Below are 57236 nucleotides of genomic sequence, written 5' to 3'. Positions count from 1 at the left end.
TAGCCGCACTGCAAACAGCTTGGAATCCTTTGTAAGTTAAGACAAGAATCCCCGATGTGTCAATACCGTTAAATCCTTTATTTGGATAGTAGTGAACACTTTGTGGTTCGCCAAAGAGGGCAACTACAAAGTAAACATTGTAAACATTGATGTCATAAAGCGATCCGCCGGACAATGTTGGATCAAAGACCGGCAAAACATGCCTTTTTAAATATTCATTGTATCTTCGCGAATATTGCGAATAATTACACATAACCAGTTTAATATCTCCGAGTTGCGGCATCCTTCGCTGAATCTCTTTAAAATTTTCGGTGTAGGTTAATCGATTAGCGCCAAGTAATAGGCGTTGATGATCTTCAGCTGTTTTAGCGAGATCTGCGGCCTCTTTGTAAGTTGATGTAAAAGCTTTTTCACTAATAACCTGCTTGTTTGCTAAGAGTGCTTTCTTTGCAAAACCATAATGTGCACTATTGATTACACCTATATACACCACATTGAAGCTGGTATCACTTAGAAAGTCATCAATGTTGTCATAAATAGTATTGATTTTATACTTTTTCTGGATCAAAGCAGCCGACGTTTGATCAACACTTCGAAAATACATCGCGGTGCATTGCACATTTTCTAATCGGGAAAAAATATCTAAAGCTGCTTGCGTGATCAAACCTGAACCAATAATGCCAACGTTCATTTAAAACCTCCTCAATACGATGCCGATAGTTATGTGACTCCCAATATGCACTGCAAGGCCAGCAGACGGGGTGATACATGAAAATTTAGTCATATTTTTTCCTCGATTGCTTCAATAATTTTAGGAGCAGACTTAATCATTGCAGTCGAACTAACATTGAATATCTTCAAAGAATTAAATCTTTCCCTTTCTCGAATCGGAATGTCATTGGTTAAAACAACGGCTGCTGCTCCTTTGATATCATCAGGACCAATTCTGTTTTCAATGCCCAAGGCTCCTTGTGTCTCAACTTTGATTGCCACTCCAGCACTTTTAGCGGCTTTTTCGATCGCTTCCGCAGCCATAAAGGTGTGTGCTACACCAGCTGGACAAGATGTTACTGCTAATATTTTCATTTTAAGATGCCTCCAGTGGCTTCAGAAAGTAAAGCCAATAATTCTACAGGATCATCAATTTTAAAAAGTTTTTCTTTAAAATCGTCATAAATTAATTTTCTAGCCAATTGAGACAATATTTTGAGGTGCAAGTTTGCTGAATTATTGCTGACAGCAATCTGGAAAACAATACGAACTGGTTCTTGATCTCCCCATGGGATTGGTTTTTGCAATCTTACAAAGGCCAATCCAGCTTCCTTGACAGCCGATGTTTTAGCATGTGGCAAACCAATACCATCTCCGAGATTTGTCGAAAGTTCCGTCTCACGATCTAAGACCGCCTGAATATAAGCTTCTTGATCGTTTAATTTATTGCTGTCCCAAAACAGTTGAGCAACATTCCGAATCACCTCTTCTTTACTGTGATAATTTGCATCAAGTTTAATCAATTTTTCATCAATCAACATATTCGATATTCATTCCTCATCAAAGATTCAAATCGAATTCTTCGCCTTCTTGCGTTACTTTTACATCTTGATCGGTCGTGTCATCTAACTTTGTCCGTTGATGTTTAGTTAAAATAATAAAGAGGGTTCCTACTAAGGTACCAATCAGCACAGCAAGTGCGTATAGCCAAACATTTGTTGTTCCTGGAAAAGTCGGAATACCACCCCAGTTGACTATTGTTCCGGCACCCAACAATATGGTAGAAATAGCTCCTGCAGTCGCACCAACGATACATCCTGCATATACCTTGGCATCGGAAAGAGCCAATGGAATAGAGCCCTCTGTAATACCAAAAGCTCCCAAGAAGAGCGCTGCTCGTCCAACTTCTTTTTCTTCAGTTGTAAATATCTTTGGTCGAACTAATGTCACTAAAGCGCAAACTAAAGGTGGTACAACTGTCGCGGTGACAGTTGTTAACAGCAGCCTTTGTGCAATCATAATTGGTAGACCAGTTTTAGGATCAATGGTTGCTAGCATAGATAAGCAAACTGCGCTCAACGCTTTAGAACCAAAAAGACCCAAATCAAAGGAACCGATAATGCCAAAAGCGATGCCTATCAAAATTAGGTTGCTCGTTCCTAATCCGGATACAAAAGTAGTAAGCCAGTGGATAAAAGCTACCACCCACCCAGTCACCGCAAAATTCATAATCATAGCGCCCGATAAGGCTGCAATACACGGAATGACAATGATACTGACTAATGCAGAAAAATTCTTAGGTACTTTGATTTTTTTCAAAAACATAATGACAATGCCGCAGAACAGTCCAGCAAATACGCCACCTAAAAACCCAGCACCGCTATCCTGTGCTAATTGCCCAACAATAAAACCTGGCGCAATAGCTGCCTTATCGGCAATGGAAAAACCAATATATGCAGCAATCACAGGAGCCATTAAGTTCAGTCCTGTCTTTCCCAGTGTGAACAAAAAAGCCGGAAAACTGCCCAAATCCTTATATACAGTCGGCCCACCAAAAGCAACACCAAGACCAGTCATAATACCACCAACTACGACTACGGGAATTAAGTAAGAAACTCCCGCTAAGAGGTGCTTTCTCAAGTGCTGGAAAACATCAATAAAATCATGCATCTTATCATCTCCTGTCCTTTTAAGACAATCGCGCAATCCAATCGTTCGAAGTTCGCAATTGATCACCTTCACAAACTCATTACAGCAGATAATTATCTCAATGTAAACGCTTTCATTTTACTTTGTAAATTTGTTCCGTAAACGCGTATTTTACAGCTCATTATTTGAACATTGTGCCAAACATGACCAAATACGATATTTACTTTTAGATATTTTTAGTTCAAAGTACAAAAAGAAATACCTTGATTTTTGAAGCAAAGGAGTAAACATGAATATTGTCCAAGAACTGAAAAAACATCGCCACTTCAATAACTCAGAAATTACGATTGCAAATTATGTCTTGCAGAATAAAGACAAGGTATTGGATATGTCAATCCAAGAACTCGCCAAGGCAACTTACACCTCAACATCAACAATTGTCAGGTTATGTCGAAAAATAGGTTTAAAAGGTTACCAGCAGTTCAAAATCACGTTATCTGCTAATTTACAAGACAAATTTGAAGAAATAGCTAGTGTCAATGCTGATTTTCCTTTTACAAATCAGGATTCTAACTTAGATATTTCAAAAAAAATCTTGGAATTATCTCGCGAATCCATGGAAAGTACCTATCAACTGCTTTCAAACGAGGCTTTGGCAAATACTGTGCAGATGATTCTTCAAGGGAAAAGAGTGGCAATATTTGCATCCGGTGATACCTATATCGATGCACTGGCTTTTCAGAATGACTTAATGAAAATACATCTAAATATGTTAATGTCCACAATACCCTCTGAAGATTTGCAACTTGCTTTAACTTTAGATAAAAACGATTGTGCCATCATTATTTCGTATAGTGGGGAAAATAAAAATTTGGTGCGTTTAATCAAGATACTCAAAAGCAGCGCCTCGAAAATAATCGCAATTAGTGCCAAACGCGACTCGTCTATCGCAAAGCTGAGCGATATTGTTCTACCGATATTTAAAAAAGAAGATCCATCTATCAAATTTTCTACTTTTTCATCACAAGTAGCCATTAAATATGTTCTGAGCGTTTTGTTTTCCTGTATTTTTGCAAGTAATTTTGAAGAAAATAGCCGACAAAGAATTAAAACAGAAACAATTCTGTTAGACACTCGGTTTAGATAAAAAAATCTCACTCGGCTTGACTCACTGTTGAACTAGCATTGCGACTATTGATGAAAATTAGACTCGTGTCATCAGCAGCACACACTCCACATGCATGGTCTGCGGGAACTGGTCAATCGGCTGTACAGGTTTGGCCACTTGATAACCTTGCTGCCTAAGCAAAACGACATCGCGCGCCAAAGTAGCCGGATTGCAGGAAACATAGACAAATTTTTTCGGCCGCATCTGGCCAACGGCCTCGATCAGTTCTGGTGAAAGGCCTTTTCTTGGCGGGTCAACAAAAACAACATCCGGGCGAATACCACTCTGTGCCCATTTAACAAACTGATCAGGTGCATCCGCTGCGATATATTCGGCGTTTTGAATATGATTGGCCTGCATGTTTTTCTTGGCATCGGCGACAGCAGGTGCGACGACTTCCACACCAATGACTTTTTTCACTTGGCTGGAGATATACAAGCCAATTGTGCCGATTCCCGAATAGGCATCGACGGCTAATTCATCCCCATCCAGATCTGCCACCTCAGCAGCTTTCTGATACAAAACGGCTGTCGTCTGCGGATTGACTTGATAAAAGGAATTGACGCCAATCTCAAAATCCAAGCCCAGTAGTGTGTCATGAATCACGGGGCTGCCATAGAGAACGCGATTATCCAGACCCAACTGGACATTAGTCTGCTTGGGATTGTAATTTAAAATCAGGCTGGTCAAATCCGGTAAAGCTTTTTTAATCGCAGCAACAACCGCTTTTTCCTGCGGCAATTTTTTGCCAGTTGCAACGATCGCCAGCATCATTTGACCCGTGACGTAGCCACGGCGCACCATCAAATAACGCAGCAAGCCTTCCCGTGTGATTTCGTCATAAGCGGAGACACCAAAACGATTCAGCACATCACGTGCAATTCCGACAGCAGCATCAATTTTCGGATCATTTAAATAATAATCACTGATCGGAACGAGCTTGTGCGACCCGCGGCGATAAAAACCCGTCGTCAGACGTCCCTGCTGAAACTTAATCGGTACGACCGTCTTATTGCGGTAATGAGTCGGGTTTGCCATGCCAATGGTCGGCAGCACCTCGATCTGATCGAGACCCGCTTTATGAAACAGCTGACGCACTTGTTCTCTTTTAAAAGCCAGCTGTGCCGGATAAGCAAGATTCACAAGTGGCGCAATCCCGCTAGCAATCATGTCGGCATGCTCGCTAATCACGCGGTCCGGTGAAGTGGTCAGTCGTTTTAGCACACGAGCAAAGGCATAAGAATTTAAAACACGCGTAATGGCAAAAGAGATTTTCTCGCCTGGCAGGCTGTCGGAAACAAAAATCGGAAAGTCATCAATTTTGACGACCCCGAGCCCTTCGTAGGTCAAATCGATGACATCCCCGACTAATTCTTGATTTTTAACCAAATTAGGACGATTATTTTTACTCACTTACTGCCTTCCTTGTGCTTTTTGACCAATTTTGAGGCCGTTTTAAATTCTTCCTCAGCCCGCTTAACCATCACTTCATTAGCTGTCTGAGCCCGCATACGAGACCCGGGACGCATTTTGGAAGTCTCGGCAACAAATTCAATATGCTGCTGGAGATTTTCAAAGGCCATCGGGGCAATCCCGCCAAACTCGCCATCCAAATTCACTTTCATCTGATCATTAGATAAAGGCGCAACGGCTACTTTGCTCGTCTTGATATAAGTGATCAGCTTATCTTTGATATGCGAGCCATTATTCAGCGCCTTGGTAATCAAGTTAAACAGCTGAACAATATTGGACTTTTCAACAATCAGCAAAGAAAATTTTCCGTCATCCAGTTTGGCATCGGGGACAATTTTTTCAAAACCGCCGACTGAATTGGTTAGGGCCAACAATACCAGGCTAACTTCACCTTCATAAACGCCATCATCATAGCTGATGCGGACTGGCACTGATTTAATCCGCGTAATCAGCTCGGCACCTTTTGTAATATAAGCCAAATAACCGTACAACGACTTCAGCATGGATGGCACTTCATAAGTCAATTCAGACAAAGTACCCAAGGCGCCGATATTCATAAAGTAGTCCAGGCGTGATTTGCCATCGGTGATTTTGCCGATATCCATTTTGATCGTTTCGTGCTTATTGATTGCTTTGGCTGCTTCGACTAAATCATCGCGCGGAATTTTTAAGGCACGCGCATAATCGTTGGTAGTCCCAGAAGGAATAACGGCCATTAAAGGGCGTTTGTCTAAACCTGAAATGCCATTGACGACTTCATTAACTGTCCCATCTCCACCGGCAGCCACAACTAAATCAAACCCATCTTGAGCTGCTCGTGCTGCTTCATCGCGCGCGGAAAAAGCCTTAGGTGTTGTTTCAAATACAGATGTCTCATAACCAGCCTTCTCGTAAACTTTCATGATTTCGACTAAATCTCTTTGAATGGCTTCACGTCCAGAGGAAGGGTTATAAATTATACGTGCTCGTTTCATATAAAAACAATTATAGAGGATAACGGGACGGCCTTGGACAAAAAAAGACCGCTAGAGAGGCGGTCTTAGAAGTGATATGCAATTTAGCGCTTGCTCAATTCAGCCAGCAGCAGTTCATGAACCACTTTAGGATTGGCATTGCCATGCGTACTTTTCATTACTTGGCCAGTCAAATAACCAATCGCACGATCTTTACCGCCCTTAAAGTCATCAACAGATTGCTGGTTATTATCCAGAATCTGACTAATCATCGGCGTCAATTTTGATGGATCGGATAATTGTACAAGACCATTTTCCGTGACATAAGCCTTGGGGTCTTTACCTTCGGTAATTGCAGTGAAGACTTTTTTGGCTTGCTTCGTCGAAATTGTACCATCATCAATCAGCTTGATCAATTCAGCTAAATTAACTGCCGTCAATTTGGTGTTTTGAAGATCTAATTGCGTCTCGTTCAGATAGGCATTAACATCCCCGATCAAATAGTTGGCAGCCCGCTTTGGATCAGCACCGTTGGCAACTGTCTGATCAAAGAAGTTGGCCATTTCGAGTGTCTGCGTCAGTACAGCAGCATCTTTATCCGAGAGGCCGAACTCAGTCATATAACGGTGGACGCGAGTAGCAGCAGCTTCCGGCAAACGCGACCTGACTTCATCAATCCAAGCATCGGAAACGTGAATTGGCGGCAAATCAGGTTCTGGGAAATAACGGTAATCATCGGCCCCCTCTTTGACACGCATTAGGATCGTTGACTTGGTCGGCTCATCAAAACGACGCGTCTCTTGACCAATTGTGTGACCGGCCATTAATTCTTCGCGTTGGCGTTCCTCTTCATAAATCAATGTGTTGCGAGCATATTGAAACGAGTTGACGTTTTTAATTTCGACTTTGGTACCAAACTTCGCGGCCCCGATCGGACGAACGGAAATATTGATATCAACACGCATCGAGCCTTCCTGCATCTTCACATCAGAAATACCCGTGAATTGGATCAGCTGACGCAGTTTCTCCAAATAAAGGTAGGCTTCTTCAGGGCTGGTAATATCTGGCTGGGAAACAATTTCTACCAATGGCGTCCCTTGACGATTCAAATCGACCAAGGAATAGCCCTTGCCAGAATGCGAGTTTTTGCCGGCATCCTCTTCGACATGCAGTTCTTTAATTCCAATACGCTTAGTCTGACCATCAGGCATCTGAATTTCCACATAACCATCATGTCCGATCGGCGTCTGCTGTTGAGTCACTTGATATGATTTCGGGTTATCAGGATAAACATAATTTTTTCGATCCCAATGTACATCGCGCGAAATCTGTGCATTCAGTGCCAAAGCGGCCATCATACCGCCTTCTAGAGCGGCTTTGTTAGCAGAAGGCAGAACGCCAGGATAGCCCCAATCAATCACGTTCGTATTTTCATTAGCCGGATCACCAAAATTAACCGGCGAAGGTGAAAAGGCTTTGGATTTTGTTTTTAATTCAATATGGACTTCCAGCCCAATTGTTGTTTCAAAACTCGACATTAGAAACTCACCTCCGGATGCTGTTCATATAGTTTTGTCGCCTGTTCAAAGGCATAGGCTGCGCGGTAAATCGTGCTTTCATCAAAAGGACGGCCAATAATCTGCAGACCGACCGGCAGATGATTAGCAAAACCGGCATTAATCGACATACCTGGCAGACCAGCCAAATTCACAGGAATTGTCAGCAAATCATTCATATACATTTTGACTGGATCATCATCTTCAGAGCCAAGGTCAAAGGCTGTCGAAGTCGTCGTTGGGCCCAAAATCAAATCATGATCCTGAAAAACTTTAGTAAAATCAGACACAATCAAAGTCCGGACCTGAGCGGCCTTTTTAAAGTAGGCATCATAGAATCCGGCTGATAAGGCGAATGTTCCTAACATAATTCGCCGTTTTACTTCTGGACCAAAGCCTTCAGAACGTGTCTTGACATACAAATCTTCTAGAGTCTGGCCTTCTTGACGTGCTGAATAACCGTAACGAATACCATCAAAACGCTGCAGATTCGAAGAAGCCTCAGACGAAGCTAGAATATAGTAGGCGGCAATGCCGTAGCGAGAATGCGGCAGGGAAACTTCATCAACGACGGCACCTAATTCCTCAAATTTAGCAATCGCTTTTTTGATGGTTGCTTTGACGTCGTCGTCGATACCCTTAGCAAAATATTCCTTAGGCACGCCCACACGTAAGCCCTTAACACCGCCTTCAATGTTGGCTAAAAAGTCCGGTACCGGGCTGTCTTCGCTTGTCGTATCACGAGGGTCTTTGCCAGCAATCACTGACAAAACACGTGCATTATCTTTAACAGTCCGTGTCAAAGGACCAATCTGATCCAAGCTGGAACCAAAGGCAATCAGTCCCCAGCGTGAGACACGGCCGTACGTTGGTTTCAAACCAACAATGCCGTTAAAAGCAGCCGGCTGACGAATCGAACCGCCTGTATCAGAACCCAATGCAAATGGGATCAGGCCGGAAGCAACAGCTGCTGCCGATCCGCCCGAAGAACCGCCGGGAACCTTTGTGTGATCCCAAGCGTTTGCCGTCTTGCCAAAGAACGAGGTCTCAGTCGAACCGCCCATGGCAAACTCATCCATGTTCGTTTTGCCAATCACAACCAATCCCAGTTTGTTCAGCTTTTCCATGACGGCTGCATCATAAATTGGGACAAAGTTGTCCAAAATATGCGAAGCAGCTGTTGTCCGAAGCCCCTTGGTGACAATGTTATCTTTGACAGCCAAAGGAATGCCGGAAAAAATATTGTCAGCGTCAATGCCGGCAGCGTCGATTTCAGCAGCGCGTTTTAAAGCACCTTGACGGTCCAAAGTGATATAGGCATTGACGTCTTTTTGGGCATGTTCAGCTTTATCTAAAGCTGCCTTTGCCAAGTCAACAGCGGTAATTTCCTTATTGACTAATTTTTTGTGCAAACTAACTAAATCTTCCTGAAAAAAATCAGTCATCTCAGCTCTCCTCATCAATAATCGCGGGAACTTTAATCTGCCCGTCCTGCGTTTCCGGCGCATTGGCCAATAAAGCAGCCTTTTGTCCTGACTTGACAGCCAAGTCTTCTCTTAATACATTGACATTATTTGAAACAGTATAGGTCGGCTCAACACCTTCCGTATCGACCTCGTTTAATGTCTCGACAAGGTCTAAAATACTGGCTAATTGACCGGTCAGAACATCTAATTGCTGATCGGAGAAATGCAGCTTGGCGAGTTGTGCGACATGGGCCGCATCTTCGCGTGGTAATGAATTTGACATAGTGCCCCCTTGCTAAAATTTTAACAGTTTGCGGCTTGGACAAAAAGAAAAAGCGGAATTGAATTCCGCTTACGACTTATCACATCTTATGTTTTACAAGTGTCTTATAACGCGAATACCAAAGATCAACATAACCCTGTGAAAAAGGTCCGGCATGTGTGTTAATCATGTTAATCAAAATCTTTGTGTGTGCCCGGAGGATTTCGTCAATCTCAGGCGGATAATGCCACAATTGACTATGCGCAACATATTCATCTGCATCAAGCAGATGTTTTGTGCCGTTTGTTAGTACTTTAATATCAAGGTCATAGTCGATGTACTTCAGCGCCTCTTTGTCCATGACGTAAGGACTTGCCAAATTGCAGTAGTAACTTACGCCGTCGCTGCGCATCATCGCAATAATGTTAAACCAGTATTTATTATGAAAATAGACAAGCGCCGGTTCGTGTGTGACCCAACGCCGGCCATCATCCTCTGTCACGAGCGTGTGGTCATTCAATCCGATAATGGCATTTTCACTGGTCTTTAGAACCATCGTATCGCGCCAGGTGCGATGCAGGTGGCCATCGTGCTTGTAACTTTTGATCGTGATAAAGTCGCCTTCCCGCGGATTGCGAGCTGCGTCTTTAGCCATAATCTTACCTCAAGACATTTCGTCTTCGTTTAAAGTTTAGCACAGTGGCTCCTTTTTCAGATGGCGGCTAAACTTTCCGGATGCAGCTTTAACCATTGATAAGCAATAATACCGGGCGCAGTCGTGACTTTGCCGGACAAAATCAATTGTTCCAATTCATCAAAAGTGACAAAAAGCGTTTTGACAAACTCACTGGGATCAAAATGTTTACCGCTTTTGCCGATCAGCCCGGAAAGCAGCATCAAATGAGTCGCTTCATTTGTAAATCCTTCACTAGTGCTGATTAGAAAAATCTCCTTGGTATCTCGATAGGACAAGCCTAATTCTTCTCGTGCTTCACGAAGCGCAGCTGTCTTGGGATCTTCGCCTGGATTAATCAGGCCGGCTGGAAAACTGGTCCTTTCGGCGTTCAAGCCGGCACGATACTCGCGGCCTAAAGCTAATTTAATGCCGCCATCTATGCGTATTGGTGCGACAAAAGCCACAGCATCCCCATGCAAAACGACTTGTCGATCAACGGTCAGCCCATCAGGTGTGTGAATCTTTCGATCCACAACATCGAAGATCTGGCCATGAAATTCTTTTGTTTCCCTTAAAATTTTTCCTTTTTCAGTCACCTTGTTCCCCAATCACTTTATCAATCAACTCGGCAGAAAAACCTTTTCCATACAGATACTGACGGGCTTTATAGGGACGTTCTCGGCCATATTTGCCATAACGCGGCCAAATTCGCGCCAGCACGCGGCGAGCGTTTTCTAATTGCACATCTGGATCTTCGCTAAAGTCTAATTTCTCTAAAACAGTTTTAATCAAATCAGCATCATAACCTTTGCCGTACAAAGCCTGATTAATTTTCTGTCTTTGAATCATGGCCGGATTTTTCGCATAATGTTTTTGAAATTTTTCCGCCAAAGCCAAGGCATTCTCCGCCTGATTATCAGTTTTATAATCTTGCATGGCAGCTTGTATATCGGCCGGCGCAATGCCCAATGCCTGCAATTTTCTGCTGATGACTAGCGGGCCGACGGATAAAAGACGCGCCTGCGTGTGGACAAAATTCTCAGCATAAATCCGATCATCAATATATTTTTCTTCTTTTAAATGCGTGACTGCACTATCGATTGCCTCGGCATCGAAATGCTGTGAACGCAGTTTATCACGAAGTTCCTTTTCGGTGCGAAGATGGTGAGACAAAAAAGTCAGTCCGCGCGAAAGCGCACGAGCCGACTCTTCAAACTTTTTAATCGTTGAAACTTCTTGATCATCCAATTCGCGATTTTTGGCCAAACCGAACTTAATCAGCGTCATTTCCGTGATGCCAAAAGCGAACTTGCCATCCAGCTCAAGATTATAACGGCCGTGAATTTTCTGAGCCGATATTTTTGTAATCTTTTTCGTCATTAATTAAATCATACGAAGTCTTAATTAGATTTTAAAGTTGTCCCAATCCTTAATCAGATATTTGTCATCAATATCCGGATCTTGCGAGGTCAGAATCTTCGGCCCGTCGTGGGTAATCACAAGCGTATGCTCAAACTGCGCCGACCAGCCGCCGTCTTTTGTTGAAACGGTCCAGCCATCTCCAGCGTAATCAGTTTTAACTTCCCAAGTGCCTGTGTTGACCATCGGTTCAATCGTAATTGTCATGCCGGGCCGCAAACGCAAACCGTGACCGGCAACACCAAAATGCGGCACCTGCGGATCTTCATGCATAGTTGGGCCGATGCCATGCCCGATATACTCGCGCACGTTGCCAAAATGGTTCTCATCTGTGACATAGTGGTCAATTGCAGCGCCAATATCACCAATACGGTTACCGACAACGGCCTGGTCAATACCAATATATAGGGCCTTATGAGCAACTTCATACAGACGTTCGATTTCCGGACTGACAGTTCCAACGCGATAAGTCCAAGCAGAATCTGCCAAACCATGATTCTTTTCGACAACTGTGTCGACCTTGACTAAGTCACCGTTTTCCAAAATCAGGCCTTTACGAGGAAAGGCGTGGGCCACTTCATCATTGGCTGAAACAGTCACAGCATATTTAAAACCCTCAAAACCGATTTGACTCGCAATAGCACCGTGCCCTTCAATATAGGCACGTGATTTTTCTTCGATTTCCCAGGTATCCAATCCAGGCTTGATCAAACTGCGCAGCATGTGATGCATACCGCTAATCACATCACCAGCAGTATCCATCTCTTTTATTTCGTTAACACTCTTTAATGTAATCATACCTTCGATTATATGCCTTCTATTTTTTTACTTATGTTCTTTCTCAATATAGATTGGGCGCCGCTTAGACTCCAAGAAAATGGCCGCAATATAACGGCCGACAATCCCGAGGCTGGCCATTTGCAGACCGCCAAAAAACATAATAATCACGGTAATCGTCGTCCAGCCGCCAATTGCAATTGCTGGATCCAACAGCTTTCTGACAATCACAAAAATGCCGCCAATCAAAGCTAGAAGGGTCGTCACAGAACCCAAAACGGTCACAAAAGTCAGCGGTGCCGTCGAAAAAGAAATGATCCCGCTAATCGCATATTTGAAAAGTTTCCAAAAACCCCACTTGCTGCGGCCTTTTTCTCTTTCGATATTTTCATAACTGATGTACTCGGTATTAAAGCCGATCCAGGTGAACAAGCCCTTTGAAAAACGCTGATTTTCCGGCATGGCCAACAAAGCCTGAACCATCTGCCGGCTCATAATCCGATAGTCGCGGGCACCTTTCACTAATTTCGTCGAAGAAATCCTAGAAATAAAATGATAAAACAAATCAGAACAAAAACTGACAATAACCTTTTCGCCTTTACGATTCGACCGCCTTGTTGCCACGCTGTCTAGGTGCTCTGTCACTAATTTTTTCAGCATTTTTGGCAATAAAGCAGGCGGATCTTGCAGATCCACATCCATGATAACTGCAAAATCATAGTGCTGTGCATAAGACAATCCCGCATAGATTGCAGCTTCTTTACCAAAATTCCGGGAAAAAGACACAAAATGTATATGACTGTCCTGAGCCGATAGGGCCTTTATCTGTGCTAAAGTCCCATCGCTTGACCCATCGTCAATGTACCAGATATCATAACTCAGTTGATTTAAAGGCTCGGGCAAAGCAGCTAAACTGTCCCGGGTTAAATCCCGCCTGACAGCATGATAAAAAAGCGGAATATTCTCTTCTTCATTTGTGACCGGCACAATAATTGCGAGTGTGGGACTAACGGAATTCGGCATACTTATAGTTTATAGATTTTTTTGGCGTAATAAAGCGGGACACCCAGGGCAACAATCAAAAGAGAGATAAGAATACCGAAAAGCTGCTGCCCAGTGGGGTCAGTAAAGGCATTCACGATTGTCGAAATTTCGATGAACAAAGTCCCAGCAATTGCCAATATCGGAAATAAGGGATGAAGCGGCGCTGAAAAATGCGGTTTTCTCTGCAGGCGGCGACGCATAATAAACACCGCCACAAAAGTCAGCAGATAAAATAGGAAGCTCACAAAAACCAGCCAATCGGATAAATCTTGTGAAGATGAAAAAGCATTCAATAACAAAGCTGCGATCACGATTTCAAAAATAGTAGCATAGTTAGGCGTTTTGGAATGTTTACCTAAAGTATGAAAGAATCCAGAAAAAGGCAGCTGCTCTTTGTCGGCCATTTCAAAAACAACTCTAGGAAAACTGAGAATTTTAGAATTCAAGGTGCCAATCACAGAAATCATGACACCAATGTCCATCAAGCGGCCACCAATCGGACCAAAAGCATCGGACAAAATATGGAAAGGTGCCTGATCACCCAAAGCAATGATTTCTTTTGCAGGCAGCGACTTGAAAACGCCAAAAGAGACACCCATGTAGGCCAGCAGCACGATAAAAATGCCAGTCGTCACAGCTCTTGGCAGTGTCTTTTGAGCGTTTTTAATCTCGCCGCCCAAATTAGAGATCACAACCCAGCCATCGTAAGCAAACAGCGTCGATAAGACGGCCACGCCGAAGTTGCCTTGCCCGATTTGATTGGCAAACAGGTTGACCAGACTGCTCGTTGCGCCAACGTGACCGAAGAAAAGACCAAAAATAATCAAGGCAAAAATCGGGATCATTTTGATACTGGTTGTCGTAATCGCAAACACACGGCTGACACGGTTTTCCAGCATATTCATCAGCGCAATCACGATACAAGCTGCTACGGCAATACAAAAAACACTGCCTAGACTAAAAATCCCAAAATTAATTTTTGCCGGTAAATGAAAAAAAGTCACAAAAAGGGTCGAAAAAAAGTAGGAAACTGAAGCGATTAAAGCCGGCCCATAAAAAGAGATCTGCATCCATCCAGCTAAAAATCCCCAGAACTTGCCGAAAATCTTACTAATATAGATATAAATGCCGCCCGTCTGAGGCATTTCGGACCCGAGTTCGGCGACAGACATGGCTGACGCCAAAGTCACGATCCCGCCGACGAACCAAGCCAATAAGGCCATCGATGTCGATCCGGCTTCTTGAAGTACCCGCCCCTGTTTAAAAAAGATCCCTGATCCGATAACCGTACCAATGACAAGTGATAAAGTACCGAAAAATCCAAAATTTCGTTTGAGTTGCTGCTCGTTTTCAATCATAAGTTTGTCCCAGTATAATGGGCAGAAAACTTTAAAGCAAGTTTTTTTAAACCTTTTTGCATTACTTATTGAAAGTAAGTACAATATAGGAAAGGAGATCATCATGGCAATTTCAGTATTAGATTCCGCTTCGTTTGAGCCGGAAACAAAATCAGGCGTGACTGTCACTGATTTTTGGGCAACTTGGTGCACACCCTGCAAAATTCAGGCACCGATTCTTGAGAAAATCTCTGAGACAATGACTGACGTCAAATTCAGCAAGATCGATGTTGACCAGAATCAGGAGACAGCTTCCGGATTGGGCATCCAGGCTATCCCAACTCTGATCATTAAAAAGGACGGTCAGGTTGTTGACCGCGTGGTTGGCGTGCATAATCAAAAACAATTGAACGAAATTATCAACAAATATCGTTCTTAAGTGTTGTGAAATTTTATACTTTTATTTCGAAAACCTGCATGATAGCGGGTTTTTATTTTTATTCTAAATTCACAAGTGATAGAATACAAACGAAGAACAGAAGAGGTATTTAATGGCGGAAAACAAACGTTTTGGGGCCGATCTTGTACTCGAGTCCCTTTTGAATCATGAAGTTAAGTATATTTTTGGTATTCCCGGTGCCAAGATTGATCGGCTTTTTGAAGCAATTGCCCACACACCCGGTGCACCAAAATTAGTAATTACTAAACACGAACAGAATGCAGCTTTTATGGCCCAAGCAGTCGGCCGTTTGACAGGAAAACCTGGCGTGGTCCTTGTCACATCCGGCCCTGGTGCATCTAACTTGGCGACAGGAATTTTAACCGCACAGACTGAAAATGACCCGGTAGTCGCAATTGCCGGCCAAGTGCCGCGTAATGATTTGTACCGGCGGACTCACCAGTCAACGCCTTCGGTACTGCTGTTCAACGGTATTACGAAATTTACGACAGAAATTCAGGATGCTGAAAATATTTCCGAAGTAATTGCAAACGCTTTTGATGCCGCTACCAAAGCACCACAGGGTGCATCCTTTATCAGCCTGCCGCAAGATGTTGACGACAGTCCTGTCACAAGCAAAGCACTGGCAAAAGTCCAGACCATCACGGCCGGCCCAGCTGATTTAGACGGCATTAAATCCTTGGCAGATAAGGTTCGTCAAGCCAAACTGCCTGTCATTCTCGTCGGCCAAAGAGGCTCAGACGAAAAAGTCGTTGCAGCCCTGCATGCCTTTTTGCACGGGGTTAAATTACCAGTTGTTGAAACATTCCAAGGCGCCGGCGTGATTGATCACAGCCTGCTGCAGCAATCATTCTTCGGACGTGTCGGCCTGTTTGCCAACCAAGCCGGTGATCAGTTATTGAAAGCTGCTGATCTGGTGATCACAGTGGGTTATGATGCCGTCGAATACGAACCTCGTGTCTGGAACAAGGAAAACCGTTTGCAAATCGTCACGATCGATTCGACCGATGCGCAAATTGACGCACACTATAACCCAGCCTTCCAATTGGTCGGCAATATTGCTCAAACATTGAATTTGCTGGCTGATGAATTGCAGGATTACACAGTCAGCGACGCTGTTGAACAACGCCTGACAGCCTTTCGTGATCAGCTGCAGACAGAACCCGGCGGACCTAAATTCCAGCCTGCTGACGGCCTCTCGCATCCCTTGGATGTCGTTCATGCGATTCAAAAACAAGTCACAGATGACATGACCGTGACTTTGGATGTCGGATCTGTCTATATTTGGATGAGCCGTTTCTTCCGCTCCTACCGTCCGCGCCATTTCCTGATTTCTGATGGCATGCAGACTTTGGGTGTGGCACTGCCTTGGGCGATCGCCGCTTCCTTGGTCCGTCCTGATGAAAAAATCGTCAGTGTCTCCGGTGATGGCGGCTTTATGTTTTCCAGTGCAGAATTGGAAACGGCTGTTCGTTTGCACGCAAACATTGTCCACATTATTTTTAACGACCAAGGCCACTACGACATGGTCAAATTCCAAGAAGAAATGAAATATGGTCAGTCAGCCGGTGTTGATTTCGGCAAGATTGATTTCGTTAAATATGCAGAATCCTTTGGTGCCAAGGGCCTGCGCGTGGATAATCCCGATCAGATTGACTCAGTTCTTAGCGAAGCCTTTAATTGGAACAAAGGTCCGGTTGTTGTGGATGTTCCAGTCGATTACTCGCACAACACGGAGCTGTATGCTGATTTGATCCAAGGAGCGACGGACTAATGGCTGACTTTTCAAAAATTTACCAGCACGGTATCCTAGCACAAATCATGGATGGCCAATATGACGGTACGACAACAGTTGGTGATCTGTTGACTCATGGCGACTTTGGCATTGGCACCACCACCGGTATCGGTGTGGAATTAATCGTTCTAGACGGAAAGGCCTATGGCGTCCCAAGCAGCGGCAAAGTCCGTTTGCTGGATTTGCAGACTGAAAAAGTGCCTTTTGCAACTGTGAACTTTTTTGACAAACAGCTGCCTAAAGAAACTTTGACCGACATGACTTCAGCCGCCTTTGAAAAACACGCCGTTGAACACGGCGCTTTGCAAAATGTCTTTACAGCTGTCCGCCTGCATGGTGAGTTTACAGATGTCCTAGCGCGCTCTGCTGATCAGCAGCAAAAACCTTATCCGCCCTTTGCAACAGTTGCTGCCTCTCAGCATGAATTTCACGCCGATAAGCTGCAGGCGACCATCTTGGGTTACTACACACCTTCAGTATATGAAGGGGCTGCTGCTGCCGGATTTCACCTGCACATCTTAGCTGATGATCATTCCTTCGGCGGCCATCTGCTGCATTTTCATATCAAACAAGCTGATTTACAGCTGCAAGTATTTGATGATTTCCAACTGCATCTACCAACCAGCAACAAGATTTTCCGTGACCGCCAATTAGACCTGCCGACCCTAAAAGCGGCCATGCGGAAAACCGAATAAAAAATTATTACTCTTTATGCCAGGCTTAGTTGCCTGGCTTTTTTATTGACAAAAAGTCCATTTTACAATGTGGCATAACTTCCAAAAGACCAGATTTTTCCCTTGACTCACCTTTATGAAAGCGCTACCGTAGATAGCGATGGGGAATGTGAGCGAACGGGTAAAAAACCAGTCATACCGGCACTTTTGGCTGTCACATTTTTCATGAAAAGCATAAAAAACGACCTGTAATCGTAAACTAAAAAAATTATCCAAGGAGGCAGCACGTGTTACTAGGAAGCATTGAAGCAGGCGGCACAAAATTCGTCTGTGCCGTCGGAAATGAAGATTACCGAACCAAAGATATTGTTCGTTTTCCAACCACAACACCAGAAGAAACACTAACCAAATGTATTGATTATTTCAAAAAATTTGATGACTTAAAAGCGATTGGTATTTCTTCTTTTGGCCCGATCGAGTTAAGGAAAAATTCACCCAAATATGGTTTCATTACCAATACACCCAAGCCGGGCTGGTCTGATGTCGACTTTGTCGGCCGGATCAAAAAGGCCTTTAATATTCCGATCCATTGGACGACTGATGTGAATGGGTCGGCCTATGGCGAATATGTCATTTCGACATTGTTCAACGAACATATCAATTCATTGGTTTATTACACGATTGGCACCGGTGTTGGCGCCGGCGCAATTGTCAACGGCCAATTCATCGGCGATCTCGGCCATCCAGAAATGGGCCATGTACGTGTTAAGCGCCACCCGGACGATCTTGATTTCCCAGGCATCTGCCCCTTTCATGGTGATTGCTTGGAGGGATTAGTTTCCGGTCCAACTTTTGAAGCCCGCACTGGCAAAAAAGGACAAGACATTCCCCTGACAGACCACGTCTGGGATATCATGGCTTACTATGTCGCCCAAGCTGCTTTGCAAACGACTTTGACTTTACGGCCTGCCAAGATTGTCTTTGGCGGCGGCGTGATCAGTGAGGAATTCTTAAAGAAAGTCCGCGTACAGTTTAAAGACTTAATGAATGATTACATTGACGTCGGCAAGCTGGAAGATTATCTTGTGATGCCGGCAATCAAGGAAAACGGTTCAGCAACACTAGGCGACTTTGCCTTGGCCTTGCTTGAATACCGCAAATAAATCGGTACGGATCGTCAAAGAACTTCCTCACCGCAAGCTTTTTTGGCGGTCAAAAATTGGTAAAATATTGAGAATATAAGGAAGGATTAAATTTATTATGGATGCTTTAGTATTAACTGCTGTTAAGCAAATGGAAGTACAGGAGACTAAAAAGCCGACACCAAAGGCCAACGAAGTCTTAATTGAAAGCAAGTACGCTGGAATCTGTGGAACCGATCACGCTTTGTATAACGGATTACCAGGTTCAGCAGCTGCTGTACCACCAATCGTATTGGGACACGAAAACTCAGGCATTGTTGCTGAAGTTGGTGCTGACGTTGTTGATTTTAAAGTTGGCGATCGTGTCACGGTCGATCCTAATATCTATTGCGGCAAGTGTTTTTACTGCCGTACCGGCCGTCCAGAACTCTGCGACAATTTATCAGCTATCGGTGTCACCCGCAATGGCGGATTGGAGCAGTACTTCACAGCTCCTGAGACACAAGTCTACAAGGTGCCGGATAATGTTTCCTTAAAAGCTGCCGCTACGACTGAACCAATTTCATGTGCTGTCCATGGCGTGAAATTATTGAAATTGACGCCTTATCAGAAAGCTTTGGTAATTGGAGACGGCTTTATGGGCCAGCTCTTCGTACAATTATTGCGTGCCTATGGTGTGCACCAAGTGGATTTTGCCGGTATTATCGATGAAAAACTGGCCTTGAATAAAGAAAAGTTCGGCGTAACCAATACCTTCAATACCACACGCGACCAGATTCCGGCTGACTATGATGTTGTTATTGAAGCTGTCGGCTTGCCTCAGACACAAGAACAGGCTGTGAATGCAACTGTCAAAGGTGCTCAGGTCTTGATGTTTGGTGTCGGTAAACCAAATCAGGAATTCAAGATGAATACCTATGAAGTTTACCAAAAGCAGCTGACTATCCAAGGATCCTTCATCAACCCCAACGCTTTTGAAGATTCTCTTGCCTTATTGTCGAGCGGCAAACTGGATGTTTTGCCATTGATCAGTAACGAGCCTTCTCTCAAAGATGTGCCTGATTATCTAGACGGTACAATTAAAGACGTTAGCAAGGCCGTTGTGAAAGTCGGAGAATGACCCGGCCGGGTGTACCTCGCCCGCAAAACAAACCAGACGCCGCAAGTGCCAGTTTTCATACAACTTCCACCACGGCTTCTACAGCCAGTTTAATTGCCTACTTTGCAATCTCGATTGTGATTAATTCAGCCGGAAACGTCTTGACCTTGGTCACAAGTGCCAAGATCCATCCTTCCTACCTCGGAGCTGCCTATTGGACAGCTGCGACAGCCAATTTCGGTAATGCTTTGCATTGGAATCTATTTTGGTCATTTATCATCATCGGATTGATGACAATTGTCCTAAACGCCCTGTTAGTCGGGCATTGGTCTTGGCAGCGCGCCTTGGGAAATTTGTTATTTATGTTGCCCTTTTCCGCATTAATCCAAGTATTCGCTGACTTTTTCAACGGCGTCTATCCCTTTTTTGCAGGACTGCCCGCAGCGCATAGTCCAGCCATGATCATTTTTTACATCTGCCTGAATTTCTTCGGTGATGCTTTGATCGGGATTGCGATTTCTATTTATCAGCGTGTGAATTTGATTCTCCATCCTGCTGACGACTTAATGCAGATCCTGCGTTTTAAATATCTTAAAGGGCATGCTGCCACTGCGATGTGGGTTTCATACCTGCCGCCAACTATTCTGACGGTGATCGCTTTGATCATTTCGCATCAATTTACGAATTTCGGTCTGGGAACAATTTTTGCCTTGTTATTCCAGGGCGGTATTACAGGCGCGGCCGATAAAATCGTCTTCCCAAGACTTCATCACCGTGCCATTCACGTTTCCCAAAATTAGGAGGTTTTATTAATATGGCTTTGAGTAATTATTTTACGGGTATTCAGCACGTCGGCATCCCTGCCGCTAATTTGGATGAGACAGTCAGTTTCTATAAATCACTGGGATTCGAAGAAGCCGGTCTTTTCGAAAACGGCAGCAGTCATTGTGCCTTCATGCGTTTTGGCAATCTAACCATTGAGACTTGGGATGGCGATCCAACAGCTCAAAAAGCTGGTGCCATCAATCACATCTCGATGAATACAACTGATGTTGACAAAGCTTTTGCTGCTGCAAAAGCACAAGGTCTTCATCTCGTCGATAAAGAAATTCAATCGATTCCATCATTTTGGGACAACGGTATTCGTTTCTTCAATATTCTAGGACCAAATAAAGAAACAATTGAATTCTGCCAGATTCTCTGAAATTAAATCATGACATTTGAAAAGCACAGCTTTAATGGCTGTACTTTTTTGTACGCGGTAAAATTTATTCAGATTTATTTTTCAGTGCTTCTTTGATTTCAGTCAAAAGTTTGACAATTTGGCGCAAACAATAAAGAACATACACAACCACCGCTATTAATAGAACATAAAACAAGAGATTAATAAACATAGCAAAGCCAAAATACATCATCGTCATCAAGTCCTTTTTCAGTTAGTCCGTCTCTTCAATCAATTATAATTTAATCAAAGATCTCGTTTTCGATTTTCTGGCCATTAGCCAAAGCGACAGCATCATGCAAAGAAATCCTGACCATATTTTTAATGGCTAAATCCGTATAAAAGGCAACATGCGGAGAAAGCAGCACATTATCCATGGCCATCAATGCTTGTGCATCGGCCGGAATTATTTTCGGATCAGAGACAGCGCTCATGAATTCATTTTCGTTGGGCAAGACATCCAAGGCTGCGCCGGCCAGCTTGTCACTCCTTAAATTAGCCAGCAAGGCATCGGTTACCACGAGGCCGCCGCGAGCAAAATTCAAGAAGTAACTACCTGCCTTCATTTTGTCAAAGAAAGCCGAATCAGCCATCCCCGCAGTCTCGTCATTCAAAGGTGTGTGGAAAGTCACCACATCAGCTTGTGCTAAGGCCTGATCTAGATCAACATAATCCAAAAAAGCTTCATTTTGAGCATGATAAACTGGGTCAACTGCCAAAACTTTGGCTCCCAGGGCATGCAGCATCTCAGCCAAAGCAGAACCAATCCGCCCAGCACCAATCACAGCAATAGTGAGATCGTGAATTTCGCGTCCTTGAGGCGCAGCCGACCACTGCCAATCGCCACTCGTCGTTGCCCGATAATAGCGTTTGTTGTTGCGGATTAAGTTCATCAATTGCGTCAGCGTATATTCAGCAATAGCTCTTGGCGAATAGGCAGCAACATTGGAAGCTCTCAAGCCAGCTTGATGAATGGCTGGTAAATCCAAAATATCGTAACCGACTTGGCGAATTGTAATCTGTTTGATACCAAATTCGGCTAATTGCTGATAGACAGAATCAGGAATCGCAACCGTCTGCTGAGTCACAATTGCATCATAGCCCTTAGCCAGGCTGACATTTTTTTTTGAGAGATAGTCAGTCAGCTGGTCGACTTGATGGCCAGTCTGCTGGCAGAATTCTTTAATATAGGGTTTTTCGTCGCCTAAAACGGCATACATCAGTATTTTCATATTGCTACAATCCTAGCAAAAAAGGGCATCGATAACAAATTTAATTGGCTTCTTCTTGACAAGTTCGTCAACAGCGCATAAAATGACATATTGTCACATGACAGATCGTCACATTTTATGCCAAAAGAAACTTTTTACAATTTAAGCGAAGAGAAACGTCAGCGGATTCTGCGAGCAGCTCAAAACGAGTTTTCTCGTGTGCCCTTAGCGGAAGCCAAAGTTGCCAGAATTGTCTTGGATGCCGGGATTCCTCGCGGAAGTTTTTATCAATATTTTGATGATATCAGCGATCTTTATCACTATTTTTTTAAAAACAAGGCCCGCAGTTTTCAGGAAAATTTCAAGAAAGCTGTCCTAACACACGATGGCGACCTGATTGAAGCTTGGCGTTTTATGGATAAGCAGCTCATAGGCACAATCATTAAAAGCCGCAATTCGGTTCTTTTCGAAAATGCTTTATTAGGGCTGGATATTCAACGCAGTCAAAAAATGCTCCGGCATTTTTCTCATTTTGATGATCCGGCTATTCAATCTTTAGATGATCTTTCTTACATCGACTTTTCCGAATTGAGAATCGACAGCCTGGATGATTTCAAAGCGCTGGAAAAAATTTTTTCAGGTTTCGTGCTGCAAGCCGTCAGCAGTTATTTTGCAAAAAAACGCGCCGGCGAGGCTGTTGGCTTAGATCAGATTCTGGCACAGACTGATAAAGAAATTAATTGGCTGAAATACGGTATCAAGAAGGAGACAGAACATGATTAAACTTTCCAAAGGACGCATGAGTGCTTGGATTGTCGCACTATCGGTCCTATTTATGATCATCCAGGTCTATACAATGCTGCGTTTGCCGGATCTGACTTCCGATCTGATCAATAACGGTGTTGCTAGGGGAAACATTACATATATCTATCACACAGGTGCTTGGATGGCGTTTTATTCTCTGCTTTCCGTCCTATTCGGCGTGGCCAATACCTACACATCATCGGTGGCTTCCCAGAAACTGGGCATGCGCCTTCGACGCGATATCTACGATAAGGTCATGGGCTACTCTAATGAAGAGTTTGATAAAATCGGCACTTCTTCTTTAATTACACGAACAAGCAACGACGTGGTTCAAATTCAAAATGTTGTCATGATGTTTTTGCGTTTGATGATTATGTCGCCGATTATGCTGATCGCAGCCAGTGTCTTAGCTTACGGCAAATCCGCCCGTTTGACAGAGATCTTTCTGGTCGCCATCCCAGTATTGATCCTCATCATCGGCGTTGCCATGTATTATGCCGTGCCTTTATTTAAAGCCATGCAGAAGAAAACAGATCGTATCAATCTGGTCTTTCGCGAAGGTTTGACCGGCGTCCGTGTGATTCGAGCTTTTGGCCGCGACCAATTCGAACAGGACCGTTTTAAAGAGGCCAATCAGGACTTCACGCAAAACGCGGTCAAAGTCTTTTCAATCATGTCCGTGATTTTCCCGCTGGTCACTTTGGTCATGTCCGGCACAAATGTTGGTATCACCTGGTTCGGCGGACATTTGATTGCTGATCAAGCCATGCAGGTCGGTGATCTGGTCGCTTTTATGACTTACGCCATGCAAGTGCTGCTGAGTTTTATGATGCTGGCCATGATTTTCGTGATGGTACCCAGAGCCCAGGCCTCAGCTGATCGGATCAACGAACTTTTACAAGCACAATCCACGATCAAAGACCCCGCAGCATCAGCCAGCGCGTCTCAAACAGCTTCTCTAGTTTTTAAAAATGTCGGATTTAAATACACAGGTGCAGAGGATCCAGCTCTATCCGGCGTAACTTTTTCTGCCAAATCCGGCCAAACAGTCGCAATTATTGGCGGCACGGGTTCCGGAAAATCGACACTGATTAATTTAATTCCGCGCTTTTACGATGTGACGACCGGCAGTATCCAAGTAAACAGCCAAAATATTTCTGATTACAAGCAGGAAAATTTACGCGATTTGATTGCTTTGACGCCGCAAAAAGCCATCTTGTTTACCGGGACGATTCGTGAAAATCTGAAATACGGTAATCCACAGGCGACTGATATGGAACTTTGGCATGCCTTAGACGTTGCGCAAGCCAGTGATTTCGTCAAGGAATTGGTTGATGGCCTGGATGCTCACGTCGAACAAGGCGGCGATAATTTTTCCGGTGGTCAAAAACAACGTTTGGCCATTGCGCGAGCTTTGGTGAAAAAAGCGGCGATTTATATTTTCGATGATAGTTTTTCGGCCTTGGATTTTAAAACCGACGCCAAACTGCGGGCAGCATTAAAAACAGATCCTGAAATCCAAAAAGCCGTCGTCGTGATTGTCGCTCAGCGTATTTCGACAGTTGTTGATGCTGACACAATCCTCGTCTTAGAAGACGGCCGCATGACGGGTGCTGGTACCCATGCCGAACTTAAAAAGAGCAATCAGGCATACCAGGAAATCATCGACTCGCAAATTCGTAAAGGAGATCAATAATGGCTGAAAGCAAAAACACAAAACAGTCGCACGGCAGCGGTTCTTTTGGTCCTAGCATGGGCCGTCCCGTGCAAAAAGCCAAACATTTCTGGCCAACCAGCAAGCGGCTGTTTGCTTATATGAAAAGACAATGGCTGGCCGTCACTTTTGTGATTCTCTTTGCGATCGGGTCAGCGATTTTCCAGACACAAACACCGAAAATACTCGGCCGGGCAACAACGGAAATTTTTAAAGGTGTCATGACGGGAGGAGCACAAATTAAAGCTGGCATCCCCATCTCGACTTTTCCAATTAACTGGCAAAAAATTGCCGGCATTATTCTGGAAGTAATTATCCTCTACGTCCTCGCGGCACTACTGTCTTTTATCCAGCAGTATATGATGACGCGTGTCTCGCAAAAAACTGTCTTTGATTTGCGGCGTGACTTGAAAGCCAAAATGGCCCGCCTGCCGATTAATTACTATGATACGCATACAAATGGAGATGTCATGTCGCGGGCAACCAACGACATGGATAACATTTCATCAACTTTACAGCAGAATTTGACGCAATTAATTACCTCCTTTGTGACCTTCTTTTCGATTCTATGGATGATGCTGTCCATTTCTTTGCAGCTGACTTTATGGGTCTTGATTATTGTGCCGGTCTCGATTGTTATCATCGGCATCGTGGCACCACGTTCACAAAAATTCTTTTCCGCCCAGCAGAAATCGCTTGGCCTGTTAAACAACCAAATCGAGGAAAGCTACGCTGGGTATACGATCGTGCGTGCCTATAACCATGAAGATAGCGAACGGAAAACTTTTGCCGAAGAAAATGAGCGTTTGTATAAGGCCAGCTGGAAAGCACAATTCGTTTCCGGCATGATTATGCCCTTAATGACTTTCATTAATAATTTAGGTTACATCGGCATTGCCATCATCGGCGGCATCAAAGTCGCTAATGGCCAAGTGACCATCGGCAATATTCAAGCTTTCTTACAGTATACGAATGAGTTCAGCCAGCCAATTACACAAATCACGAATTTGACCAATCAAATTCAGTCAACAATCGCCTCGGCGGAACGTGTTTTTCAGGTACTGGATGAAGATGAGATGCTGGATAACCATCAGAATCTGCCAGTAGTCAAAGAATCTGAAATTATCAATTTCGACCATGTTCAGTTTGCCTACGGCGATAATAAAGAACTGCTGATGACCGATTATAATTTACCAGTCAAACAAGGTGAAATGGTCGCAATCGTCGGACCGACAGGTGCCGGCAAGACAACGATGATCAACTTATTGGAACGCTTTTATGACATTCGCGGCGGCTCCATCCGCTTTAGAGGACGAGATACGCGCGACTTGGACCGTGCAGATCTGCGCAGTCATTTTGCTATGGTGCTCCAGGACACCTGGCTGTTTTCCGGATCAATTCACGATAATATCGCCTATGGCCGTGAGAATGCCAGTGAAGCCGACATTCTAGCAGCGGCCAAGGCCGCTCATGTTGATAGTTTTGTCAGGCAGCTGCCTAAGGGTTATGAGACACTCTTAAATGAGGAAGCTTCCAACATTTCGCAAGGACAGCGGCAATTAATCACGATCGCCCGTGCATTTCTAGCTAATCCAGAAATTCTGATTTTAGATGAAGCGACTTCGTCAGTCGACAGTCGGACAGAAATCCAGATTCAGCACGCCATGCAGAATCTATTAAAAGACCGGACAAGTTTCGTCGTGGCTCATCGTCTGTCCACGATTCGCGATGCCCAGCATATCGTTGTCATGAATCACGGTTCGATTGTTGAAACAGGCAGCCATGATTCTCTGATGGCAAAAAATGGTTTTTACGCTGACCTCTACAATAGCCAGTTTTCCGGAAAGGCGGTAATCTAATATGAAAAAGAAAAGTCGTCTTGTCATAACAATATCGGCGCTTCTGGTCATTATAGCTGCCGGCACGCTACTGTTTGTTTTCCGTCCGGCACAGTTGTCGACGACACACAATCATTACCGAATCAGCGGGATGTCTGCTAACATTCGCGGTACGGCCAGCCCCGCCAAACAAATTCAATATCGAGTCGGTAACGGTACAAAAAGAACGATAGCAGTCCGGTCAGGCAGTTTTGCCATTAATCTGCCTGCTTCCGACCACAAACAGATTGTCACGATTTATAATCACGGGCGTTCAAAAAAAGTCACTGTTTCTGCTGCAACAGCTTTAGCAGACTACCAGCTTTTCGCCGGAATCTATAATCAAGCATTAATTGCCAGCCGTTTGCCCAAACATCTCCAGCAGATAGCTAAAAATCCGGCTGCCGATCCCGCAAAAAGCCAGCAGCAAGCAGCAGAACTAGCTGCCGCAATGGCCAAAATTCAAAAAAACAGCCAAAAAGAACTGCTGCCAGTGCAGCTAAATAACACGATCCGCAGCCTGCCTGCCCAGCACAGCTACCAGCTAAGAATCAATGTCCGGCATCAGCAGCTGATCGGTATAACGCTTATCTCGCCTTTAGCCAGCCTGAGAAATCAAAAAGCACAACAAACAACAGGTTCTTTTGTCACTGTCTTAGCCCTGATTGCACAAGCCAGCGGTGCAGATCCCAGCCAAGTACTCAAGGATTTTGGCAAAACAGCTCGTCAGGCAAACAATGCCAAAACGACATCGCTGCGTCCTATTCGCTCTAAAGGCGTCCAGTTCGATCTGGGTGTTTCAACACAAAATTTGTATGTTTATGTTGGCAAATACGATCATTAATCAGCCTTTTTGTGATACTTGAAATCGTTTTCCTTTTGTTGGATAATGGAAAAGTTACGTAAAACGCTTTACACAACGTCTACCAATACAGAAAGGTTTTTATGGGAATTTTATTTGCACTAATCCCGGCCCTCACTTGGGGTTCGACGGGATTAATTAATACAAAAATGGGTGGTTCGGCCGCTCAACAGACATTAGGTATGACCTTTGGTGCTCTGATCTTTGGCCTCGCTACGATGTTTATCTTCGTGATTCCTCAAGGAATCTCCGTCGATTATCATATTTGGGTAGTCGGCTTGCTGTCAGGCTTGTTCTGGGCTGTAGGAACGGCTGGACAATTTGTCGCTTATAAGGATATGGGCGTGTCTTCAGCCTTTCCAATTTCAACTGCTGGACAGATCATCTCAAATGCCTTGATGGCTGCAATCGTCTTAGCTGAATGGCGGACTGTTAACATGTGGATCTTCGGTGTGATTGCCGTTGCCTTGGTAACGGTTGGTGCATTGCTTACCGCTGCTCGTTCCCGTGCTGCAAAACAGAATAATACGGCGCGGCCAGCTTCATATACGCACGGCCTGATTGCCATTCTGCTTTCAACAATTGGCTACATGTTCTACTTTGTTTTTCCGAATTTGATGTTTAAGACCGGCTTTATCAGCCCAGCGGTTCATGATGCGCACAATGGCGTTGATTACATGACTGCTATCGTTGGCCCGCAATCAATCGGACAAGTGCTGGGTGCCTTTTTGATCGTCTTATTCGTCTTCCATGAAGGCAATAGGATGTTTGAAAAACCAACTTGGAAGAACATTCTGACTGGTCTTAGCTGGGGTATTGGTAACTTATTCATGTTTATTTCCACTGCCAATCCGGCAATTGGACAAGCTACTGCTACCACGCTGTCACAGATGGGCGTGATCGTCGGTACCTTTGGCGGTATCTATCTCTTGCACGAAAAGAAGACACCAGATCAAATGGTCAAAATTGTTATTGGTGCCCTGCTGGTTGTTCTCGGTGGTGTACTGATTTCCAACTTGAATCATTTGTAATCCGTCTCTAAAAGATATTAAACCAAAAAACAGGCATTTGCCTGTTTTTTGGTTTAACGGAACATTGTTTTTAAGGCTTTTGCCATGACCACAGGATTTTTTTCATAATGGTGCAGTTTGGTCAGCTTAGTCTCAGGGATGCCCAAAAAATGATAGACGGCCGTCTGAGCGGCACGTATTGAATATTGTTCCGTGAAGACCATATCGAAAGGCATCTCGGAAAACTGGCTGATGAAAGCCAAATTTTTCGATCCTTTCGGAACGACTTTTGGCCGGTCGCCGACTGCCCGTCGGTTAAATAGTGCACTGGCATAAGGCATATAGACAGGGATTACGTTTACAATCGAATCCCAGATCTCATCTAAGTGGTTAGCTAATTTATCCTGGCTATCATCAACTTCATTCAAATGACCAAGCAGCTCAGTCAGAATCTCGCGGCCAGTCATGTCAATAAAAGGCTTATCGACATAATCGCCATTGACTCTAGGCAACATCGCATAGCCCCAAAAGATCGTCTCATTTTCCTTTTGTGCTTTAAAATGCGGCTGGTGATGTACAACAATCGAAAGCAGATTACTGGAATCAACCCAAGTGTTCAAGGCGTTTCCGGGCTGCTGCTGCGTAATACGCGTAATTTGATTCAGTAGAAAATGATTATTCGTCGTGACTGTAAAACTCATCCATTCCGATTGCGGCCTGTCATTGAAAAACTTATCCGGCTGCCCTAAGGAGTAAAAGTGTTCAGTCGCTTGTTTCCACAGAGCTGCTGACGGCGCGTATTCGTCATTTTCGACAATCGGTGTATCGAGATCGCCGATGCTGGCTGAATCCGTGATCGCGCCGTTCGTATCAAAGACCAGGTCGTCTTCTGCTAGGGCGATCGTGGACTTTTCACCAGCAGGCTGCTGCTCGATTTGCAGACCTTTGACGATAATATCATCACGCAAAGGCGTATCAGCAAAATCAAAAGCTGTCACTTTCACATCGTTAACGAATTTAGCGCCCTGATCAATTAAATATTGACGCATGGGCAGAATCAAGGATTCATATTGGTTATAGGGCGTTCGTGTGACCCCTTCCAGTGTGTTAATGCGGGAAAACTCCAAAATCATCCGGTTCATATAACGCCGCAGTTCCATAGCAGAAGACTCTTTTTTAAAGGCAAAAGTCGTTTCCCACATGTACCAAAAATTAGTCGTGAAAATATGTGGACTATTTTTGAACCAATCGGCAATCGACACATCGTTTAGCTGCTGCTCATCCTTTTCCGGGATCATCATCAATTTCGAAAGCAAAGTGCGGTCTTTCATATTAAACTGCATCTTGTTGTAATCATTCTTGCCGCGAATCCGCAAACCATCTGTCTTATCCATCAGCCTTGCAACATCGTGAGTCGGATGCTGATGATCAAAATTCAAAATATCATCAGTTACAGATTGGCCCGGGTTGTCTAAAGAAGGCACACTTTTTAACAGATCCCACAAATTTTCGTAGGTTTCTTCGTTCAACATACGGCCGCCCTCGGCTAAAAAGCCGGCTGTATTGGATAATTTAGGACCCTTATATTCTTTTGTGTAAGCTTCGACTTTGTCACCATCATTTGCACCATGGGAATTTAGGCCATAGAAAGTGATTTGATCGCCTGACCAATGGCCATCTCGGATCAAATACAGGCCGGCTGCCAAATTGCCGATGCCGCTTCCGATCATATACGCATGCTGTGTCATAAAATGCTCCTTTTTAGATTTACAAGATTATTGTGACACGAAACAGGCAGTGGCAGAAGCAAGGGTGGGATTTTGTAATATGACGTTGTAGATGTTTGACAAACGCGCCAGCTATGTTATATTTGTAGACATAGATTTCAAACGACTTGATCCGGAGAGTAGTTTTGAACCAAAGCAGAGAAAGTTGGCGTTTGATGCAAGCCAACGTGCGGGGAGAGATGAACATGGCCGGTGATTGGCTGGTGCGAACCGTTTACGGAAAACACCAGACGGAATGGCCCTCGTTACCGGGCACGCCATTAGAGGCAGCTCATACGCTTTGCTTTAGATGGTTGGCAAGACTTGTTTTTGGCAACAAAACAAGTAAAGCAGGATGGTAACGCGTTAATCGCTTCTGTATTTCAGGAGCGATTTTTTTATACCTTTGTTTCCGGATTGAAATCGTTTAAGAAAATGGGATGGTCTATTACATGGAAAACACACTCAAGAAAACTGCATACGTTTCACTCACGGTCTTAGCCGCCAGCGGATTGGCCTTCATTGCGCCAGCCGTATCTCAAACTAACACTGCCGATGCCAAAGCTAAGGCGATCACGATCAAAGTCGGCGTCATGACGATGAACGACGAGGACAAGGCCGAGTGGAAAGTCATCAGCCAATATGCTAAAAAACATGGCAATGTCAAACTTCGTTTTGTCCAATTCACTGATTACAGTCAGCCTAACCGTGCCTTAGCAGACGGCGACATCGATATCAACGCCTTCCAGCATTATTACTTTTTGGATAATTGGAACAAAGAAAATAACGCTAATTTAAAGCCGATTGCTAAAACAGTTATCGCGCCGCTACGTCTTTATACGAAAAAGAATTACAAAAGCGTCAAAGATTTACCAAAGAACGCCCAGATTGCGATTCCTAACGATGCGACTAACGAAGGCCGCTCGCTTGTCGCTTTGCAGACGGCCGGCTTAATTAAATTAAAGAAGGGCGTCAAACTGGCAACGCCGTCTGACATTACCAGCAATCCCAAGAACATCAAAATTGTGCTTGTGGAAGCTTCGCAAACGGCCCGTTCGTTGGGTTCTGTTGATGCCGCTTTCGTTAATAACACCTTCGTTCCGGCTGCTGGATTAAAATTCAATTCAGCCATCTATGTGGAGCCGGTTAACAAGGCTTCCCGTAAATGGATCAACGTGATTGCAGCTCGTCCGAATTACAAACAAAATAAGAGCAAATACGCTGCTTATAAAGAAATTATCAAGGGTTATCACGAAAAGAAAATCAAGCGTTTGATCAAAAAATACTCAGGCGGAACTTCGCTGGCAGCCTGGGATATCAAGCTGAAGTAAGCCAGCACTTAAAAAGCAGAGGACAAAATCATGTCAGAAAATACAGATACAGTTACATTAGTTAAGCCGCCTTTTAGAGCCGATATTGTCGGCAGCCTGCTGCGGCCGCGAGATTTAAAGGACGCACATGCACAATTAGCAGCCGGTCAGATTGATCAAGCCCAGTTGTTAGAAGTTCAGCATAAAGAAATCAAGCGCATCGTTGATGAACAAGTCCAACTCGGATTAAAAGATGTGACTGACGGCGAATTTTCACGCAGCTGGTGGCATTTGGATTTTCTCTGGGGACTGAATGGTGTCGGTAAATATGATTATGAAAAAAGTTATAAGTTTCACGGCAGCAAGACGCGTACAGATAACGCCGAACTAATTGGAAAAATTGCTTTTAATCCTGATCATCCCTTCTTTGCCGCCTTCGGCTACTTGAAATCAATCACGCCTAAGGGTGTTCTGCCTAAGCAGACAATTCCATCTCCCAGTCTGCTCTTCCGCGACAACCGTAGTGATAACTGGCATCAGTTTTACGATAATTGGCAGGATTATTTGTCCGATATTGTCACTGCCTATCGTCAGACCATCTTGCATTTTTATGAATTGGGCGCACGTTACGTTCAATTAGACGATACGACTTGGGCCTTTTTGATCAGCAGTTTAAATGCCAGCAAAGATGATCCGGACAAACACGCTGCTTTTGAAAAAATTGCGACTGACTCTGTTCAGATTATCAACCAAATTCTGGATGGTCTGCCTGAAGACTTAACTGTCACAACACATATCTGTCGTGGTAACTTTCAGTCAACTTACTTGTTCTCTGGCAGCTATGACACGATTGCCGACTATCTTGGCCAGTTAAATTACGACGGTCTCTTCTTGGAATACGACAGTGACCGTTCCGGTGGTTTCGCGCCCCTAACCAAGATTTGGAATCAAGATAAAAATAAAAGAATCGTCCTTGGGATCGTGACATCGAAGTTTCCTGAATTAGAGAGTCAAGAATTATTAGTTGATCGTATTAAAGAGGCTTCAACTTACGTACCCCTTTCTAATTTGGCCATCAGCACCCAATGTGGGTTTGCGTCCACTGAAGAAGGCAACAAGTTAACCGAAGCTCAGCAATGGGATAAGTTAAAACTCGTGATCCAGACTGCCAAAACTGTTTGGCCTGAATAAGTTTCAAAGCGCACAAAGCGCTTGGTTCTAGTGATGTCGAGCAGCGGCCGCTCAATTGCTTCATAAGCAATGTTATGCAGGTTCGACTCCTGCCGTCACGTTCGGATCCTATAAGATCCCTCACGAAAAATCCGAAAGCATAAACTTGTGCTTCAAATAAAGTTTAAAAGGAGCAGCATATGTCAGTTGCAAAAGTGGCAGATTATTTTCAACAATACGGACTGGCTGACAGAATCCATGTTTTCCAAAAATTGACTGCGACTGTGCAAGAGGCAGCCGAGACATTAGGCATTCAAGCCGACCAAATCGCTAAGACTTTGGCTTTTGACTTGGATGGCAGCCCGTTAGTCGTCGTCACCAGCGGATTGACACGTGTCTCCAATCAAAAATTCAAGGCCAGTTTTGGAAAACGACCGACCATGATCGCCAACGATAAATTGGAACAAATAGTCGGTTACGTGGCCGGCGCTGTCTGTCCTTTCGCCTTGAATCCCGGCGTCCGTGTTTATCTGGACCGTTCATTAGAAAAACACGACCTCTATTATCCAGCCGCCGGAGATGTGAACGCAGCGATTAGATTGTCCCTACAGGAATTGGAAAAATACTCGCACCCGGCCGCCTGGGTCGATGTTGCTAAATAACAAATTTAAAAGGAGAAAAAATGCCTGAAAAAACAGAAATTAGACAAGAATATTTGGATAAACTCGCTGACTTGATCAAGATTCCCAGCGTTTCAGCGAAGAAAACCGGTTTAAAAGAAGCTAGTCAGCTGATCAGCGGCTACTTCCAGCAATTAAAGGCCGATCAGGTCGCCATCGATGATGAATTTGAATTCCCGCTCGTGATTGCCAAATTCAAAGCAGCAAAAGCAGGTGCAAAGACCATCTTGATTTACAACCATTATGACGTCCAGCCGGCCGAACCTTTTGATCTTTGGCACAGTGATCCTTGGACTTTAACCCAGCGCGATGGTAAACTTTTCGGCCGCGGCGTTGATGATGACAAAGGCAATTTATTGGCGCGTTTAACTGCTTTAGCTGAATACTTGGACGCCCACGATCATCAATTACCAGTCAACATTGATTTTGTCGTCGAAGGTTCTGAAGAAACGGCTTCACGCGGCCTTTCCGACTATCTGATCAAACACGCAGCCGAACTGCAGAATGATTTGGTTATTTGGGAATCCGGCGGCTATAATAGCAAAGATCAGCAAGAAATTAACGGCGGCACTAAGGGTATTGTGACTTTTGATTTAGTTGCCAAGACGGCTGATCGTGATTTACATTCCAGTTTGGCACCTGTTATCGATTCAGCTGCTTGGCAATTATTAGAGGCGATTAATTCCCTGCGTAATCCGGACGGCACGATCGCAGTCAAGGGTGTTTATGACACAGTCCGCCCAGCTAGCACGCGTGAACAGGATCTGGTCGAAAAATACTCAACCATTGATCAGCATTTATTAGTCAACGATTTCAAACTAACAGCGCCGCTTTTAAACAGCAGCACCCGCGAGGAATTATTAAAAGCCCTCTACTTCTCGCCGGCTTTGAACATCGAAGGCATCAGCAGTGGTTATGAAGAGGCCGGTGTGAAAACTGTTTTGCCTGCCCAAGCTGTGGCCAAACTTGAAATTCGCTTGGTTCCGGACCAAGATCCGCATGATATTTTTGATAAAGTCGCAGCTCACTTGAAGGAAAAAGGCTTTACAAATGTCAAAGCCGTCTATACTTTAGGCGAAAAACCCTATCGCTCTGACCTCTCAGCTGACGAAATCCAGCGTGTGATTGCGATTACGAAGCATATTTATGGTGATGATATTTCCTTGCTGCCGACTTCGCCAGGAACCGGCCCGGCGGCTTATTTTTACGACAACTTTAAATCGCCGATCGCAGCTGTTGGTATTGGCTATGCTGCTTCAGCGGATCATGCACCGGATGAAAATGTCCGTTTGAAAGATTATGATGATCATATCGAATTTATTAAGGAACTAATTAGCAGTTATGAGTGATCCAATCATCGATTTTAAAGATGTCAGCGTCCATTTTCAAAACGGCAGCGAGGCCGTAGATGCGGTTAAAAACATCAATTTACAGATTAAAGCTGGCGAGATTTTTGGCATCGTCGGTTATTCTGGTGCCGGTAAATCAACACTGGTTCGCTTGATTAATCTGCTGCATGGCCCGACATTGGGTGATATTTCTGTTGCCCACGTTCACAGCGTGGCGAACGGGCAAGTCTTAATCAAGGGCAAGGCTCTGCGGCAGTTGAGGCAAAAAATCGGCATGATTTTTCAGCATTTTAATCTGTTAGATCAGTCGACCGTTTTGCAAAACGTGCTTTTTGCCTTGAAACATTCTGGTCTTAACAAAACAGCACGCATCGCCAAGGCCAAAAAATTGATTGACCAGGTCGGGCTAACAGACCGGATTGATAACTATCCAGCTCAATTATCCGGCGGCCAAAAGCAGCGTGTCGCGATTGCCAGAGCCTTGGCTAATGATCCGGAGATCCTGATTTCTGATGAAGCAACCAGTGCCTTGGATCCAAAAACGACCAAGCAGATTCTCCAGCTATTAGCGGATCTGAATAAGAAGACCGGTGTCACGATTGTCTTGATTACGCATGAAATGCAGGTGGTAAAAAACATCGCCGACCGTGTTGCCGTCATGAAAAACGGTGAAATTATCGAGCAAAATGCGACTTATGATATTTTTGCCAATCCGCAAAAAGCTTTAACCAAAGAATTCATCGAGACAGCTTCCGGCAGTCAAGAAGCGCTGGAAAAGGTCTTGCAGCAGCCTGAAGTCAAACAGCTTCCCAGTAATGCACTTCTTGTCGAACTATCATTTAGCGGCAGTACGACTGGTGAACCAGTGATCTCCCTTTTGGCAAAAAAGTTTGATGTGACCGCTGATATTTTATACGGCAACGTTGAAAGCATCCAGGGGATCGCCATCGGCACGCTGATTGTGGTTCTGCAAGGCAGCAAGGCAAACATTCAAAAAGCCTTAGCAGAAATTAAAGACAGGAAAATCGGTTTGCAGACGATCAAGGAGGGAAAATGATTAACTGGTTAAATAAAATCATGCCCAATGTGATCTCAATGGGTTGGGGCGGCGACTACGGCTGGTGGCAATCTATCTATCAGACTTTGTTTATGACGCTTTTTTCAGCCCTGATTGGCGGTTTAATCGGGCTGATTTTTGCCATCATTCTTGTCCTAACAGATAACGACGGCATTTTGCCTAACCGGCCGGTATTCTGGCTGGCCGATAAAATCGTTTCCGTCTTCCGCGCAGTCCCTTTTATCATTCTGCTATTCGTTATCTCACCCTTTACACACCTGCTGATTGGCACCACCTTAGGCGCAACAGCTGCCTTGGTTCCCTTGAGCCTATCCGTCGCACCTTTTTATGCTCGCCAGATTCAAGTCGTTTTGAAAGCTGTTGACCCAGGCAAAATTGAAGCTTCTCAGGCACTTGGCGCCAACAATTGGGATTTGCTCATAATTTATATGAAAGAAAGCCTGCCGGAAATGATCCGTGTGTCGACTGTGACTTTGATTAGCCTGATCGGGCTAACAGCCATGGCTGGTGCGATCGGCTCTGGCGGCTTAGGCAACACGGTCGTCACCTTCGGCCAGCAGTCCAAATACGATGTGGTCTGGGTTGGTACGATTCTGCTGCTTCTATTAATTTTCGGTATCCAAGCAATTGGTGATTGGTGGGCCAAACACAGCAATCACGCCGTATAGCCATAAAAAAACACCCCACAATTGAGGTGTTTTTATTTGTCCAAGTATGATCGTCACTCACGCTGCAAATAAACGCGATAACGGTCACCAGCGTAGTAGGTTTGTACGAATTCAAAAGGTTTACCATCGGTTAGATAAGAAGTCTGCCTTAAGAAAAGCGCTGCCTGGCCGTTGGTTAAATCAAGGCGTTTACAAATATTGACATTCGGAACCAGCGCAGAAAATTCCTGAATTGCCTTGCCAAAACGAAAACCCTTTTCTTCCAAGTATTGATACAAACCGCCCGCCATCTCATTTCGCGTGATGTTGCCAACTAAGGCAACAGGAACGGTCGTAATTTCATAGGCAATTGGTTCATCATCACCGTAACGCACACGTTCCATCGTAATCACATCTTGATCACGGCTGATTTCCAAATTCGAGGCCTCAATTAAAGACGGCTGATGGCGTTTTAAAAAAATAAATTTCGTCTTAGCTGTCTTACCTTGCGAACGCATAATTTGTGTAAAACTGGTCACGCCCTTTAAATTTTCTGAGACTTCATTATTTTGTGCTGACACATAAGTGCCTGACCCCGGTTTGCGCAGCAATTTGCCTTGGTTAACCAATAGTGTCGTTGCTTGGCGCAGCGTCATGCGCGATACTTTATATTCTTGGGCTAGTAAACGCTCTGATGGCAGCCGGCTGCCGCTTTCAAATTGCTGTTTGTCGATTCTTTTTGCTAAATCATCTCGGATGCGAAGAAACACTGGCACACTACTCATAAGGCTGCAGCGGCTTTTAAGCCATCTCCATCCACAAAATTGTCCAACAGATCCTGCTGGTCATTTAAAATGTTAAAGTTCGCCCGTTTGCCGGCTTCCAGCGTACCAACATCAGACAGACCGAACTCACGCGCCTGATTCACAGAGGTCATCTGGACAGCATCTTCGATACCGGCACCTGTAAATTTCTGGACATTCTTAAATCCAAGAATATATTTCAGAACAGATCCAGCAAGGTGGCCATTTTCTAAACGTGCAGCGCCATCTTTGATAATCACTTTCTGACCGCCTAATTCAGAAACTTCGTTTTCCTTTTGTCCCTTGGCGCGCATCGAATCGGTGACAATTTCAATCTCGTGCGGGCCCTTCAGCAGATAAGCCAACTTCACCATTTCACCCGACACATGAACGCCATCCGTAATTAATTCCACTTTCACGGAAGGCGTCAAAACACCATAACCCGTCACACCGGGCTCGCGGCCTTCCAGCTGCGACTGACGATTGTACAAATGCGTCACATGCGTCGCTAAAGTCTGGCCTTTATTCATCTTGAAATAAGACTGATCCGTATGCCCGGCGGACAATACCACGCCCATATTATGCAGGCCGGCTTCAAAATCCGAACCGGCTTCTTCTGGTGCATATGTCAGTAATTTGATCAAGCCATTAGCCGATTGCTGCCATTGCCTAAACAATTCCAGATCTGGTTTGATCACATATTGTGCCGGCTGAGCACCATTCATTTCCGCATTAATAAAGGGGCCTTCCAAATGAATACCGCGAATCATCGAATTATGTTCAGCGGCTTGGGCAATCGACTTTAAAGCTGCATCGATATGCTCTTTAGTCTGTGTGATCGTCGTCGGAAAAACAGTCGTGATCCCTTCTTGGCGCAAATGCTGTGTGAAACGGTTCAAGCCGTCAACATCGGCATCCATCGTATCAAAACCATAACCGCCATGCGTATGGACATCGATAAAGCCCGGCACCAGGATACTGCCGGCTGTCGTTTGAACAAGCTCATCATCAGCTTCCGGCGTGAACTCAGCCATGCTGCCAACTGCTTCAATTGTATTAGAAAAGCGCAGAAAGCCATTTTTCACGACTCCTGCGCCAGTATAGATATCAACATTCTTAATTAATTTAGCCATAGCTCCATTATATATTGGTCTATCCCAATTAAACAAGCATTATGAAGCTAAAGCTTTTTTGGAAGCTGCAATCATCTTTGGCTGAGACTTGCCATCGACAGCTGCTTTGGTGACAGTCACCTGTGTAATTTCAGGTTTTGACGGAATCTCGTACATGGTTTCTTTCATCGTCGCTTCCATAATTGACCGCAGGCCACGCGCACCGGATTTCTTCGTGATCGCAATTTTAGCCATTTCTTTTAAGGCGCTGGGCTCAAATTCAAGCTTGACGCCGTCTAAAGCGAACAAAGCTTGGTACTGTTTGACCAAGGCATTTTTCGGCTTCGTCAAGATTTGGACCAAATCATCTTCATACAGAGGATCTAAGACAGAAATAATTGGCAAACGACCCAAGAATTCCGGAATCAGCCCGAACTTGATAATGTCTTGATCGGTCAGCTGAGTCAAAGGATTCTCTTTGTTAAATTCCTGCTTGGCTTGCTGGTCTTCGTGACCGAAGCCGATCATTGATTCGCCAAGACGATCGCGAATTACCCCATTGACACCGTCAAAGGCGCCACCGACGATAAAGAGAATGTTCGTGGTATCGACTTGAATGTATTCTTGCTGGGGGTGCTTGCGGCCACCTTGTGGTGGTACCGAAGCAATCGTGCCTTCCAGCAGCTTTAGCAAAGCCTGCTGGACACCTTCGCCGGAAACATCACGCGTGATGCTGACATTTTCGGATTTCTTAGCAATTTTATCGATTTCATCGATATAAATAATGCCGCGCTGGGCTTTTTCAACATCAAAGTCGGCTGCCTGCAAAAGCTTTAAGACAACATTTTCAACATCTTCGCCCACATAACCAGCTTCAGTCAAGGTCGTTGCGTCAGCAATGGCGAATGGCACATCCAGCATCTTGGCCAAAGACTGTGCTAGATAAGTCTTTCCAGAACCAGTCGGTCCGACCATCAGAATATTTGACTTCTGCAGTTCGACATCACTTTTGTGTTCCAAAGATTCATTGACACGCTTGTAATGGTTGTAAACTGCGACAGCCAAAGTCTTTTTAGCTTCTGTCTGGCCAATCACATAGTCATTTAAGCGATTGACGATTTCTTTTGGTGTTGGTAAATCATCAAGAATGAGTGTCTGCTGCTCGTTGGCCAATTCCTGATCAATGATCTGCTGAGCCAAAGCCACACATTCATCACAAATATAAACACCGGGACCAGCGATTAATTTTTTCACCTGATCCTGCCGCTTGCCGCAAAAAGAGCAAGCGATCGTTGATTGCATCGATTCTACGTCCATAGCGTCTATTATATCAAAGTTTGCATATTACAAATAGTTATGAAAGCAAATAAAAAAACGCTTAATGCGTTTTTAATGATTACTTCTTTGCAACTGCTTTAGCGTTGCTGACAATGATGTCAACGGCTTTTTGAATCTTCAAATCGTGGCTCAGAAGACCGGCAGAAATTGATTTTTCAACTTCAGCTTCTTTGATATTGTACTCAGTAGCCAGGCTCTTAACCTGGGCATTGATCTCATCGGCAGTTGGCTGCACCTTCTCGGCACGGGCAACGGCTTCAAGCACCAAATTAGTCTTGACACGGTTAGGCGCGCCTTCTGTCATCTGCTGAGTCAGCTGTTCTTGGCTTGTGCCAGTGATCTGGAAATACATCTGCGGCTGGATGCCTTGAGAAGCCAAATTATTGAAAAAGTTCTGAGTCTGACGAGAAATGTCGTCCTGCAATAATTCATCAGGCAACTTGTCAGGATCCAAGCTTGAAGCGTCAACCACTTTTTGGATGGCGGCATCTTCGAATTGGTCCTGGCTCTTGTCAGCTTTGTCTTTAGAAAGCTTTTCTTTGGTCTTGGCCTTCAATTCCTCAAGAGAAGAAACAGTATCATCAACATCTTTAGCAAATTCATTGTCCAAAGCGGGTGTTTCGAGTTTCTTCAATTCGTGGATTTTAACGGCAAAAACGGCTTCCTTACCAGCCAAATCCTTGGCCTGGTATTCCTTAGGGAACGTTACTTTGACATCGACATCGTCACCAGCTTGGTGTCCGACCAATTGGTCTTCAAATCCAGGGATGAATTGTCCTGAACCCAAGCTTAAGCTGAAGTTCTCAGACTTGCCGCCGTCAAAATGATTGCCATCAACAGCACCATTAAAATCAATCACAACCGTGTCGCCGTTCTCGGCTTTGTCGCCTTCTTTAGCAGGCACCAACTCAGCTTCGCCTTTTTGCAAACGAGCTAATTCAGCGTTCAATTCATCATCGCTGACTTCATCGGACTCTTTTTCGACTTCGATACCCTTGTAATCGCCCAACTTAACTGCTGGTGCCAAAACAACTTCAGCATGAATCTTCCAAGGACCGCCATGCTTTAAATCATCAGGAATGATCTGCGGACGGCCAACGACCGTGATGTCGGCATCAGTTACAGCCTGATCATAAACATCTGGCAGAATCGCATTGAGAGCATCTTCATATAGTGCTTCTTCGCCAAAACGTGCCAAAAACATGTCTTTGGATACATGTCCCTTTCTAAAACCAGGAATGTTGATTTTATCTTTTTGCTGATTAAAAGCTTCGTCCAAGCCACCGTTAATTTGTGCGGCCGGAATTTCGAAACTAAGAGTGCCTTTGTTGCCTTCGCCGGCTTTGAAAACGGCATTGGTCTTAATAATATCTACCATTATTCCTCCAGATACGTACCTATAAAATTATATCACTCGAAAGATTGCCTTCATTTATTACCTTTATATTAGTAGGAAAGAAGACCTATTTTGCAAAAACGGACATAGATAAAGCCTGTTCAAGTGACTATATCCTTTAATAATTGCATTTTTCAGCATAACAAAAAAAGACCAAAAGGTTTTACAAAATACACTATTTATCCAAAGGTTTTCCCACCGCAACACCAATATCTTGACAGATGATTTTCAATAAATCATCAGGACTGACCGTCTCATCGATGATTCTTTCTTGAGCAAGCCCGAGCAAGTCATGTGGAATGAACCAAGCGGCCATTTCCTTTTCGCCAAATGTCGCTCCCTGCTTGCTTTGATGTCTTTTTAAAGTCTCTTGGAAAGGCAGATCATAATAATAAGCAAAGACATCGTCCTCCGGCAATAAAGTCTGGCGCAGCATCTGACCATATTTGCTGCTAGGCAGGATACCCTCTAAAATGACGTAATCACAGTGTTGCTGACCATAAATCAGCATATTTTGAATTAAGCCGATTGCTAAATTATGCGGTTTGTCGGCTACCTTCAGCATGCCGCGGCGCACAAGGTCTTGTGATATCAGCAAATTGCCGGATCCTAATAAAGCATGCAAACGGTTAGCGACAGTCGTCTTCCCGCTGCCAGAATTTCCGCGAATCACAATCGTTTTTGCCATCTGTCCTCCTGCATGGAGATTATTCTATGGCAGAACACGACAGAAAAGATCATTTTAGTCAGATCTTCACACAATTTCAATCACACGGTCAGTCTGTTTGGCAACATCGGGATCATGAGTCACAATAATCACAGTCTTGCCTTGTTTGTGCATAGCGGTCAAAAGGCTCAGTACTTCATCGCGATTTTCATGATCCAAAGACCCAGTCGGTTCATCAGCCAGCACAAGATCACCTGGCTTAATCAAAGCCCGCGCAATGGCGACTCTTTGCTGTTCACCACCCGAGAGCTCGAAAATTTTCCCTTGGCTGTACCCTGATAAGCCCACTTTATCAAGCGTGGCAGCAATCAAAGCTTTTTTCTGTGCCTTGCTGGCTTTATAATATTTCAGCGCCAGCATCAGATTATCCTCGGCTGTCTCAGTCTCAATCAAAGCAAAATTTTGAAACAGATAATTGATTTTATCGCGGATCATGATTTGTGCTAAACGCGAATTGGCTTTAATATTCTTCTTCCCAAAAAACAAATATTCACCGGCATCAAAATTCTCAATCAATCCCAGGATATTCAATAAGGTCGATTTCCCCGAACCGCTCGGCCCTGTAATCGCCAGCAATTCACCAGCTTGAATCGTCAAATCAAAATGATGAAAAACGGTTTTCTTGCCAAAACTTTTTTGTAAGTGCCTCATTTCGATGATCGTGTCAGTCATGATTGTTCCCCTTTCAATGTCAGTGCTAGACTACTTTTCTCTCTAATTAGAATGAAGGCAACCGATATAGCGGCATCTAGCGCGATCAGCAGCAGGACAAAGGGAAGCAGCAGCATGGAACGCCCAAATATCATGATGGCCGCTAGCTGAATAATATATGAAGCGGCAAAACTGATAATCTCTGTCCGGTAGCGGTCAAATAATTTAATTCCTAATAAACGCTCAACGGCCAAACGATTAGCCTTGCTTTGGATAATGCAGGCTAGTAGGAAGATTGAAGAGACAAGGCTTAGGAAAAAGACAGCCAAGGTTACTGCTGATGAACGGTTAATTACTTCTGTATCAGTGGATGCCTGATCGGCCAGTAACGAATTATCTGTGACAAATTGCAGCTGCAGAGGCCTAAAGAAATTAGAATGGCTAATTGTCTTGATATTGCTGCGATTAGCAGCAGTATTTTGGATTTTGATCGGATTGTTAATCCCGTTGTTGGTTAATATGATTTTTTCAAAAAAAGTCGCATTATTGTCGTCGAAAATCTGAAAAATAGGTTGAGCAAAATTATCTTTAGTATCAGCCCTGTATGGGAAAACCGAGAGCTGAGGGTCATCGTAGTAATCAATCTGCACCGGAATATCAGTCAGATTAGTCCGCTTTTCTTCAGCCGAAGATAAATCACTGAAAATAAGATTTTGACACAGGTACTTAGTCTTAGCCGCTTGTTTTTTATAGGAAGCAGGTACTATGAACTGGCGGATATTACTTGGATTTTTTCTTAATTCCAGCTGTCGATTATGAAAATGCTTAAAATAATTTTTGTTGACCGTCATGACTGGAAACTTTCTGCGTGCGAAATATAAGGATTGATTTTCTTTCTTTTGCGCGCCGCCCGTAGCGTATGGTTTAGTCATCTCACCATTTATGTATACGGCATCAGTTGACCTTTCTAGTTTTTTAAATAACACAAATAATTTGTCCGACGTTTGGTGTCCCCCTAACAAACTATCCTGAAATTCACTATTTGATTCGTGATACTGATTGAGCGTCAGGACTCGACCGTTTTTTTGCCAGCTGCGATTAAACGCATTCTGCTGCATCAGCGCATGTACATTATTGCCAATAAAAATCAGTAAGGCAGTAACCAACAACATCATGACGCCTTTCATGATCAGGCAAAGAACATTCCCCAGTCGAAAATTAAGAAAATTCTTCAATAATTTGCTAATTGTCACTTGCTTGATCGTTAGATAGACAAAAGCATTTAGGATAAGAAACAGAAGCAGAATGAATAATTGCGACATAAGTAGAGAAACGAAAAAGCCACTGGGCCGATAACGGAAATAAAACCAAGCTGTCGCATCAATTAACATAGATACTAGGATAATGACGCATATGTTCGTTTTAATAAAATCCCAAAAAATCGACCTGTTGCTAATACCATTAAGTTTCTTAATCCCGATCTCTTTGATTTGTGCCAGGGGCGTGTAGATGATCACAATAGCCAAAACTAATATAGTCATCACAATAATTAGGACAAACAGCATCAGTGAAATATTGATAAAGCTAGTGCCGCTGCCATAGCTGGACGTTAACAGCACCTTGGGACTAACGGCAAAAAACTGACTCAATTTATTGACAACGGCCGTCTTATTAATTGATTGAGTCGAGGAAACTGTATAAGTGCCATTGAGCGACTTGTCATCTTGGCGATAATAGCGGGCCATTGTCTGAAGCTGCACTTTATTAGCTGACCAAAAGACGGGGATAGACGCCGCTTGATAGCGGCTGTCAGTTTTAAAACTTGTGTAGATACTTTGGCCATTTTTAAATAAGTTGTGCGGACGAAGATGGAATTGTTGAAAAGGAAAACTGCTTTTTTCAAAAACAACCGACTTTAAGACAACATCACTATTCTGTCCTTTTGTATCTGTCCTAAAAATTGAGACTTTTTCTTTATCGGCTAATTGCCTGAAAAAGGCCAGTTCTTGTCGGGCAGTTCTATTTGTATTCGAAATATAAAACTGGAAAGAGGATGGCGTCTGCCCCAGATTATTAACAGTGATATAGTCTCTAGTCTCGTAAATATTGATGACAAGAAAACTGGCAAATATAAGCGCAATCAGCAAGCACAATGACGTAATTTTTTTCATGGCAAGAACCCTCTAAATGACCAAAAAGTCCATAATAACTGTACCACTTATTGTAGTACAGTTATTGAAAATAAACAGATTATTTTGAAATAACCTGTTTGTTCTGGATGAATTATTTGTTCATACCAATCTAAAACCCATAATAATAACTCATTCTAGTTGGGGGAAAGTGTTGGATACTGGCTTTAGACCAGTGGCCAGCTGCTCCTGTGCTTGTATTTGTTTCCGACCCTCTAACAACTTTTGACCAGTGCGACCTGCTACCATGATAATAGTTCGAATAACCATAGTCACCATTCCACCCCACGCCATAGTTCCAGGTGCCTCCACTAACATTTGCAGCAAGAGCAATCGTGGAAAAACCAAAAGTACCAACAGTCAAAGTCACAATGACAATTTTTTTAATTTTGCTTCCAAAAGTCATATTTAAGTATCTCCAATCATAATGATCAATAAACAACAAAAGTTCATAACTAATTAGATCAAGGTATCGCGCACTAAGTTCGATACCTTAGCTTCTTTATACAGCGATCTGTTAAGCACAGATCAAAATTATCAGATACTATCAAAAAGCACTTTTTAAATCTTTTTTTAGTAGCAAAAAACGAGTTCTTCACAAATTTAAAAAGGGTGTTCTTGGAGAAATTTTTCTTGATATTCTTCATAAGAGGACGCTAATTGCTTAGAGCCAATAACTCTTAACGTATGAATAAGCGAACTATTATCTTGTAATGCATCAGAATTTTTAGATAAAAGATTTTTGAAAAAAGCCAACTTGATTCGAATCACGCTTGCTTCTTGACTCAATTGAGCATTCTCAAAAAATCTCACTAATTGTTGTGCCCCGGCTAAATCGTTTCGATTTAACAACACTTCTACAGCATTTACAATTGCCGTAAGAGCATACTCTTGATTATCATGCACATGAGCCATCTTGCTGATCTTAAAAGCAAGCTCCTTCATGATCGAATGAATCATTTGAGAACTTAAAATGGTCAGACAATTATTAAATATACTAATTTGAAAATTGCCCCAGTTTTCAACTGCCATCAAATAATCAAATAGCTGATTATTAATCTCGGGTTCTACAACAAAATTAGGATCCAGATCTTTAATCAAAGCAACCACCACCGCTTGTATCAATATGCCAAAATTACTTTCCTCGTTTTGATATCGTTTAGCAACATCATCCAGAGCCTCCCTTAGGCTTCTGATATCTTTATGAACATAATCTTGGTAGATTTTGTTTATTAAATCCTGGTAGCTGCGGCCAAAATCTGGTTCAATTAACTGAATAAACTCATCAGCGCTTATATGTAGCCTATCGAGGAGCATTATTACTTTCGCAAACGAAAGGTTGAGATCACCTTTCTCAAATTTATTCAATGACGAAATAGAAGTAATACCAGCAACGAGGTCAGGCCCCTTATATTTCTCTTCTTTCCTCAATTGCCTAAAAGTTTCACCGATTTTTTTTGCTTCTAATTTCACCATAACTCTAGAATAATATAATAATAAGGTGAGTGCTGGATTACAAAAATAAAAAATTGAATCCCGCACGACGAGGCAGAATCAAAATGAAAAAAGCGAGTTCTTTAATTTTGCTCATTTTTGGCGTAATTATTGTAATCGGCGGCAGCCTTCAAGCGGAACATAAATCTAAGCCAATCGTGTCCGCTCAGCAATATCTCCAAAAATAAAAATCTATGTCTTGGAAGTATATTGAAAGTTCGATCCGTCTGAAGTGGTTTTGTTGTACCCTAAAATCAATTATTCTGACTATAAAACTCATTCATATAAGCCTGGTAAGCAGCAGCTAATTGTTTGGAGCCGAGCCGATCAAGTGAAAGGAGTAAGGCACCATTACTTTTCTTGGCCTCCTCAGCGTCTAAGAGTAGAAGATTTTTTAAAAAAATGAGTTTGAACCGTGCCAATAGAGAAATCTCTGGGATATCCATTGACTCGATATCGTTCACCAATTCCTTAGCATAGATGAAATCTTTTCGGTCAATCATGGCATCAATCGTGTTGACTAAAGCTAATAATAAATATTCTGAATTTTTTGAGTTTAACCTATGCTCCTCGTGCTGAGTAATCATCTCTTTAGCCATGATCTCAATCACGCGTGAGCTGATAATCGTCAAGCAATTGCCAAAAACCGTGATTTGAAAATTCTGCCAGCCACCAACTCTCAACAAATAGTTGGTCAAGTCCGAAACAAGTGCTTGATTAACTGGATAGTTGTGATTCAAATTCTTCAATAAAGCCATCGTTGTGGCAGCACATACGAGATCAAAATGGTCTTTATTAGACTGATACTGATGCAAATGAGATATAAAAATGTCCTCTAAATCAACCAGCTTATTCTCGCTATATAAAACATTCATCTGATTCAAAAAAATTTGATACTCATTATTGAAATTAGAATCTGTGATTTGAACGAAATCATCCAAATCAACATGCATTTTTTCCAGTAATTGAACCACTTTGATAAAAGACAAATTCACATCATTTTCTTCAAATTTATAAAGAGTCGAGACAGACAAAATACCATCTGCCACGGTGCTTGCAGAATATCCCCGCTCTTTTCTGATGGTTTTAAATTGTGTGCCTAGTGAGTGAGTTCGAGGATCATACATAGCTCTATAATAGACGAAAATGAGTAGCTTAAAATGAAAGGATTGCTTATGAGGAAATTCAGCGAAATTTTGAAAATGTTAGTCGGCATTGTTATTATTGTTGGTACTAATCGTATTATTAATGGTCTTCAGGTATTTTACGAGTTACCTCAACAGTGAGTGCAAAAAAGCAAGGGACTATGCATCCCTTGCTTTTTCAAAACATCATTTTGTCAACACAAATTACTTTTTAATAGGTGTCAAAAGAATTTTTAGATTTGGATCAATGACATTTGTCATACTGACTCGTATAAGGCGATTTTTTTGGACTCTCAAGAGCCCTTCTTTCATTCCTGCATCGTGTTTACTTGGTCCTTTATAGAGTCCCACAAGGAAATGATCTTTTTCGACACTTTGCATGACTGTAGAACCATCATACTTTGTTAACTCTAGGCTTAAATTTGTACCTGGCTTACCATCTGTAGCATGTGGCTCCTGCACAGACATCTTGCCTTCATACGTGACATGATAACTGCCCACCGGAATTTGAACGTCGGGTAAGTAATTACCCGGATTAGTAATGACATAACTATCGCCTTGTTTCTTTAAGGGACTAAATTTCGTCGGTGTTAATTGAATAGTTCTACCAGCTTCTAAACTAGTTGTTAAATTACCTATTAAGAGCAGTCCTTGCTCATCCAGCTGAGGTGTCAAACCATCCATGTTGAAATATTGTGTTGTCCCCCCAGTCAGGTGTGCATCATAAAAACCAGGAATTACTTTTATATCAGCGATCGTTTTGCTATCGATAGGCCCTGTCAGAGTTATGGCTTTGGCTGGATTCCTGTTTATATAATTGTTTGATTGGCCTGCCTTACCGACTTTTTTAACCTTAGGCACATAATTTCTGGCAGCATTTTGGCTGATTCTTTGGCTCAAAAAATTGTAGCTTAACAGCCCAAAGAGGCCAAGGACAATGATAATGAAAGCAATTAAAGAGGCTTTTTTACTGCTTCTCATACTAATTTACCTTCTTCCATATTGAAGACCTGATCTGCCAAGATGGACAAGTCTTCTGGATTATGACTTGCTAGAATAATCGTGGCACCGGCTTCCTTCTCCGCTTCAAAGATTCGGCGCATTTCTTTCACGCCCTCAATATCAATCGCATTAGTCGGTTCATCTAATAAAATCAATTTCGGTTTTTCAAACAGGGCTTGCGCAATCGCGGCCCGCTGCTTCATACCTAAAGAATATTGACGCACCTTTCGCTTATCTGTAGGATCCAACCCCACGCGTTTGATTGTCGCATCAATCATTTCCGGACTAGCCACTTTGCGAATTTTAGCCAGTAAAAGGAGATTTTTTCTTAAAGTGAATTCCGGCAGAACATTATTGTTTTCAATGAGCAAACCAAGTTCAGACGGAAAATCAATATCTCGGTGCAGGACTTTCCCATCAATAGTAATACTGCCTGAGTCCAAACGGATTAAGCCGGCAATCGCTCGCAGCAGCATCGTTTTGCCAGCACCGTTTCGGCCTTTTAGCCCATAAATTTTGCCAGTCTCGAAGGTCAAAGATAGATTGTCTAAGACCGTCTTATGGTTAATGGTTTTGATAATATTTTTAACTTCAATCATATGTATCTCCTTAGTGTGATCCAAAAAATTCTTTGCGTTGCAAAAAGAGGGCCGAGATGCACAAAACACATATGGTTGCTACACAAAGACCCAAGTAGCTCCATATCGGCACAGCGATGTGATTAATCAAAAAGAAGGCGGCCAGTCCAGCTGGTAATCGAAAAACTAATAAAGCTGTTAATAAAATCGCGCTAATAATCAGTAAGGCTGGGCCCGGTGAAAATAGCAGTTCAAATAACATATATAGACTGGTAAAAAAAATGTAGCCCATAATTAATGAAAAAAATTGTGGCCACAGGGCATTTTTTTCAAAAATGAAAAAGTCAGCCAACAGAATAAGCAGAGGATTAATAATTAAAATCATGACATTTCGTAAGTAGGTCTTCACGAGTAAATGCCAACGTGCCTTATAACGAATCAATTGATTCAGCGTGGCACCCGTCTCCCACTCTTTGACACTACCAACAATTGGCAAAAAACTAGTTAGTAACAAACCAAAAAAGAAGATGCGAGTAACAAGACTAACGTGCATATAATCAAAAAAATAGACAGCTTGGTGGCCTCGGCTCTGCATCAAAAAGGTTAGTAAGACCATCACGCTCAAGATAGCAAAGCGTAATCCATAGTTTACTTTATCCATTCGCGTCTCCGAATACTGTTTTGAAAAAAAATGTATAAACAGAAAAGAATAACTATATAAATAAATAAACCAAAAGTAGCGTAGCTAATTCCCGCTCCTAAAGCGTGAGGCGCGGCAAAAAGGGTTACTTGGGTTTGAGAAAAAATCGAATTGTTCAAAAGAGGCAGAGGAAGATAGGCAATCACAGCCATCACAGTATTGATAATTAGTCCTATTAGTATAGAAGACCAAGAAGTATAATTCATCACAATTTGTACAAGAGAGATAATGATTAATGTCCAGCCCAGAGATAAGGCGACCTGTAACGTCCATAGAACTAAAAAAGTCACCAATTCTGCACTACTTGGATTAAATTGAAAAATACGAGTCCAAGGTAACAGCCAATAGATTAAGGCAAACACAAAAGTGAGCTTCAATGTCTTAATCATATACATACGGGAAAGTAGACTGCTTTTTTGTAGACGTACAACAGTCTGCACCGGAACCGCAATATTGATCGACCAATAAATAAGGAAAATAACTGAAAAAACCGTCTGCCAGTTAAGCCGGTAAAAGTAGATACCACCAGCTTCAGATGTTAACCAATCTCGATAAGTAATGGCCGACCAAGAGATACCAAAGACATAGCAGATGACCAAGAACAGAATCATCAGGAGAGTCGAGAACAAAAAGCGTGGATTTTTAATCATTCCAGTTCTCCTCGTTTGCGCCAAAAATAAATTGCCAAACTAAAAATCGCCAAGATGGCAAGAAGGTCTATCCAAGCATTCGCCCAATCTCGAACAAGTACCAAAGGTGCAAAGGTCTGAACCAAGGTCCCTATATTGAAAATTTGGCTACCTAACAAGACAGTAGCTAAGACTGTAACGGTTAAGACTTGATAAAAGCGATTCAGGATCAAACTAAAAGAAATCATCAACATGCCGACTAGAAAAGCGGCCAACAAAAACAAAGCTAGATAAAGCCAAAAGGTTGCCGCAGGATGCCGAAATTGCCAGAGTAAAAAATCATATTTAGGTATTTTTGGTGCAGACTGGAACATTTGTGCTTGACCATCCCATCTCGTAAAAGGAAATAATCTCAAAATATAAATGAGCAGGGCGTTCCATAATAAAGGCACAGCGAATAAAATCACACTGCTAATACCAGCACCGATATAATGGCCGCGCAGAAACTTGGCCACACCTACCCGACTCGCCACGTTATAAGCTTGGCCGGACTCAAAATCATTTAGCAAAGCAAAACCAGATCCCAACAAAATCCAGACGGGAAATAAACCAATCGTGAAAGCAATCAATAAATGACCGATATATGCCGCAACCAAACTGCTAGCCATAAAAGTTGAGAGCCAAGCAATTTTTGTGAAAGATTGTCCACTTGCCATTACGACATGTTGGATCGCATCAACGCTAGTTATGACAGTTAACACAAACAAAACGCCCCAAAAGCGTTTTGTCCAAATAATACGTTCTAAGCTATATCTAATCATAATTAATAGTTACCAAGTCTCCTCATCCCATGCACCAGTGATATAAAATACAGATGGTGTCCAAGTAGGATTGAATACTGCCATGCGGACATTCTGTTGACTTGCGTTAGAATAGGCTCCGCTATATACATACGGATAAGCTGGACCGGTATAGGCATTTTTGGTCGGCGAAGCAAGTGCTCCATTCTGCGATCCGTATAAATGAGCCGAATAGTAAGAGCCATTGCCTTCAGTTGAAGTATACACACCAACTTTCCATGGATTCGCCGTGGACTTCGTTTGTCTATAGCGCCAGCCTGTTGTTGATTCCTCCTGATAAGATTGGATTGTAAAAGCAAATCCAATATTGTTGTCAGACGCAAAAGTCGGTAAAGCGACACCGGCAACCAGTGAAAAAGCTAATACAAATAATGCAATATACTGCTTACTTATGTTTTTCATAAAGCCTTCATTTTTTCTCAAAAAATATAATTTATTTTGAGAAATTTTCTCCTTTTTTAAAATTCGGCACTTTATTTACAGGTGCCTTGTTTTTATTTATACCACGGCTTTTTTATTTTGGGAGAACTTAGCAGGATATTGATAAAAATCGAGCATTTTTTCAATCATTTATTCTTTTTTACTAAAATGCTCGCCAATCACACTCACAGCGATGCAAATAATCACGAGAGCCACATCAATAACTTGAGCGTTAGGCACGCGATAGAATTGCAGCAGCAACACGGCGGCTAACAAAATAACGATCGGCAATACTTTAAAGAGAAAACTTTTCTTCACGAGAGACTTCCTTATACGATATGAGACATTCCGACTAATTCCTGCCGATGTTTCATCATCTTGCATTAATGATACCGCTTTCAGTATTACCTCACCGTTCACCCTACGCATGGGTCTCAATTATACATGACAGCATTTTATCGACTTCTTAAGCAGCCGGCCATCTTTGAGAGAAAATGAGAACAGGTATTTAAAATGAACAAAGAAATTGTACAAGAACAAGCGTTATTTGACCAGGTGAAGCAGAATTTAGAAGCACATTATCCAACAGGCTGGGGTGGTTCCGCTGGTGTTTTACTGGAAGATGGTTCAATTTTGACCAGTATATCACCGGATTTTCCCAACGCCGCTTCGTCCGTCTGCATGGAATTGGGTTCTTATCTGCAAGCGGCCAATTTGAACAAAAAAATAACTCACAGTCTGTGTTTGGTCCGGGAAAACGAGAAATCAGCTTTCCAAGTATTGACGCCTTGCGGTATTTGCCAAGAACGACTTAACTTTTGGGGCGACCAGGTTCTTTGTGCGGTTGAGATTGACAAACATCATTCAGTCCAATATCTTCCTTTAAAAGAACTCCAGCCGCATCATTGGCTGAATGTGTATCGGGAACAGTAGAAAAAACCAATAATTTTGTGTTACTAATCCGTGGCGCAACACCAACGCAACAAATTGTTGTGCTTTTGATGTACTAAGCCAGTGTTCACATGTTACATTAAAACTAATCCAAAATAGGAAGAAACAGAACTATTAATATTTATATGAAAAACTTAAAACAACTAACAAAATCAGCTTTAGCTTACGTTCTGTTGTTCGTTATCTTAGATTTGCTTATCATCTTTGGCTTGCGAGGCGTGATCGATCTGATTGCTGGACGAGGATATCGCTTCTCCAACTATTTACAGCATAGTTGGATAGACAGCCTTCGCACCTTCATCTTCTTTTTCTTTTGGGGCTGGGTCGAATATGTTTACCGAAAACACCAGGCTAAAAAACGAGCACTTGCCAGTAACACTAATCCTAAATGAAAACTGACAGAAGAATGATCTAGATAATTCCTTAGTCATAGGAGCTGATTATTGATCAGACAAGACAAACAAATTTTACAATTGCAGATCAACAACAAAGAAACAGAGATTCAAGTGACTGGCCCTCTAGCTAAAAAGCTGAGTTGTTTAACAAAAGTCAAAGCCGGCAACATTGGAAAAATCAATGATTCCCCTTCAGCCAATATCAGTCTTGATCATCAACTACGCCGAGTCCTCACTGAGGCCGGCATCCCCTTGCTGCAAGCTTATCGAGTTATTCGCCTGCTATCCGCTGATGTCCTGCTGCAGATTCTCAGAGCATATGACATCAGCGGAAAGCCAGATGGCCTAGTTTTGACAAGAAAATATTGAACCAAGTCAGCACGTAGCAAACAGCATAGACTTTTCCTGAAGCTCAGTTCGAGAGGCCTTAGAGGGTCGTAGCTATTGGTGACTTAGCTGTCTAAGGCAACATGAAGACCGGTGTTTTTTGCTTTTCAAACAGTCCTCGTATATACTTAATATATACAAAGACATACGGGGGTTAACGCAATGATTGGTGCCACAGTTAAAATTAGAAAATCCGGCAACTCAAATATTCTGACACTGCCTAAAGAGATAAAGCCAACTGCCAAAGAGTTTACCGTTTTCCAGGGTCGTGATGGTGAAATTGTCTATACACCCAAGAAAACCAACCCTTTCAAAGATGAAAAATGGGTCCAAGCACACGAACACTTAACCCAAAAAGAAGCGTTTGGAGGTTCGGATTTTGACACCGAGTTCTCAGATTAACTATATTCCGGATCAGCAGGATATTATCTATATTGACTTCAATCCCTCCGTCGGTGAAGAAATTAGAAAACGCCGTCCAGCTCTCGTTCTCAGCAGCCAAAATTATTCTCGCGTGACTGATTTAGCTGTCGTCTGTCCAATAACAAGTTCCGAAGATAATCGTTTGAAAGATTTTTTCATTCCTGTTTCTGGCGCTTCCACCGTCCACGGCTATATCAATCCACTGCAATTTCATACTTTCGATTACAAAAAGCGTCATGCACAAAAAGTCGGTCTGCTTCCCACCTCATCTTTTATTGAGGCTAAACAGACTATTTTGGATCTTCTTGAATAGTGGTCATGAAAAGTTCCTAATTTAGGAACTTTTTTCTGTCGAACAAACCCAGGAGACGAATTACTGCTTTTAGAAAAGCTTTTATGAGTTAAACGACTGCCGCGCTTTTTGTGTACAAACATACAAAAACAGCGTTATATCAAGCTTTCTTACACTTGATATGACGCTGTTTTATAAATATGCTGCCGACTGGCGGGTTCGAACCGCCGACCCCCGGTTTACGATACCGATGCTCTACCAACTGAGCTAAGTCGGCTAGACTTATTAGAATCTGCCCAAGCATTTCCAATAAAAAACGGTTGGCTGTGAAATCAACCGACCGCAAACTCCGACTGTCGGGCTCGAACCGACGACAACCTGATTAACAGTCAGGCGCTCTACCAACTGAGCTAAGTCGGAATAATCATGTTGCTGAACAACCATTTAAGTTTAGGGCATTTTCAAACGCAGGTCAAGCAAATTAACCCAACAACTTATTCTACTATAATATTCAAAAACAGTGGCCATCCTCATGACGAAAATCAGTTTTCATACAGGTCCTTTAACATTTCCTGCCGTTTATCATCATTGACATTCAGCAAACCAAAATAAAACAAATCAGTCAATTGTGTCACCCAGGTCTTCAGATCAATTCCCTGCGCCCAGCGGCTATTCTTCGGATCGGCAAAATAACTGGTCCAAATCTTAAAATACAGCATCAGCGATTGATCATTGATTCGCGAAGCGATATAGCCGCTGCTTCGGACCTGGGCGATCATATATTGCCAAAAAACGGTCAATTCCTGTTCATAATAGTCATAAATCTCGTGATCGCCATTTTGCCCTTGGTATTCGGCGACAACATCTTCAAAAAATACTTTGGAGAACTCCCGCGTCTCTTGTTGGGAAAACTGAATGACTTTTAAGAAATTTTGCGGCTGATCGACAGACAAATCAGATAGGGCTTGTTTCATATTTGCCAATTCACGCTGGATCAAATCTTTCAGTAAAGCCTTAAAAAGCAGCCGCTTGGAAGCAAAATACTTATATAAAGTCACTTGCGATACGTGAGCCGTCTGGGCAATCTGACTCACTTTGGCAGCTTGATAACCAATCTGATTGAAAACAGCATAAGCAGCTTGTAAAATTTTGTCCCGTTGCTGGGACTTATTTTTTTCGCGTTTTCCTGACATGACTGAGCTTATTATATCGCTAAACTGAGCTATTTTTCTAAAAAGTGAACTTTAACAATAAAATATTTCATTTTTTATTGACTTTCTGCACAAAACAGTCCAAGATATTCTCGTCAGCGGAAAGGACAAGAAAATGGAAACAGTTTTGCATATTAAACATCTACAAAAGAATTTTGGTAAAACGCAGGCTTTAAAAGACATTAGCTTCGATGTACATAAAGGCGAGGTCTTTGCTTTTATCGGCCCCAATGGTGCTGGAAAATCGACAACCATCCGAATTGCGTTGGGATTATTAAAAAAATCCGGCGGCGAAATCAGTTTGTTTGGCAAGGATGTCTTTAAAAACCCAGTCGAAATTCACAAGAATCTCGCCTATGTACCCGGAGACGTCAGCTTGTGGCCGAATTTGACCGGTGGTCAGACGATTGATCTGCTTTTAAGGCTCGGCGGCCAAAAGCGTTCGCACAAGACGTGGGACTTAATCAAAGAATTTGATCTTGACCCTAGCAAAAAGAATCGTACCTATTCTAAAGGAAATCGGCAGAAGGTCGCCTTGATTGCGGCTTTCTCAGCTGATGTCGACTTCTATATTTTTGATGAACCGACCAGCGGCCTTGATCCCTTGCAGGAATTGAATTTCCAACAAGAAATTCTAAAGCTGAAAGCAGCTGGTAAGACAATCCTGCTCTCATCACACATCTTGTCGGAAATTGAAAAAATCGTTGACCGTTTGGCCATCATTCGACAGGGCAAAATCATCGAAGTCGGTGCTTTGGCCGATTTGAAACATCTTTCTGCTTTGAATGTCAGCGCCCTCGTCAAAGAAAAAGCGGATAAACTGGCTGCAATGCCTGGGGTACGAGCTTTCAAACAAGATGGCAGCCGGATTAATTTCACGATTGACCGCGAACACCTGTCAGAAATGATGCAGGTGCTGGCGGCTCTCTCCGTGACAGATTTACAGGTCACACCGCCAAGCCTAGAAGAATTATTCCTTCACTTTTATGATGGTGGCCAAAAGAAGGTGAGCTGATGTTTGCAAACATGTTTTCAAAAAACGGCTTAATCTTAAAAGCAGCACTCAAGCGAGACAGCACTTTTATCATCGTGTGGATCTTAGCAATTGCGGCCACGCTTTTAGCCGGCGCCAGCAAATTTAACGGCATCTATGGCAATAGAAAAGCGATCGCGTCTATCATTGTTACTTTAAAAACACCTGCCATGACATCCATTTTTGGTGTACCACCCACGGGCAGCGGCATTTCGACGGGTCAAATTTTTATCGCTATGATGCTTGTCTTCACAGGGATATTCACAGTGATCCCAAATATTTTATTGGCCGTTCGAACAACACGTGCCCAAGAAGATAAGGGTGTTACAGAAATCATTCGCGCAACAGCTGTAGGCAGGCTGGCGCCCTTCTCAGCCGCTGTTTTAGAAATAATCATTTTTAATTTGATACTGATGATTATTTCTTACCTGTCCATATGGGCTGCCAATATAACCGGTATGACCTCTGAAATGATTTCGCTTTTCTCCTTAGAGACGGTCTTAGTCGGCTTGATGTTTGGTGCAGCTGCCTTGTTGGCAGCTCAAATATTTAATAGTTCCCAAGCTGCCAATTCCGCCAGTTTTATCTTTTTCGCTATCTGCTACGCGGTCCGTATGGCGACCGATGTCAGCGCAGCCAAGTGGACTTGGTTATCCCTGTTCGGATGGGTCGAGTTAGGCAAAATAGGAACACAAAACGACCTGAAAGTTGTGTGGCTGATGCTCGCCTTAACCGTCGTATTTGCAGCACTGGCCTTCCAAATTGCTGGCCATCGTGATTTGAACGCCGCTTTAATCCAAAGTGGGCGCGGACCAGTAACTGCACCGCGTTTCTTATCCAATCTCAATCGCCTTTCCTT

The 57236-nt window shown here is 43.2% G+C and carries 60 protein-coding genes, 3 tRNA genes and 1 pseudogene (2 of these 64 running past the window's edge); 27 read left to right on the top strand and 37 right to left on the bottom strand.

What is annotated here, in order from left to right; genetic code table 11:
• The 4 genes from NRF22_RS04565 to NRF22_RS04550 all read right to left on the bottom strand — a co-directional run.
• A protein-coding gene (locus NRF22_RS04565) for a Gfo/Idh/MocA family protein (protein ID WP_263779424.1) crosses the window boundary here: on the bottom strand, window positions 1–691 show its 5' portion. Its footprint begins 305 nt before the window's first position; 691 of the gene's 996 nt are visible here — the first part of the coding sequence; its start codon is at window positions 689–691; its stop codon lies beyond the left edge, outside the window.
• Between the two features lie 89 nt (window positions 692–780).
• Window positions 781–1086 carry a PTS fructose transporter subunit IIB gene (locus tag NRF22_RS04560; protein WP_263779423.1) on the bottom strand — a complete coding sequence of 102 codons (306 nt, stop codon included), beginning with the start codon at window positions 1084–1086 and terminating at the stop codon, window positions 781–783.
• Window positions 1083–1529: a PTS sugar transporter subunit IIA gene (locus NRF22_RS04555; RefSeq protein WP_263779422.1), complete on the bottom strand. Its 447-nt coding sequence runs from the start codon at window positions 1527–1529 to the stop codon at window positions 1083–1085. Before NRF22_RS04555 ends, NRF22_RS04560 begins: the two co-directional genes overlap by 4 nt.
• 22 nt (window positions 1530–1551) lie before the next feature.
• A complete protein-coding gene (locus tag NRF22_RS04550) occupies window positions 1552–2661 on the bottom strand; it encodes a PTS fructose transporter subunit IIC (protein ID WP_263779421.1) in 1110 nt (369 codons plus the stop codon).
• Window positions 2662–2929: 268 nt separating this feature from the next.
• On the opposite strand from NRF22_RS04550, the gene NRF22_RS04545 reads away from it, so the two are divergent.
• Window positions 2930–3787 carry a MurR/RpiR family transcriptional regulator gene (locus NRF22_RS04545; RefSeq protein ID WP_263779419.1) on the top strand — a complete coding sequence of 286 codons (858 nt, stop codon included), beginning with the start codon at window positions 2930–2932 and terminating at the stop codon, window positions 3785–3787.
• A 57-nt stretch (window positions 3788–3844) separates the two neighbouring features.
• Here NRF22_RS04545 and rlmD read toward each other — a convergent pair whose 3' ends face one another.
• The 11 genes from rlmD to NRF22_RS04490 all read right to left on the bottom strand — a co-directional run bounded on the left by rlmD (window position 3845) and on the right by NRF22_RS04490 (window position 14792).
• On the bottom strand, window positions 3845–5221 hold the full coding sequence (gene rlmD, locus NRF22_RS04540; RefSeq protein ID WP_263779418.1) for a 23S rRNA (uracil(1939)-C(5))-methyltransferase RlmD: 1377 nt from the start codon (window positions 5219–5221) through the stop codon (window positions 3845–3847).
• Entirely contained in the window at window positions 5218–6255 is a 1038-nt protein-coding gene (locus NRF22_RS04535; RefSeq protein WP_263779416.1) for a diacylglycerol kinase family lipid kinase, read from the bottom strand. The genes rlmD and NRF22_RS04535 overlap by 4 nt, the downstream gene beginning before the upstream one ends.
• Window positions 6256–6338: 83 nt before the next feature.
• Entirely contained in the window at window positions 6339–7772 is a 1434-nt protein-coding gene (gatB, locus tag NRF22_RS04530) for an Asp-tRNA(Asn)/Glu-tRNA(Gln) amidotransferase subunit GatB (protein ID WP_007744614.1), read from the bottom strand.
• Window positions 7772–9235, bottom strand: coding sequence for an Asp-tRNA(Asn)/Glu-tRNA(Gln) amidotransferase subunit GatA (gene gatA, locus NRF22_RS04525; RefSeq protein WP_007744616.1), 1464 nt, complete (start codon window positions 9233–9235; stop codon window positions 7772–7774). The genes gatB and gatA overlap by 1 nt, the downstream gene beginning before the upstream one ends.
• A gap of 1 nt (window position 9236) precedes the next feature.
• Window positions 9237–9539 (bottom strand): Asp-tRNA(Asn)/Glu-tRNA(Gln) amidotransferase subunit GatC, encoded by a 303-nt coding sequence (gatC, locus tag NRF22_RS04520; RefSeq protein WP_007744617.1) that lies wholly within the window; start codon window positions 9537–9539, stop codon window positions 9237–9239.
• Window positions 9540–9618: 79 nt separating this feature from the next.
• Window positions 9619–10173: a DUF402 domain-containing protein gene (locus NRF22_RS04515; RefSeq protein ID WP_007744618.1), complete on the bottom strand. Its 555-nt coding sequence runs from the start codon at window positions 10171–10173 to the stop codon at window positions 9619–9621.
• Between the two features lie 56 nt (window positions 10174–10229).
• Window positions 10230–10790: an NUDIX hydrolase gene (locus NRF22_RS04510; protein ID WP_263779415.1), complete on the bottom strand. Its 561-nt coding sequence runs from the start codon at window positions 10788–10790 to the stop codon at window positions 10230–10232.
• Entirely contained in the window at window positions 10783–11574 is a 792-nt protein-coding gene (locus NRF22_RS04505) for a RecX family transcriptional regulator (RefSeq protein WP_263779414.1), read from the bottom strand. The genes NRF22_RS04510 and NRF22_RS04505 overlap by 8 nt, the downstream gene beginning before the upstream one ends.
• Window positions 11575–11598: 24 nt before the next feature.
• On the bottom strand, window positions 11599–12411 hold the full coding sequence (gene map, locus NRF22_RS04500; protein ID WP_263779413.1) for a type I methionyl aminopeptidase: 813 nt from the start codon (window positions 12409–12411) through the stop codon (window positions 11599–11601).
• 27 nt (window positions 12412–12438) lie between these two features.
• Window positions 12439–13413 (bottom strand): glycosyltransferase family 2 protein, encoded by a 975-nt coding sequence (locus tag NRF22_RS04495; RefSeq protein WP_263779412.1) that lies wholly within the window; start codon window positions 13411–13413, stop codon window positions 12439–12441.
• A gap of 2 nt (window positions 13414–13415) precedes the next feature.
• Window positions 13416–14792, bottom strand: a complete 1377-nt coding sequence (locus NRF22_RS04490; protein ID WP_263779410.1) for an APC family permease — start codon at window positions 14790–14792, stop codon at window positions 13416–13418.
• A 103-nt stretch (window positions 14793–14895) separates the two neighbouring features.
• Between NRF22_RS04490 and trxA the strand changes: the two genes are divergently transcribed.
• From trxA to NRF22_RS04455, 7 genes are all read left to right on the top strand, one after another.
• Complete coding sequence (gene trxA, locus NRF22_RS04485) at window positions 14896–15210, top strand: thioredoxin (RefSeq protein ID WP_007744629.1); 315 nt, start codon at window positions 14896–14898, stop codon at window positions 15208–15210.
• A gap of 112 nt (window positions 15211–15322) precedes the next feature.
• Window positions 15323–17005, top strand: coding sequence for an acetolactate synthase AlsS (gene alsS / locus NRF22_RS04480; RefSeq protein ID WP_263779408.1), 1683 nt, complete (start codon window positions 15323–15325; stop codon window positions 17003–17005).
• Window positions 17005–17721: an acetolactate decarboxylase gene (gene budA / locus NRF22_RS04475; RefSeq protein ID WP_007744634.1), complete on the top strand. Its 717-nt coding sequence runs from the start codon at window positions 17005–17007 to the stop codon at window positions 17719–17721. The genes alsS and budA overlap by 1 nt, the downstream gene beginning before the upstream one ends.
• Window positions 17722–17987: 266 nt before the next feature.
• Entirely contained in the window at window positions 17988–18863 is an 876-nt protein-coding gene (gene scrK, locus NRF22_RS04470) for a fructokinase ScrK (RefSeq protein WP_007744637.1), read from the top strand.
• Window positions 18864–18960: 97 nt separating this feature from the next.
• A complete protein-coding gene (locus NRF22_RS04465; protein WP_007744638.1) occupies window positions 18961–19962 on the top strand; it encodes a zinc-dependent alcohol dehydrogenase family protein in 1002 nt (333 codons plus the stop codon).
• Window positions 19959–20741, top strand: a complete 783-nt coding sequence (locus tag NRF22_RS04460) for a hypothetical protein (protein ID WP_007744639.1) — start codon at window positions 19959–19961, stop codon at window positions 20739–20741. Before NRF22_RS04465 ends, NRF22_RS04460 begins: the two co-directional genes overlap by 4 nt.
• Before the next feature lie 14 nt (window positions 20742–20755).
• Window positions 20756–21145 (top strand): VOC family protein, encoded by a 390-nt coding sequence (locus tag NRF22_RS04455; RefSeq protein WP_007744641.1) that lies wholly within the window; start codon window positions 20756–20758, stop codon window positions 21143–21145.
• A gap of 260 nt (window positions 21146–21405) precedes the next feature.
• Here the strand turns inward: NRF22_RS04455 and NRF22_RS04450 are convergent, their stop codons facing one another.
• Complete coding sequence (locus tag NRF22_RS04450; protein ID WP_263779407.1) at window positions 21406–22395, bottom strand: D-2-hydroxyacid dehydrogenase; 990 nt, start codon at window positions 22393–22395, stop codon at window positions 21406–21408.
• A 90-nt stretch (window positions 22396–22485) separates the two neighbouring features.
• Here NRF22_RS04450 and NRF22_RS04445 point away from each other — a divergent pair, with 90 nt between their 5' ends.
• The 5 genes from NRF22_RS04445 to NRF22_RS04425 all read left to right on the top strand — a co-directional run bounded on the left by NRF22_RS04445 (window position 22486) and on the right by NRF22_RS04425 (window position 28662).
• Window positions 22486–23157: a TetR/AcrR family transcriptional regulator gene (locus tag NRF22_RS04445; protein ID WP_241778148.1), complete on the top strand. Its 672-nt coding sequence runs from the start codon at window positions 22486–22488 to the stop codon at window positions 23155–23157.
• Window positions 23150–24874 (top strand): ABC transporter ATP-binding protein, encoded by a 1725-nt coding sequence (locus tag NRF22_RS04440; RefSeq protein WP_007744645.1) that lies wholly within the window; start codon window positions 23150–23152, stop codon window positions 24872–24874. The genes NRF22_RS04445 and NRF22_RS04440 overlap by 8 nt, the downstream gene beginning before the upstream one ends.
• Window positions 24874–26751: an ABC transporter ATP-binding protein gene (locus tag NRF22_RS04435; protein ID WP_007744647.1), complete on the top strand. Its 1878-nt coding sequence runs from the start codon at window positions 24874–24876 to the stop codon at window positions 26749–26751. Before NRF22_RS04440 ends, NRF22_RS04435 begins: the two co-directional genes overlap by 1 nt.
• A gap of 1 nt (window position 26752) precedes the next feature.
• The gene (locus NRF22_RS04430) at window positions 26753–27613 is read left to right on the top strand and encodes a hypothetical protein (RefSeq protein ID WP_263779405.1); all 861 of its coding nucleotides are present in this window, start codon (window positions 26753–26755) and stop codon (window positions 27611–27613) included.
• A gap of 101 nt (window positions 27614–27714) precedes the next feature.
• Window positions 27715–28662: a GRP family sugar transporter gene (locus NRF22_RS04425; RefSeq protein ID WP_007744651.1), complete on the top strand. Its 948-nt coding sequence runs from the start codon at window positions 27715–27717 to the stop codon at window positions 28660–28662.
• 53 nt (window positions 28663–28715) lie between these two features.
• Here the strand turns inward: NRF22_RS04425 and NRF22_RS04420 are convergent.
• Window positions 28716–30395 (bottom strand): annotated as a pseudogene (locus NRF22_RS04420) (oleate hydratase); the annotation flags it as partial.
• A gap of 464 nt (window positions 30396–30859) precedes the next feature.
• Between NRF22_RS04420 and NRF22_RS04415 the strand changes: the two are divergent.
• The 7 genes from NRF22_RS04415 (at window position 30860) to NRF22_RS04385 (ending at window position 36662) form a co-directional block, all read left to right on the top strand.
• The gene (locus tag NRF22_RS04415) at window positions 30860–31738 is read left to right on the top strand and encodes a MetQ/NlpA family ABC transporter substrate-binding protein (RefSeq protein ID WP_007744662.1); all 879 of its coding nucleotides are present in this window, start codon (window positions 30860–30862) and stop codon (window positions 31736–31738) included.
• Window positions 31739–31768: 30 nt separating this feature from the next.
• A complete protein-coding gene (locus tag NRF22_RS04410; protein WP_007744663.1) occupies window positions 31769–32908 on the top strand; it encodes a vitamin B12 independent methionine synthase in 1140 nt (379 codons plus the stop codon).
• Window positions 32909–32937: 29 nt separating this feature from the next.
• A tRNA-Met gene (locus tag NRF22_RS04405) sits at window positions 32938–33009 on the top strand.
• Between the two features lie 78 nt (window positions 33010–33087).
• Window positions 33088–33549, top strand: coding sequence for a YbaK/EbsC family protein (locus NRF22_RS04400; protein WP_007744664.1), 462 nt, complete (start codon window positions 33088–33090; stop codon window positions 33547–33549).
• Window positions 33550–33569: 20 nt separating this feature from the next.
• On the top strand, window positions 33570–34916 hold the full coding sequence (locus tag NRF22_RS04395) for a M20/M25/M40 family metallo-hydrolase (RefSeq protein WP_007744665.1): 1347 nt from the start codon (window positions 33570–33572) through the stop codon (window positions 34914–34916).
• Entirely contained in the window at window positions 34909–35973 is a 1065-nt protein-coding gene (locus NRF22_RS04390; protein WP_263779403.1) for a methionine ABC transporter ATP-binding protein, read from the top strand. Before NRF22_RS04395 ends, NRF22_RS04390 begins: the two co-directional genes overlap by 8 nt.
• Complete coding sequence (locus NRF22_RS04385; RefSeq protein WP_263779402.1) at window positions 35970–36662, top strand: methionine ABC transporter permease; 693 nt, start codon at window positions 35970–35972, stop codon at window positions 36660–36662. Before NRF22_RS04390 ends, NRF22_RS04385 begins: the two co-directional genes overlap by 4 nt.
• A gap of 53 nt (window positions 36663–36715) precedes the next feature.
• On the opposite strand, the gene NRF22_RS04380 is transcribed toward NRF22_RS04385, so the two are convergent.
• The 17 genes from NRF22_RS04380 to NRF22_RS04300 all read right to left on the bottom strand — a co-directional run bounded on the left by NRF22_RS04380 (window position 36716) and on the right by NRF22_RS04300 (window position 52003).
• Window positions 36716–37426: a GntR family transcriptional regulator gene (locus NRF22_RS04380; protein WP_028291813.1), complete on the bottom strand. Its 711-nt coding sequence runs from the start codon at window positions 37424–37426 to the stop codon at window positions 36716–36718.
• Window positions 37423–38577 (bottom strand): N-acetylglucosamine-6-phosphate deacetylase, encoded by a 1155-nt coding sequence (gene nagA / locus NRF22_RS04375; RefSeq protein ID WP_263779401.1) that lies wholly within the window; start codon window positions 38575–38577, stop codon window positions 37423–37425. The genes NRF22_RS04380 and nagA overlap by 4 nt, the downstream gene beginning before the upstream one ends.
• 39 nt (window positions 38578–38616) lie before the next feature.
• Window positions 38617–39873 carry an ATP-dependent Clp protease ATP-binding subunit ClpX gene (clpX, locus tag NRF22_RS04370; RefSeq protein ID WP_263779400.1) on the bottom strand — a complete coding sequence of 419 codons (1257 nt, stop codon included), beginning with the start codon at window positions 39871–39873 and terminating at the stop codon, window positions 38617–38619.
• Between the two features lie 79 nt (window positions 39874–39952).
• Window positions 39953–41272: a trigger factor gene (gene tig, locus NRF22_RS04365; RefSeq protein ID WP_263779399.1), complete on the bottom strand. Its 1320-nt coding sequence runs from the start codon at window positions 41270–41272 to the stop codon at window positions 39953–39955.
• A gap of 193 nt (window positions 41273–41465) precedes the next feature.
• Window positions 41466–41978 (bottom strand): uridine kinase, encoded by a 513-nt coding sequence (locus NRF22_RS04360; RefSeq protein WP_263779398.1) that lies wholly within the window; start codon window positions 41976–41978, stop codon window positions 41466–41468.
• A 66-nt stretch (window positions 41979–42044) separates the two neighbouring features.
• Window positions 42045–42677 (bottom strand): ABC transporter ATP-binding protein, encoded by a 633-nt coding sequence (locus NRF22_RS04355; RefSeq protein WP_028291815.1) that lies wholly within the window; start codon window positions 42675–42677, stop codon window positions 42045–42047.
• Between the two features lie 8 nt (window positions 42678–42685).
• Window positions 42686–44839, bottom strand: a complete 2154-nt coding sequence (locus NRF22_RS04350; RefSeq protein WP_263779397.1) for a hypothetical protein — start codon at window positions 44837–44839, stop codon at window positions 42686–42688.
• 130 nt (window positions 44840–44969) lie between these two features.
• Window positions 44970–45263 (bottom strand): lactococcin 972 family bacteriocin, encoded by a 294-nt coding sequence (locus NRF22_RS04345; RefSeq protein ID WP_007744680.1) that lies wholly within the window; start codon window positions 45261–45263, stop codon window positions 44970–44972.
• Between the two features lie 197 nt (window positions 45264–45460).
• On the bottom strand, window positions 45461–46333 hold the full coding sequence (locus NRF22_RS04340) for a helix-turn-helix domain-containing protein (protein WP_263779396.1): 873 nt from the start codon (window positions 46331–46333) through the stop codon (window positions 45461–45463).
• Window positions 46334–46605: 272 nt separating this feature from the next.
• A complete protein-coding gene (locus NRF22_RS04335; protein ID WP_007744684.1) occupies window positions 46606–47478 on the bottom strand; it encodes a helix-turn-helix domain-containing protein in 873 nt (290 codons plus the stop codon).
• Between the two features lie 222 nt (window positions 47479–47700).
• Window positions 47701–48477, bottom strand: a complete 777-nt coding sequence (locus NRF22_RS04330; RefSeq protein WP_263779395.1) for a hypothetical protein — start codon at window positions 48475–48477, stop codon at window positions 47701–47703.
• Complete coding sequence (locus NRF22_RS04325) at window positions 48474–49097, bottom strand: ABC transporter ATP-binding protein (RefSeq protein ID WP_007744686.1); 624 nt, start codon at window positions 49095–49097, stop codon at window positions 48474–48476. Before NRF22_RS04325 ends, NRF22_RS04330 begins: the two co-directional genes overlap by 4 nt.
• Window positions 49098–49107: 10 nt before the next feature.
• A complete protein-coding gene (locus NRF22_RS04320; RefSeq protein ID WP_007744687.1) occupies window positions 49108–49737 on the bottom strand; it encodes a hypothetical protein in 630 nt (209 codons plus the stop codon).
• The gene (locus tag NRF22_RS04315; RefSeq protein ID WP_007744688.1) at window positions 49725–50426 is read right to left on the bottom strand and encodes a hypothetical protein; all 702 of its coding nucleotides are present in this window, start codon (window positions 50424–50426) and stop codon (window positions 49725–49727) included. Before NRF22_RS04315 ends, NRF22_RS04320 begins: the two co-directional genes overlap by 13 nt.
• The gene (locus NRF22_RS04310) at window positions 50423–51121 is read right to left on the bottom strand and encodes a hypothetical protein (RefSeq protein WP_007744689.1); all 699 of its coding nucleotides are present in this window, start codon (window positions 51119–51121) and stop codon (window positions 50423–50425) included. The genes NRF22_RS04315 and NRF22_RS04310 overlap by 4 nt, the downstream gene beginning before the upstream one ends.
• A 114-nt stretch (window positions 51122–51235) precedes the next feature.
• Window positions 51236–51667, bottom strand: a complete 432-nt coding sequence (locus NRF22_RS04305; RefSeq protein ID WP_007744690.1) for a DUF2712 domain-containing protein — start codon at window positions 51665–51667, stop codon at window positions 51236–51238.
• A gap of 168 nt (window positions 51668–51835) precedes the next feature.
• On the bottom strand, window positions 51836–52003 hold the full coding sequence (locus tag NRF22_RS04300; RefSeq protein ID WP_007744691.1) for a hypothetical protein: 168 nt from the start codon (window positions 52001–52003) through the stop codon (window positions 51836–51838).
• A gap of 195 nt (window positions 52004–52198) precedes the next feature.
• Here NRF22_RS04300 and NRF22_RS04295 point away from each other — a divergent pair, with 195 nt between their 5' ends.
• The 5 genes from NRF22_RS04295 to NRF22_RS04275 all read left to right on the top strand — a co-directional run bounded on the left by NRF22_RS04295 (window position 52199) and on the right by NRF22_RS04275 (window position 54154).
• A complete protein-coding gene (locus tag NRF22_RS04295) occupies window positions 52199–52618 on the top strand; it encodes a cytidine deaminase (RefSeq protein WP_007744692.1) in 420 nt (139 codons plus the stop codon).
• A 143-nt stretch (window positions 52619–52761) separates the two neighbouring features.
• Entirely contained in the window at window positions 52762–53028 is a 267-nt protein-coding gene (locus NRF22_RS04290; RefSeq protein WP_263779394.1) for a hypothetical protein, read from the top strand.
• 51 nt (window positions 53029–53079) lie between these two features.
• The gene (locus NRF22_RS04285) at window positions 53080–53400 is read left to right on the top strand and encodes a hypothetical protein (RefSeq protein ID WP_007745480.1); all 321 of its coding nucleotides are present in this window, start codon (window positions 53080–53082) and stop codon (window positions 53398–53400) included.
• Window positions 53401–53580: 180 nt separating this feature from the next.
• Window positions 53581–53820: a type II toxin-antitoxin system PemI/MazE family antitoxin gene (mazE, locus tag NRF22_RS04280; RefSeq protein WP_007744700.1), complete on the top strand. Its 240-nt coding sequence runs from the start codon at window positions 53581–53583 to the stop codon at window positions 53818–53820.
• On the top strand, window positions 53798–54154 hold the full coding sequence (locus NRF22_RS04275; RefSeq protein WP_007744701.1) for a type II toxin-antitoxin system PemK/MazF family toxin: 357 nt from the start codon (window positions 53798–53800) through the stop codon (window positions 54152–54154). The genes mazE and NRF22_RS04275 overlap by 23 nt, the downstream gene beginning before the upstream one ends.
• A gap of 183 nt (window positions 54155–54337) precedes the next feature.
• Here NRF22_RS04275 and NRF22_RS04270 read toward each other — a convergent pair.
• The 3 genes from NRF22_RS04270 to NRF22_RS04260 form a co-directional block, all read right to left on the bottom strand.
• Window positions 54338–54410 (bottom strand) — tRNA-Thr (locus NRF22_RS04270).
• A 70-nt stretch (window positions 54411–54480) separates the two neighbouring features.
• Window positions 54481–54553: transfer RNA gene (locus tag NRF22_RS04265), tRNA-Asn, on the bottom strand.
• Between the two features lie 122 nt (window positions 54554–54675).
• Complete coding sequence (locus NRF22_RS04260) at window positions 54676–55326, bottom strand: TetR/AcrR family transcriptional regulator (RefSeq protein ID WP_007744702.1); 651 nt, start codon at window positions 55324–55326, stop codon at window positions 54676–54678.
• A 133-nt stretch (window positions 55327–55459) separates the two neighbouring features.
• Here NRF22_RS04260 and NRF22_RS04255 point away from each other — a divergent pair, with 133 nt between their 5' ends.
• Window positions 55460–56359, top strand: a complete 900-nt coding sequence (locus tag NRF22_RS04255; RefSeq protein ID WP_263779391.1) for an ABC transporter ATP-binding protein — start codon at window positions 55460–55462, stop codon at window positions 56357–56359.
• Window positions 56359–57236, top strand: the 5' portion of a protein-coding gene (locus NRF22_RS04250; RefSeq protein WP_263779390.1) for an ABC transporter permease. The gene runs 736 nt beyond the window's last position; only the first 878 of its 1614 coding nucleotides appear in the window; its start codon is at window positions 56359–56361; its stop codon lies off the right edge, out of view. The genes NRF22_RS04255 and NRF22_RS04250 overlap by 1 nt, the downstream gene beginning before the upstream one ends.

The organism is Oenococcus kitaharae (assembly GCF_025758695.1).
GTDB lineage: Bacteria > Bacillota > Bacilli > Lactobacillales > Lactobacillaceae > Oenococcus > Oenococcus kitaharae_A.
Note: the sequence above shows the minus strand (reverse complement) of the source record. Positions and strands in the feature narration are given on the sequence as shown.

Excerpts from the sequence above, each read along its gene's own strand:
- NRF22_RS04360 (WP_263779398.1), bottom strand. The coding sequence starts at position 41,978 with ATGGCAAAAACGATTGTGATTCGCGGAAATTCTGGCAGCGGGAAGACG.
- tig (WP_263779399.1), bottom strand. The coding sequence starts at position 41,272 with ATGGTAGATATTATTAAGACCAATGCCGTTTTCAAAGCCGGCGAAGGC.
- mazE (WP_007744700.1), top strand. The coding sequence starts at position 53,581 with ATGATTGGTGCCACAGTTAAAATTAGAAAATCCGGCAACTCAAATATT.
- NRF22_RS04430 (WP_263779405.1), top strand. The coding sequence starts at position 26,753 with ATGAAAAAGAAAAGTCGTCTTGTCATAACAATATCGGCGCTTCTGGTC.
- gatC (WP_007744617.1), bottom strand. The coding sequence starts at position 9,539 with ATGTCAAATTCATTACCACGCGAAGATGCGGCCCATGTCGCACAACTC.
- NRF22_RS04425 (WP_007744651.1), top strand. The coding sequence starts at position 27,715 with ATGGGAATTTTATTTGCACTAATCCCGGCCCTCACTTGGGGTTCGACG.
- NRF22_RS04440 (WP_007744645.1), top strand. The coding sequence starts at position 23,150 with ATGATTAAACTTTCCAAAGGACGCATGAGTGCTTGGATTGTCGCACTA.
- NRF22_RS04415 (WP_007744662.1), top strand. The coding sequence starts at position 30,860 with ATGGAAAACACACTCAAGAAAACTGCATACGTTTCACTCACGGTCTTA.
- map (WP_263779413.1), bottom strand. The coding sequence starts at position 12,411 with ATGATTACATTAAAGAGTGTTAACGAAATAAAAGAGATGGATACTGCT.
- NRF22_RS04450 (WP_263779407.1), bottom strand. The coding sequence starts at position 22,395 with ATGAAAATACTGATGTATGCCGTTTTAGGCGACGAAAAACCCTATATT.
- NRF22_RS04290 (WP_263779394.1), top strand. The coding sequence starts at position 52,762 with ATGAAAAACTTAAAACAACTAACAAAATCAGCTTTAGCTTACGTTCTG.
- NRF22_RS04260 (WP_007744702.1), bottom strand. The coding sequence starts at position 55,326 with ATGTCAGGAAAACGCGAAAAAAATAAGTCCCAGCAACGGGACAAAATT.
- NRF22_RS04255 (WP_263779391.1), top strand. The coding sequence starts at position 55,460 with ATGGAAACAGTTTTGCATATTAAACATCTACAAAAGAATTTTGGTAAA.
- NRF22_RS04505 (WP_263779414.1), bottom strand. The coding sequence starts at position 11,574 with ATGACGAAAAAGATTACAAAAATATCGGCTCAGAAAATTCACGGCCGT.
- NRF22_RS04535 (WP_263779416.1), bottom strand. The coding sequence starts at position 6,255 with ATGAAACGAGCACGTATAATTTATAACCCTTCCTCTGGACGTGAAGCC.
- NRF22_RS04325 (WP_007744686.1), bottom strand. The coding sequence starts at position 49,097 with ATGATTGAAGTTAAAAATATTATCAAAACCATTAACCATAAGACGGTC.
- NRF22_RS04385 (WP_263779402.1), top strand. The coding sequence starts at position 35,970 with ATGATTAACTGGTTAAATAAAATCATGCCCAATGTGATCTCAATGGGT.
- clpX (WP_263779400.1), bottom strand. The coding sequence starts at position 39,873 with ATGGACGTAGAATCGATGCAATCAACGATCGCTTGCTCTTTTTGCGGC.
- NRF22_RS04455 (WP_007744641.1), top strand. The coding sequence starts at position 20,756 with ATGGCTTTGAGTAATTATTTTACGGGTATTCAGCACGTCGGCATCCCT.
- NRF22_RS04560 (WP_263779423.1), bottom strand. The coding sequence starts at position 1,086 with ATGAAAATATTAGCAGTAACATCTTGTCCAGCTGGTGTAGCACACACC.
- NRF22_RS04490 (WP_263779410.1), bottom strand. The coding sequence starts at position 14,792 with ATGATTGAAAACGAGCAGCAACTCAAACGAAATTTTGGATTTTTCGGT.
- NRF22_RS04340 (WP_263779396.1), bottom strand. The coding sequence starts at position 46,333 with ATGGTGAAATTAGAAGCAAAAAAAATCGGTGAAACTTTTAGGCAATTG.
- alsS (WP_263779408.1), top strand. The coding sequence starts at position 15,323 with ATGGCGGAAAACAAACGTTTTGGGGCCGATCTTGTACTCGAGTCCCTT.
- NRF22_RS04320 (WP_007744687.1), bottom strand. The coding sequence starts at position 49,737 with ATGGATAAAGTAAACTATGGATTACGCTTTGCTATCTTGAGCGTGATG.
- NRF22_RS04460 (WP_007744639.1), top strand. The coding sequence starts at position 19,959 with ATGACCCGGCCGGGTGTACCTCGCCCGCAAAACAAACCAGACGCCGCA.
- gatA (WP_007744616.1), bottom strand. The coding sequence starts at position 9,235 with ATGACTGATTTTTTTCAGGAAGATTTAGTTAGTTTGCACAAAAAATTA.
- NRF22_RS04545 (WP_263779419.1), top strand. The coding sequence starts at position 2,930 with ATGAATATTGTCCAAGAACTGAAAAAACATCGCCACTTCAATAACTCA.
- NRF22_RS04395 (WP_007744665.1), top strand. The coding sequence starts at position 33,570 with ATGCCTGAAAAAACAGAAATTAGACAAGAATATTTGGATAAACTCGCT.
- NRF22_RS04400 (WP_007744664.1), top strand. The coding sequence starts at position 33,088 with ATGTCAGTTGCAAAAGTGGCAGATTATTTTCAACAATACGGACTGGCT.
- budA (WP_007744634.1), top strand. The coding sequence starts at position 17,005 with ATGGCTGACTTTTCAAAAATTTACCAGCACGGTATCCTAGCACAAATC.
- NRF22_RS04350 (WP_263779397.1), bottom strand. The coding sequence starts at position 44,839 with ATGAAAAAAATTACGTCATTGTGCTTGCTGATTGCGCTTATATTTGCC.
- NRF22_RS04465 (WP_007744638.1), top strand. The coding sequence starts at position 18,961 with ATGGATGCTTTAGTATTAACTGCTGTTAAGCAAATGGAAGTACAGGAG.
- NRF22_RS04515 (WP_007744618.1), bottom strand. The coding sequence starts at position 10,173 with ATGGCTAAAGACGCAGCTCGCAATCCGCGGGAAGGCGACTTTATCACG.
- NRF22_RS04310 (WP_007744689.1), bottom strand. The coding sequence starts at position 51,121 with ATGGCAAGTGGACAATCTTTCACAAAAATTGCTTGGCTCTCAACTTTT.
- NRF22_RS04315 (WP_007744688.1), bottom strand. The coding sequence starts at position 50,426 with ATGATTAAAAATCCACGCTTTTTGTTCTCGACTCTCCTGATGATTCTG.
- gatB (WP_007744614.1), bottom strand. The coding sequence starts at position 7,772 with ATGTCGAGTTTTGAAACAACAATTGGGCTGGAAGTCCATATTGAATTA.
- NRF22_RS04410 (WP_007744663.1), top strand. The coding sequence starts at position 31,769 with ATGTCAGAAAATACAGATACAGTTACATTAGTTAAGCCGCCTTTTAGA.
- NRF22_RS04295 (WP_007744692.1), top strand. The coding sequence starts at position 52,199 with ATGAACAAAGAAATTGTACAAGAACAAGCGTTATTTGACCAGGTGAAG.
- NRF22_RS04550 (WP_263779421.1), bottom strand. The coding sequence starts at position 2,661 with ATGCATGATTTTATTGATGTTTTCCAGCACTTGAGAAAGCACCTCTTA.
- NRF22_RS04335 (WP_007744684.1), bottom strand. The coding sequence starts at position 47,478 with ATGTATGATCCTCGAACTCACTCACTAGGCACACAATTTAAAACCATC.
- NRF22_RS04330 (WP_263779395.1), bottom strand. The coding sequence starts at position 48,477 with ATGAGAAGCAGTAAAAAAGCCTCTTTAATTGCTTTCATTATCATTGTC.
- nagA (WP_263779401.1), bottom strand. The coding sequence starts at position 38,577 with ATGGCTAAATTAATTAAGAATGTTGATATCTATACTGGCGCAGGAGTC.
- NRF22_RS04435 (WP_007744647.1), top strand. The coding sequence starts at position 24,874 with ATGGCTGAAAGCAAAAACACAAAACAGTCGCACGGCAGCGGTTCTTTT.
- NRF22_RS04305 (WP_007744690.1), bottom strand. The coding sequence starts at position 51,667 with ATGAAAAACATAAGTAAGCAGTATATTGCATTATTTGTATTAGCTTTT.
- NRF22_RS04390 (WP_263779403.1), top strand. The coding sequence starts at position 34,909 with ATGAGTGATCCAATCATCGATTTTAAAGATGTCAGCGTCCATTTTCAA.
- NRF22_RS04495 (WP_263779412.1), bottom strand. The coding sequence starts at position 13,413 with ATGCCGAATTCCGTTAGTCCCACACTCGCAATTATTGTGCCGGTCACA.
- trxA (WP_007744629.1), top strand. The coding sequence starts at position 14,896 with ATGGCAATTTCAGTATTAGATTCCGCTTCGTTTGAGCCGGAAACAAAA.
- NRF22_RS04345 (WP_007744680.1), bottom strand. The coding sequence starts at position 45,263 with ATGACTTTTGGAAGCAAAATTAAAAAAATTGTCATTGTGACTTTGACT.
- NRF22_RS04380 (WP_028291813.1), bottom strand. The coding sequence starts at position 37,426 with ATGAGTAGTGTGCCAGTGTTTCTTCGCATCCGAGATGATTTAGCAAAA.